The 57,021-nt window shown below is 74.3% G+C and carries 51 protein-coding genes (2 of these 51 running past the window's edge); 23 read left to right on the forward strand and 28 right to left on the reverse strand.

Annotated elements, in window-relative coordinates; all coding sequences use genetic code 11:
- On the forward strand, positions 1–697 hold the final stretch of the coding sequence (locus tag EV372_RS26245) for a PH domain-containing protein (RefSeq protein WP_130398245.1). 1,208 nt of this gene lie to the left of the window's left edge; the window shows 697 of its 1,905 coding nt (coding positions 1,209–1,905); its start codon lies beyond the left edge, outside the window; the stop codon is at positions 695–697.
- A 69-nt stretch (positions 698–766) separates the two neighbouring features.
- Here the strand turns inward: EV372_RS26245 and EV372_RS26250 are convergent, their stop codons facing one another.
- The gene (locus EV372_RS26250; RefSeq protein WP_019607103.1) at positions 767–1,126 is read right to left on the reverse strand and encodes an STAS domain-containing protein; all 360 of its coding nucleotides are present in this window, start codon (positions 1,124–1,126) and stop codon (positions 767–769) included.
- Between the two features lie 444 nt (positions 1,127–1,570).
- Here EV372_RS26250 and EV372_RS26255 point away from each other — a divergent pair, with 444 nt between their 5' ends.
- From EV372_RS26255 to EV372_RS26265, 3 genes are all read left to right on the forward strand, one after another.
- Positions 1,571–2,107, forward strand: a complete 537-nt coding sequence (locus tag EV372_RS26255) for an NUDIX hydrolase family protein (protein WP_013153283.1) — start codon at positions 1,571–1,573, stop codon at positions 2,105–2,107.
- 186 nt (positions 2,108–2,293) lie between these two features.
- Positions 2,294–2,944, forward strand: coding sequence for a nucleoside/nucleotide kinase family protein (locus tag EV372_RS26260; protein ID WP_130398246.1), 651 nt, complete (start codon positions 2,294–2,296; stop codon positions 2,942–2,944).
- 273 nt (positions 2,945–3,217) lie between these two features.
- Positions 3,218–4,561, forward strand: a complete 1,344-nt coding sequence (locus EV372_RS26265) for an MFS transporter (protein WP_197044324.1) — start codon at positions 3,218–3,220, stop codon at positions 4,559–4,561.
- A gap of 60 nt (positions 4,562–4,621) precedes the next feature.
- On the opposite strand, the gene EV372_RS26270 is transcribed toward EV372_RS26265, so the two are convergent.
- Positions 4,622–5,560: a 2-hydroxyacid dehydrogenase gene (locus tag EV372_RS26270; protein WP_486484062.1), complete on the reverse strand. Its 939-nt coding sequence runs from the start codon at positions 5,558–5,560 to the stop codon at positions 4,622–4,624.
- A gap of 69 nt (positions 5,561–5,629) precedes the next feature.
- The gene (locus EV372_RS26275; RefSeq protein WP_130398247.1) at positions 5,630–6,616 is read right to left on the reverse strand and encodes a beta/alpha barrel domain-containing protein; all 987 of its coding nucleotides are present in this window, start codon (positions 6,614–6,616) and stop codon (positions 5,630–5,632) included.
- Between the two features lie 267 nt (positions 6,617–6,883).
- On the opposite strand from EV372_RS26275, the gene EV372_RS26280 reads away from it, so the two are divergent.
- Positions 6,884–7,456: a pyridoxamine 5'-phosphate oxidase family protein gene (locus EV372_RS26280; RefSeq protein ID WP_486484063.1), complete on the forward strand. Its 573-nt coding sequence runs from the start codon at positions 6,884–6,886 to the stop codon at positions 7,454–7,456.
- Between the two features lie 98 nt (positions 7,457–7,554).
- Here the strand turns inward: EV372_RS26280 and EV372_RS26285 are convergent, their stop codons facing one another.
- The gene (locus EV372_RS26285; protein WP_130398248.1) at positions 7,555–8,106 is read right to left on the reverse strand and encodes a winged helix-turn-helix domain-containing protein; all 552 of its coding nucleotides are present in this window, start codon (positions 8,104–8,106) and stop codon (positions 7,555–7,557) included.
- Between the two features lie 142 nt (positions 8,107–8,248).
- On the opposite strand from EV372_RS26285, the gene EV372_RS26290 reads away from it, so the two are divergent.
- Positions 8,249–9,484, forward strand: coding sequence for an MFS transporter (locus tag EV372_RS26290; RefSeq protein WP_130399129.1), 1,236 nt, complete (start codon positions 8,249–8,251; stop codon positions 9,482–9,484).
- A gap of 87 nt (positions 9,485–9,571) precedes the next feature.
- On the opposite strand, the gene EV372_RS26295 is transcribed toward EV372_RS26290, so the two are convergent.
- Positions 9,572–10,804, reverse strand: coding sequence for an RNA-guided endonuclease InsQ/TnpB family protein (locus EV372_RS26295; RefSeq protein WP_197044325.1), 1,233 nt, complete (start codon positions 10,802–10,804; stop codon positions 9,572–9,574).
- 119 nt (positions 10,805–10,923) lie between these two features.
- Between EV372_RS26295 and EV372_RS26300 the strand changes: the two genes are divergently transcribed.
- Complete coding sequence (locus EV372_RS26300) at positions 10,924–11,685, forward strand: phosphotransferase (RefSeq protein ID WP_130398249.1); 762 nt, start codon at positions 10,924–10,926, stop codon at positions 11,683–11,685.
- A gap of 215 nt (positions 11,686–11,900) precedes the next feature.
- Here EV372_RS26300 and EV372_RS26305 read toward each other — a convergent pair whose 3' ends face one another.
- On the reverse strand, positions 11,901–12,599 hold the full coding sequence (locus EV372_RS26305; RefSeq protein WP_130398250.1) for a class I SAM-dependent DNA methyltransferase: 699 nt from the start codon (positions 12,597–12,599) through the stop codon (positions 11,901–11,903).
- Positions 12,600–13,174: 575 nt separating this feature from the next.
- Between EV372_RS26305 and erm the strand changes: the two genes are divergently transcribed.
- Positions 13,175–13,975, forward strand: a complete 801-nt coding sequence (gene erm / locus EV372_RS26310) for an ErmE/ErmH/ErmO/ErmR family 23S rRNA (adenine(2058)-N(6))-methyltransferase (RefSeq protein WP_130398251.1) — start codon at positions 13,175–13,177, stop codon at positions 13,973–13,975.
- Between the two features lie 78 nt (positions 13,976–14,053).
- Entirely contained in the window at positions 14,054–14,494 is a 441-nt protein-coding gene (locus tag EV372_RS26315) for a hypothetical protein (protein WP_130398252.1), read from the forward strand.
- Positions 14,495–14,509: 15 nt separating this feature from the next.
- Here the strand turns inward: EV372_RS26315 and EV372_RS26320 are convergent, their stop codons facing one another.
- From EV372_RS26320 to treY, 4 genes are all read right to left on the reverse strand, one after another.
- Positions 14,510–15,334, reverse strand: coding sequence for an alpha/beta fold hydrolase (locus tag EV372_RS26320; RefSeq protein WP_130398253.1), 825 nt, complete (start codon positions 15,332–15,334; stop codon positions 14,510–14,512).
- 119 nt (positions 15,335–15,453) lie between these two features.
- Positions 15,454–17,301 carry a malto-oligosyltrehalose trehalohydrolase gene (gene treZ / locus EV372_RS26325; RefSeq protein WP_130398254.1) on the reverse strand — a complete coding sequence of 616 codons (1,848 nt, stop codon included), beginning with the start codon at positions 17,299–17,301 and terminating at the stop codon, positions 15,454–15,456.
- A 190-nt stretch (positions 17,302–17,491) separates the two neighbouring features.
- Positions 17,492–18,334, reverse strand: coding sequence for a putative RNA methyltransferase (locus tag EV372_RS26330; RefSeq protein ID WP_486484139.1), 843 nt, complete (start codon positions 18,332–18,334; stop codon positions 17,492–17,494).
- Positions 18,335–18,510: 176 nt separating this feature from the next.
- Complete coding sequence (treY, locus tag EV372_RS26335) at positions 18,511–20,895, reverse strand: malto-oligosyltrehalose synthase (protein WP_130398256.1); 2,385 nt, start codon at positions 20,893–20,895, stop codon at positions 18,511–18,513.
- Between the two features lie 213 nt (positions 20,896–21,108).
- On the opposite strand from treY, the gene pstS reads away from it, so the two are divergent.
- Positions 21,109–22,254 carry a phosphate ABC transporter substrate-binding protein PstS gene (gene pstS, locus EV372_RS26340; RefSeq protein ID WP_130398257.1) on the forward strand — a complete coding sequence of 382 codons (1,146 nt, stop codon included), beginning with the start codon at positions 21,109–21,111 and terminating at the stop codon, positions 22,252–22,254.
- Between the two features lie 294 nt (positions 22,255–22,548).
- On the opposite strand, the gene EV372_RS26345 is transcribed toward pstS, so the two are convergent.
- The 5 genes from EV372_RS26345 to EV372_RS26360 form a co-directional block, all read right to left on the reverse strand.
- Positions 22,549–24,219 carry a glycosyltransferase family 2 protein gene (locus tag EV372_RS26345; RefSeq protein WP_130398258.1) on the reverse strand — a complete coding sequence of 557 codons (1,671 nt, stop codon included), beginning with the start codon at positions 24,217–24,219 and terminating at the stop codon, positions 22,549–22,551.
- Positions 24,220–24,420: 201 nt separating this feature from the next.
- Positions 24,421–24,594, reverse strand: a complete 174-nt coding sequence (locus tag EV372_RS29180; protein ID WP_156095252.1) for a hypothetical protein — start codon at positions 24,592–24,594, stop codon at positions 24,421–24,423.
- Positions 24,595–24,790: 196 nt separating this feature from the next.
- The gene (locus EV372_RS26350; RefSeq protein ID WP_130398259.1) at positions 24,791–25,792 is read right to left on the reverse strand and encodes a C40 family peptidase; all 1,002 of its coding nucleotides are present in this window, start codon (positions 25,790–25,792) and stop codon (positions 24,791–24,793) included.
- 482 nt (positions 25,793–26,274) lie between these two features.
- Complete coding sequence (locus tag EV372_RS26355) at positions 26,275–28,173, reverse strand: alpha/beta hydrolase family protein (RefSeq protein ID WP_130398260.1); 1,899 nt, start codon at positions 28,171–28,173, stop codon at positions 26,275–26,277.
- A gap of 384 nt (positions 28,174–28,557) precedes the next feature.
- Entirely contained in the window at positions 28,558–29,064 is a 507-nt protein-coding gene (locus EV372_RS26360) for an Rv3235 family protein (RefSeq protein WP_130398261.1), read from the reverse strand.
- A 154-nt stretch (positions 29,065–29,218) separates the two neighbouring features.
- Here EV372_RS26360 and EV372_RS26365 point away from each other — a divergent pair, with 154 nt between their 5' ends.
- The 6 genes from EV372_RS26365 (at position 29,219) to EV372_RS26395 (ending at position 39,044) form a co-directional block, all read left to right on the forward strand.
- Positions 29,219–30,097 (forward strand): glycerophosphodiester phosphodiesterase family protein, encoded by an 879-nt coding sequence (locus EV372_RS26365; protein ID WP_130398262.1) that lies wholly within the window; start codon positions 29,219–29,221, stop codon positions 30,095–30,097.
- A gap of 5 nt (positions 30,098–30,102) precedes the next feature.
- Positions 30,103–31,512, forward strand: coding sequence for an MFS transporter (locus tag EV372_RS26370; protein ID WP_130398263.1), 1,410 nt, complete (start codon positions 30,103–30,105; stop codon positions 31,510–31,512).
- Between the two features lie 751 nt (positions 31,513–32,263).
- On the forward strand, positions 32,264–33,565 hold the full coding sequence (locus EV372_RS26380) for an HNH endonuclease signature motif containing protein (protein WP_130399131.1): 1,302 nt from the start codon (positions 32,264–32,266) through the stop codon (positions 33,563–33,565).
- Between the two features lie 720 nt (positions 33,566–34,285).
- Positions 34,286–37,354: a DEAD/DEAH box helicase gene (locus EV372_RS26385; protein ID WP_130399132.1), complete on the forward strand. Its 3,069-nt coding sequence runs from the start codon at positions 34,286–34,288 to the stop codon at positions 37,352–37,354.
- Positions 37,351–38,085, forward strand: a complete 735-nt coding sequence (locus EV372_RS26390) for a hypothetical protein (protein ID WP_130398265.1) — start codon at positions 37,351–37,353, stop codon at positions 38,083–38,085. Before EV372_RS26385 ends, EV372_RS26390 begins: the two co-directional genes overlap by 4 nt.
- A gap of 122 nt (positions 38,086–38,207) precedes the next feature.
- Complete coding sequence (locus EV372_RS26395) at positions 38,208–39,044, forward strand: SAM-dependent methyltransferase (protein ID WP_130398266.1); 837 nt, start codon at positions 38,208–38,210, stop codon at positions 39,042–39,044.
- A gap of 149 nt (positions 39,045–39,193) precedes the next feature.
- On the opposite strand, the gene pcaDC is transcribed toward EV372_RS26395, so the two are convergent.
- From pcaDC to EV372_RS26430, 7 genes are all read right to left on the reverse strand, one after another.
- Complete coding sequence (gene pcaDC / locus EV372_RS26400) at positions 39,194–40,330, reverse strand: bifunctional 3-oxoadipate enol-lactonase/4-carboxymuconolactone decarboxylase PcaDC (protein ID WP_130398267.1); 1,137 nt, start codon at positions 40,328–40,330, stop codon at positions 39,194–39,196.
- 94 nt (positions 40,331–40,424) lie between these two features.
- Positions 40,425–41,813, reverse strand: coding sequence for a 3-carboxy-cis,cis-muconate cycloisomerase (gene pcaB, locus EV372_RS26405; protein WP_130398268.1), 1,389 nt, complete (start codon positions 41,811–41,813; stop codon positions 40,425–40,427).
- A 170-nt stretch (positions 41,814–41,983) separates the two neighbouring features.
- Positions 41,984–42,547, reverse strand: a complete 564-nt coding sequence (gene pcaG / locus EV372_RS26410; RefSeq protein WP_130398269.1) for a protocatechuate 3,4-dioxygenase subunit alpha — start codon at positions 42,545–42,547, stop codon at positions 41,984–41,986.
- A complete protein-coding gene (gene pcaH, locus EV372_RS26415; protein WP_130398270.1) occupies positions 42,544–43,311 on the reverse strand; it encodes a protocatechuate 3,4-dioxygenase subunit beta in 768 nt (255 codons plus the stop codon). The genes pcaG and pcaH overlap by 4 nt, the downstream gene beginning before the upstream one ends.
- A gap of 136 nt (positions 43,312–43,447) precedes the next feature.
- Positions 43,448–44,203, reverse strand: a complete 756-nt coding sequence (locus EV372_RS26420) for a CoA-transferase subunit beta (protein WP_130398271.1) — start codon at positions 44,201–44,203, stop codon at positions 43,448–43,450.
- A complete protein-coding gene (locus EV372_RS26425) occupies positions 44,200–45,030 on the reverse strand; it encodes a CoA transferase subunit A (RefSeq protein WP_130398272.1) in 831 nt (276 codons plus the stop codon). The genes EV372_RS26420 and EV372_RS26425 overlap by 4 nt, the downstream gene beginning before the upstream one ends.
- Before the next feature lie 179 nt (positions 45,031–45,209).
- A complete protein-coding gene (locus EV372_RS26430; protein WP_130398273.1) occupies positions 45,210–45,878 on the reverse strand; it encodes a sulfotransferase family protein in 669 nt (222 codons plus the stop codon).
- Positions 45,879–46,158: 280 nt separating this feature from the next.
- On the opposite strand from EV372_RS26430, the gene EV372_RS26435 reads away from it, so the two are divergent.
- Positions 46,159–46,962: an IclR family transcriptional regulator domain-containing protein gene (locus EV372_RS26435; RefSeq protein ID WP_130398274.1), complete on the forward strand. Its 804-nt coding sequence runs from the start codon at positions 46,159–46,161 to the stop codon at positions 46,960–46,962.
- Between the two features lie 137 nt (positions 46,963–47,099).
- Here the strand turns inward: EV372_RS26435 and EV372_RS26440 are convergent, their stop codons facing one another.
- The gene (locus EV372_RS26440) at positions 47,100–47,624 is read right to left on the reverse strand and encodes a CGNR zinc finger domain-containing protein (RefSeq protein ID WP_165436040.1); all 525 of its coding nucleotides are present in this window, start codon (positions 47,622–47,624) and stop codon (positions 47,100–47,102) included.
- Positions 47,625–47,649: 25 nt separating this feature from the next.
- Here EV372_RS26440 and EV372_RS29185 point away from each other — a divergent pair, with 25 nt between their 5' ends.
- Positions 47,650–47,817 carry a hypothetical protein gene (locus EV372_RS29185; RefSeq protein ID WP_165436041.1) on the forward strand — a complete coding sequence of 56 codons (168 nt, stop codon included), beginning with the start codon at positions 47,650–47,652 and terminating at the stop codon, positions 47,815–47,817.
- Between the two features lie 20 nt (positions 47,818–47,837).
- Here the strand turns inward: EV372_RS29185 and EV372_RS26445 are convergent, their stop codons facing one another.
- Positions 47,838–48,239 carry an ACT domain-containing protein gene (locus tag EV372_RS26445; protein ID WP_130398275.1) on the reverse strand — a complete coding sequence of 134 codons (402 nt, stop codon included), beginning with the start codon at positions 48,237–48,239 and terminating at the stop codon, positions 47,838–47,840.
- A gap of 169 nt (positions 48,240–48,408) precedes the next feature.
- Here EV372_RS26445 and EV372_RS26450 point away from each other — a divergent pair, with 169 nt between their 5' ends.
- Together EV372_RS26450 and EV372_RS26455 are read left to right on the forward strand one after the other, a co-directional pair.
- Entirely contained in the window at positions 48,409–49,290 is an 882-nt protein-coding gene (locus tag EV372_RS26450; protein ID WP_130398276.1) for an aldo/keto reductase, read from the forward strand.
- A 315-nt stretch (positions 49,291–49,605) separates the two neighbouring features.
- Positions 49,606–50,487: an aldo/keto reductase gene (locus tag EV372_RS26455; RefSeq protein ID WP_130398277.1), complete on the forward strand. Its 882-nt coding sequence runs from the start codon at positions 49,606–49,608 to the stop codon at positions 50,485–50,487.
- Positions 50,488–50,595: 108 nt separating this feature from the next.
- Here the strand turns inward: EV372_RS26455 and EV372_RS26460 are convergent, their stop codons facing one another.
- Positions 50,596–51,117: a GNAT family N-acetyltransferase gene (locus EV372_RS26460; protein ID WP_130398278.1), complete on the reverse strand. Its 522-nt coding sequence runs from the start codon at positions 51,115–51,117 to the stop codon at positions 50,596–50,598.
- A gap of 456 nt (positions 51,118–51,573) precedes the next feature.
- On the opposite strand from EV372_RS26460, the gene EV372_RS26465 reads away from it, so the two are divergent.
- Positions 51,574–53,409: a glycoside hydrolase family 13 protein gene (locus EV372_RS26465; protein ID WP_130398279.1), complete on the forward strand. Its 1,836-nt coding sequence runs from the start codon at positions 51,574–51,576 to the stop codon at positions 53,407–53,409.
- 96 nt (positions 53,410–53,505) lie between these two features.
- Here the strand turns inward: EV372_RS26465 and EV372_RS26470 are convergent, their stop codons facing one another.
- Positions 53,506–54,264, reverse strand: a complete 759-nt coding sequence (locus EV372_RS26470; protein ID WP_130398280.1) for a thioesterase II family protein — start codon at positions 54,262–54,264, stop codon at positions 53,506–53,508.
- Positions 54,265–54,611: 347 nt separating this feature from the next.
- Here EV372_RS26470 and EV372_RS26475 point away from each other — a divergent pair, with 347 nt between their 5' ends.
- Positions 54,612–55,829, forward strand: a complete 1,218-nt coding sequence (locus EV372_RS26475; protein ID WP_130398281.1) for an MFS transporter — start codon at positions 54,612–54,614, stop codon at positions 55,827–55,829.
- Between the two features lie 84 nt (positions 55,830–55,913).
- Here EV372_RS26475 and EV372_RS26480 read toward each other — a convergent pair whose 3' ends face one another.
- Positions 55,914–56,198, reverse strand: a complete 285-nt coding sequence (locus EV372_RS26480; protein ID WP_130399134.1) for a hypothetical protein — start codon at positions 56,196–56,198, stop codon at positions 55,914–55,916.
- A gap of 58 nt (positions 56,199–56,256) precedes the next feature.
- Between EV372_RS26480 and EV372_RS26485 the strand changes: the two genes are divergently transcribed.
- Positions 56,257–56,892: a hypothetical protein gene (locus tag EV372_RS26485; protein WP_130399135.1), complete on the forward strand. Its 636-nt coding sequence runs from the start codon at positions 56,257–56,259 to the stop codon at positions 56,890–56,892.
- A gap of 45 nt (positions 56,893–56,937) precedes the next feature.
- Here the strand turns inward: EV372_RS26485 and EV372_RS26490 are convergent, their stop codons facing one another.
- Positions 56,938–57,021, reverse strand: the final stretch of a protein-coding gene (locus tag EV372_RS26490; protein WP_130398282.1) for an L-rhamnose mutarotase. It continues 234 nt past the right edge of the window; 84 of the gene's 318 nt are visible here — the last part of the coding sequence; its start codon lies beyond the right edge, outside the window; its stop codon occupies positions 56,938–56,940.

Here is a 57,021-nt window from a genome sequence, read left to right on the forward strand (position 1 = left end):
GAAGACCAGTGCCAGGAGCCGCCTGTCCCCGGCCATGCCGCGGGAGCGGGCCCGGAGGCTGGCCGCCGACCTGATGGGCACGCCGGACTCGCCCCTGGACGTGGCGCTGGCCGTGCACCCCCGGGCCGCGCTGCGCCGCCGCTTCACGCGGGCCGCCGTGGTCGCCGTGCTGGGCGCGGTGCTCTCCGGCGCCCTGGCCTGGTTGCACACGCTGATCGCCGAGGCCTGGTGGGACGTGGTGCACGAGGTGGAGCGGGAGATCATCCCGGTACCGCTGGCCACGAGCACGGTGGAGGTCACGCCGAGCTGGGCGTGGGCGGTGCCGGCGGCGGCGATCGCGGCGGCGGCGTTCTGGTACGCCGTGGGCTCCTACCGGGGACTGGGCCACGGGCTGCACCCGCGCTACCTGGTGGTGCGCAAGGGGATGGCGGTGCGCGACACGGTGACCCTGGAGCGGTCGGCGGTGATCGGCTGGCGGATCAACCGCTCGCCGTTCCAGCGCAGGCTGGGCCTGGCCGACGTGGCCGCCACGACGGCGGCGGGGCAGGGGATGTACGCGGCCAGGGACGTGGGGCTGGGCCAGGGCCTGGCCTGGGCGGACGAGGCCGTCCCCGAACTGCTGGCGCCCTTCCTGGTGCGCGACGGGCAGCAGGACGAGGGCGGACGGGGCGTCGAGGGCGGTGGGTCCCGCCCCTGAAGCGGAGGTCTCGCGCGGGCCGCGGTCCCGGTCGCCCTCCCCCGGTGCGGGGCGGGGACCGGGACCCGGTCACGGGAGTTCGGGCACCGTGTTGCGGATCGGGTCGCCGTCGACCCGCAGACCGCTGGTGTGCGTGAGCGCCATCTCCAGGAGGGGGTAGATCTCGAACACGCGCCCCATGCCCAGCGCCTCCAGCACGCGCGCGGCGATGGGCGCGGGCTCGGCCAGGACCACGTGCCGCCCCTCGCGGGTGAGGCTCTTGTAGACCGCGACCAGGGCGCTGACGCCGCTCGCGTCGAAGAAGTCGAGCCCGGACATGTCCACCACCAGGCAGTCGCACCGTGAGGCGTGCGCGGCCTGGAGCAGCCGATCGCGCACGCGGTCGGCGGTGGCGAGGTCGACCTCGCCGTGGACGGGCACCACCGTCACACCCGTACAGGGGAAACGCTCCTGGGCAGAGAACCGGGCATTCCTCGCCACTCGGGCCACCTCTCACCGGACGTAACCTTTCCACTACGCAACCGCGTACGAGATCGTAACCTCTCCAGAGAGACCGTGGGAGCTTTTCGTGAGAAAAACCCGCGAAAACTCGCTGATGTGACCGCAGGGACAGTCCCGTGTCACCCCGTCCGGCGGGCGGCGGGACGCACCGCGCGCGACCGCGGCTCCGACCCCTCACTTCTCCTCTCGGACACTCCGGGCACGCCCCCGCGCGTGGCCTTCCGGGCCCGAGTGCGGTAGAAGCGGTACAGGTGGCACCCCCGAGTGCCCGCGCCCACGGGCCGGGCCCGGGGCCGACCCCAGGGACAGCCCACGAGAAGGGAGGGAGCGGCGGGCCCCGGCCGACGGCCGCAGCGTTCCGCCGCGCACCCGATGACCGAAACCGCCGACACCCAGCCCGGCTGGTTCTCCCCCGAGGAGCTGGAGAGCATCCGCGGCCGCATGCCCGTCCTCTACGTCCAGGCGGTTCCCGTACGGGTGGACGAGGTGGGCCAGGTGACCCATGTCGGCCTGCTCATGCGGGCCGCGCCCGACGGCAGCTTCCACCGCTCGGTGGTCTCGGGCCGCGTGCTCTACCACGAGCGGATCCGCGACGCCCTCCTGCGCCACCTGGAGAAGGACCTGGGCCCGGTGGCCCTGCCGCGCGTCCCCGTCTCCCCGCAGCCGTTCACGGTGGCCGAGTACTTCCCCACGCCGGGGGTCACCCCGTTCCACGACGCCCGCCAGCACGCGGTGGCGATGGCCTACATCGTCCCGGTCTCGGGCGACTGCCAGCCCCGCCAGGACGCCCTGGACCTGGTGTGGTTCACCCCGGAGGAGGCGGTCGGCGCGCACCTGCGCGAGGAGATGACGGGCGGCCAGGACGTGCTGGTGCGCCAGGCGCTGGCCCACGTGGGCCACGTCCCCTGACCGGGACCTCCGGGCCCGCCGGGGCCGCCCGCCCCGGCGGGCCCGGCGGAGGCCGCCCCGCACGGTCCAGGGCCCGACCGCCGGGACGGCCGCCGTCCCGGCGGGGTCCCGGGCCCGACACGGCCGACGGGACGGACCCGGACACCGCCCCGGCGCGGGGCGCCCCGGGGTGCGTAGGCTCGTTCCATGTCCGAACCGCTCGTCGCCGACGCCCTCGCCCTGGCCGCCGCCACCGACGGCCCCCGCCGCCGCGTACTCGGCCTGGTCGGCGCCCCCGCCGCCGGGAAGTCCACGCTCGCCCGCCACCTGGTGGCCGGGGTCAACGGCGCGCTGGGCCCGGGCACGGCCGGGTACCTGCCCATGGACGGCTTCCACCTGTCCAACGCCCAGCTCGACCGGCTGGGTCGGCGCGACCGCAAGGGCGCGCCGGACACCTTCGACGCGCACGGGTACGCGGCCCTGGTGCGCCGCCTGCTCGCCGAGACCGACCACCCCGTCTACGTGCCCGACTACGACCGCGTGCTGCACGAACCCGTCGCCGCGCGGCACGTGATCGAGCCGCACACACGGCTGGTCGTGACCGAGGGCAACTACCTGGCGGGCGACGAGGAGCCCTGGGCCGGGCTGCGCGGGCTGTTCGCCCAGCTGTGGTACGTGGAGGCCGAGGACGACCTGCGCGAGCGCAGGCTGCACCGGCGCCAGCTCGCGGGCGGGGCGACCGAGGAGGCCGCCCGGGAGTGGGTGGAGCGCAGCGACCGCCCCAACGGGGAGCTGGTCAAGCGCTTCCGGGGCAACTGCACGCGGGTGGTGCGCCCGGGTCCTCTTCCCGAAGGCTGAGACCCGCCCGCGCGCCGTCCCGGGAGCCCGGCCCGGCCCACCGGTCGCGGTGTGCGGATCACCACCGCCGCCGCCCGCGACCGGGCCCGGGGGGCGCGGAGTCAGGGGAGGCGAAGGCCCGTGTGCGCGCGGGTTCCACGCTTCCGGACCCGCGGAAACCCCCAGACGGACACAGAGAACGCATATGTCCACATGGTGAGACAAATGTTTCATACAGTGGCGGGCGGGGCTAGCATCCAGCCATCCGCACCCACTGACCTGGAAAGAAGTCCCATGACGGACGTCGCCCCACGTGCACCAGAAGAGGCCGAGCCACCGGCCAATCCCAAGAGGAAGGTCCTCACGGCCAGCCTCGTGGGGACGTCCATCGAGTTCTACGACTTCTACATCTACGCGACGGCCGCGGTCCTGGTCTTCCCCGCGCTGTTCTTCCCCGAGGGCGACATGCTGGCGGCGCGGCTGCAGTCGCTGGCCACCTTCGCCATCGCCTTCGTCGCCCGCCCCATCGGCTCCTGGGTGTTCGGCCACTTCGGCGACCGCGTCGGGCGCAAGGCCACCCTGGTGGCGTCGCTGCTGACCATGGGCATCGCCACCGTCGGCATCGGCCTGCTGCCCACCTACGCCCAGGTGGGCGTCCTGGCCCCGCTGCTGCTGGCGGTGTGCCGCTTCGGCCAGGGCCTGGGACTGGGCGGGGAGTGGGGCGGCGCGGCCCTGCTGGCCACCGAGAACGCCCCTCCCGGAAGGCGCGGCTTCTACGGCTCGTTCCCGCAGCTGGGCGCGCCGATCGGGTTCTTCCTCGCCAACGGCGTGTTCCTGCTCCTGAGCCAGTTCATGAGCGACGCGACCTTCCTGGCCTGGGGCTGGCGCGTGCCGTTCCTGCTCTCGACCCTGCTGATCGTGATCGGCCTGTGGGTCCGCCTGACCCTGCACGAGACCCCGGCCTTCGCCAAGATCCTCGCCTCGGGCGAGCGGGTCAAGTCGCCGATGGTCGAGGTGTTCCGCACCAACTGGCCCGCCGTGGTGCTGGGCACGCTGATCATGCTCGCCACCTACGTGCTGTTCTACCTGATGACCGTGTTCTCCCTGGGCTTTGGCACCGACCCGGTGGCGGGCCTGGGCTACGACCGGTCGCAGTTCCTGGTGTTCCTGCTGGTGGGCGTGGTGTTCTTCGGGGTGTTCACCCCCGTCGCGGGCCTGCTCGCCGACCGGTTCGGCCGCAAGCCGGTCCTGGTCTGGGTCACCGTCGCGATCATCGTCTTCGGCTTCGCCATGGGCCCGCTGATGGGCGGCGGCGGCACGGTCGGCGTGCTGGCCTTCCTCATCGTGGGGCTGAGCCTGATGGGCCTGACCTTCGGCCCGATGGCCTCCGTGCTGCCGGAGCTGTTCCCGACCAAGGTGCGCTACACCGGCGCCTCGGTGGCCTACAACCTGGCGGGTCTGCTGGGCGCCTCGTTCGCCCCCTACATCGCGACGTGGCTGGCGGGCACCCTGGGACTGAACTGGGTCGGCGGCTACCTGGTCCTGGTCGGCGCGATCACCCTGGTGGCTCTGCTGGTCAGCCGTGAGACGCGCGACGACTCCCTGGACGACACCCCGGTGCGGGTGACCGGCCGCTAGGGCGCACCACCCCCGGGATACGGGCCGGGCGAGCACATGCCGCCCGGCCCGTTCCCGTCCTCACACGATCCGGTGCGGCAGCTCCCGGCCCCGGACGAAGGCCTCCACCGCGGCCGCCCACACCCGTCGGCGCCGTTCCTGGCACTCGCGGGTGTTGGCGGCGAACCGGGAGCTGAGCACCAGGCTGTCCAGCGGCGGGTAGGGGTTGCGCTCGCCGACCAGGTCCAGCCCCGCGCCCCGCAGGCGCCCCGCGCGCAGCGCCTCCGTCAGCGCCCCGGAGTCGATGACCTCGTTGGGCGAAATGCTCACCAGGACCGCCGAGGGCTTCATCAGTGCGAGTTCGGCCGCGCCCAGCAGGCCGTGGGTGGCGGCGTCCAGCGGCAGGGTGAGGAAGACCACGTCGGACACCGCCAGGAGCTCGTCCAGCTCCACCTGGACCGAGCCCTCGGCCCGGCGCGGACTGCGGTTGGCGTGGACGGCCGCCATGCCCAGGCCGCGCACCATGCGCGCCACCCGTGCGCCGATGCCGCCCATGCCGACGATCCCCGCGGTGCCGCCCGCGAGCTCCATCCCCTGCTCCCCCGCGCACAGCAGGTCGCCCGACCGGACGCGGGCGTGGACGGGCACGATCCTCTTGGCCACGGCCATCATCAGCGCGACGGCGTGCTCGGCCACCGCCGCGCCGGTGTACCCGGCGGTGTTGCACACGGCCACGCCGCGCTCGCGGCAGTACTCCAGGTCCACGTACTCCACGGCCGTGGTGGTGGCCACGACCAGCTCCAGCTCGGGCAGCAGGCGCAGGCTCTCCGCGCCCAGGTCCGCGTAGGTGGTGACCAGGACCCGCGTGTCCGGGCGGTGCCGGAACTCCTCGGCCGGGTCCAGGCCGCCGTCGGCGGTCTGGACCCAGTGCGCCTCCAGCGCGTCGGACAGGTGGTCCAGGGTGTCGGTGGGAAGGGGGTGCCGGTCGTTGAGCACGAGACAGCGGACGGGCCGGGTCAAACCGTTCCTCCAGGGGTGGTGGGGTGCGCGGCCGCGGCTCGGGCCTGGGCGCCGCCGCCGACCGGGTGTTCAGGGCCGGGGAGCCGACGCATCGTCCAGGACCTCCCCGACCTCCTTGTAGCGCTTCCAGGCCAGGCCGCGCAGGAACTCCTCGGCCCCCTCGCCGTGGGCCTCCCAGACGTCGGGGGCCCACTCCTGTTCCAGGTTGCGCCGGCCGGTGAGGGGATACAGGTGCTGGAAGGGCGGCGGCGGAGGCATCTCCGCCGCCACGCGCTCGGCCAGGGAGGCCAGACGCGGGCGGTCCACCTCCCCGACCAGGGCCAGGGCCTCGGCCAGGTCGGTGTTGCCGCCGCCCAGGCCGTACCCGCGGAGGGAGCCGTCCACGAGGTCGAAGCCCGCCTCCAACGCGATCCGGGAGTTGGCGACGGCGTGGCCGAGGTTGTCGTGGCCGTGGAAGCCCGCCAGGCCGGGCCAGGCGGCCCGCACCCCGGCGAAGAGCTCGGCGGCGTGCTCGGGCAGCAGCGCGCCGCGCGAGTCGGCCAGGTAGAGCCAGTCGGCGACGCCCGCCCGCGCGGCGCGCTCGGCCGCCTCGGCCAGTTCCCCGGGTTCGTAGGCGGTGACGCTGATGAGGTTGAGCGAGCAGGTGACGCCGGTGGCGCGGACGGCCTCGGCCGCGGCGAGCACGTGGTCCAGCCTCTCCACGAGGCAGGTCAGGCGGACCACGTCGAGCACCTCGGCGCGGGGCCGCAGCAGGGCGGCGACCTCGTCCGGGCTCCTGCCGTTCACACCGAGCATGGCGACGACGCGGGCCGGTCCGGCGTCCTCGCCGACCTGGCGCAGCAGGTCGGGCGTGCACCGGAGCGTGGGTGCGCGCCCGGGGTCGTCGCTGATGTAGCCGACCTCCACGTAGGGCACGCCCACCTCGCCCAGGACCTTGGTGTGCTCGCGCACGGTGGCGTCGGTGAAGCGCCAGTCGTTGAGGTAGCCGCCGTCGCGCAGGGTGACGTCCAGGATCCGGGGTCGCCGGGGTTCGGCGTCGGTGTGTCGAGCGGGCACGTCATGCCTCCTGACAGGCGCCGGACATTCACCCTAAGTAAGTTGACCGATACCCAGGGGAATCAAACATCCCGTCCCGACCGGGAACGCCCCGGGCCGCCCCCTCCGGCCCGGGAGGGGCCTTTCGGCTGTTTGCGCTGGTCGTCCCGGGGGGTAGTCGGGGAGCGGGGACCTTCGCCGACGACGCGCGGGCCGCGTCCCCGGGCCCGCGAACCGCGCCGACGGCGGAGGGAGGACACGGGGGCACTCTTCTCGGGGGAGCTAGCGATGGCTGGATCAGAGGGCGCCGACCGGATGAAACCGCCGCCGGTGTCGGTCACGGGACCGGTCGCGCCGCCGGAGCAGCGGGGGCCGTCCGACGAGTACGCGGGGACCGACCGCCTCGCCGACGAGCAGGAGCTGTTGGAGGGCGCCGACATCATCGAGGGCGACGACGGGGCCAGCTTCACCGTCCTGGAGCGCCAGACCTGCTTCAACCTGCTGGCCACGCGCGGCATCGGGCGTGTGGCCTTCACCATCGAGGGGGACGCGGCGCCCACGGTCCTGCCGGTGAACTACACGATGGTCGACGGCGGCATCGTGTTCCGCTCCACGCTGGCCGGGGCCATCATGCGCCACGCGCGCGGGTACGCCGCCTTCCAGGTGGACAGCCTCGACGAGGAGCGCCGCGAGGGGTGGAGCGTGCTGGCCAGCGGGCCGTGCGCGTGGATCCGCGACGCCGCCGAGCTGGCGCGCCTGCCGCGGGGCGGCCTGCCCCGGCCCTGGGCCGAGGGGGAGCGCGACCAGGTCCTGAGGATCACGCCCGGCAGGCTGAGCGGACGGCGGATCCACCGGCGCTGACCCGGCCGAGCCGACCCGAGGGGTTCGGGGGCCGCCACAGGACCTGACGGGCACCGGGCCGGGCCCGGAACCCGCCGCCGCGCGGCCCCGCGCGGCGGTCAGTCGGCGGGGCGGTGCAGCAGGAACGCCCCGGCGTAGGCGGGCCGGTCCGCGCGCTGGGCGTCGGTGGCCACGTACTCGTCCAGGACGGCGACGATGCGGCGGTCCAGTTCCGCCACCTCCTCGTCGGACAGGTGCAGCACGAAGCGCGCGTAGACGCGCACCGACTCCGGTCCGGCCTCGCGCAGCTCCTGCTGGAAGGCCTCCACCGGCGCGGCGGCCGAGCCGGTGTCGGTGTCCAGAAGGGGCCCGTCCAGCCACCAGGTCTCCCCGGTGGCCCGGTAGGGCTTCTCCAGCGCGCCGCTGGCCCCGGTGCGCACGGACCCGGGCAGCAGCAGGCCCGCGTCCACGAGCTGGCGGACGTGGTAGAGGACCGTGCCCGGGGTGACCTCCAGACGGTCGGCCAGCTCCTTGTTGGTGAGCTCCCGGGTCAGGCAGAGCCGCAGGATGCGCACCCGCAGCGGGTGGGCCAGGGCCTTGGCCTCCTGGACCGTGGCCGGTCGTCGCGTGCGCGGACGGGGCGCGGCCCCGCTCTGTTCCGGTTCTGCCATGGCCCGAGGGTAACAACGGTCGGACCGCGGTCGAGCTCCGCGAAATCGATTGAGCTTTCTCAATCGATCTGCCATTCTCGATCGCATGACGGACGACACCCCCCTGCACGCCGCTCCCCCGCCGACGCCGCGCCCCGCGCCGATGGGCACCGCCTTCTGGAACCTGTGGACCTCCTCCGCCCTGTCCAACCTCGCCGACGGCGTCCTGAAGACGGCGCTGCCGCTGGTGGCGCTGCGCTTCACCGACTCCCCCACCCTCATCGCCGGGGTGACGTTCGCGCTGACCCTCCCGTGGCTCTTCTTCGCGCTCCCGGCGGGCGCCCTGGCCGACCGGCTCGACCGGCGCCGGACGATGCTCGGCGCCAACCTCGCCCGGGCGCTGCTGCTCGGCGTCCTGGCGCTGTCCCTGGCCCTGGACCTGGGCTCGGTCTGGCTGCTGTACGCGGTGGCGCTGTGCGTCGGGGTCACCGAGACCCTCTACGACACCTCGGCCCAGTCGATCCTGCCGCAGGTGGTCGGCCGCGACCGGCTCCCCCGGGCCAACGGGCGGCTGCACGCCGCCGAACTGACCGCGAACCAGTTCCTCGGGCCTCCCCTGGGCGGCCTGCTGGTGGCGGTGGGCACGGCGGCGGCCTTCACCGCTCCGGCGGCGCTGTGGCTGGTCGCGGTGGGCGCGCTGCTGCTGGTGCGCGGCCGGTTCCGGACCGCGCGGGCCGCGCCCGCCACCCTGCGCGCCGACATCGCCGAGGGGCTGCGCTTCCTGTGGCGCGACCGGATCCTGCGCTCGTTCGCGGCGATGGTGGGCGCCAGCAACTTCGCCAGCAACGCGGCCTTCACCGTCTTCGTGCTCTTCGCGGTGGGGCCGGACTCGCCCATGGGCCTGTCCGAGCCCGCCTACGGCCTGCTCATGACCGCCGTCGCCGCGGGCAGCGTGGTGGGCGCCCTGTGCGCCGGACGGATCGAGCGGCTGCTGGGACGCACCCGGGCGCTGCGGGCCTGCGTGCTGACCTTCGCCGTGCTCGTGGGCCTGCCCGCGGTGACCGCCGACCCCGCCCTGGTGGCGGCGGGCTTCTTCACGGGCGGGCTGGGGATCGCGGTGTGGAACGTGGTCACGGTGTCGCTGCGCCAGCGGATCACCCCCGACCCCCTGCTCGGCCGGGTGAACAGCGCCTACCGGCTGCTGGCCTGGGGCACCATGCCGCTGGGCGCCGCCACGGGCGGCCTCCTCGCGGAGTTCCTCGGCCTGACCTGGGTTTTCGCCTCCATGGGGCTGCTGTGTCTGGGACTGCTCGCCGGGCTGGCCAGGTTGGACGACGCGGCCCTGGCCGCAGCGGAGCACCGGGCCGACGAGGGCCGGCAAGCCCCCGGGGACCGGTGAAAACCGGTGGACTCCCCCGCCCGCGCGGTGGAGCATGGGGGACCTTGACTTCCTCTCCTGCCTGAAGGCTGGAGATTGCGGAACCGCCTACCGGTGGTTCGAGGCCGGGGCCTCGTCACGGGTCGCCCCGTGGCCTTCCTGCTTCGTCGCCGGTCGCCCCGTCCGGGAGGACTCCCGTTGAGGTCTCACACCAGCTCCACAGGCAACGACCGCCAGCCCGGCGGCTTCGAGATTGAGCGCCGCGTTCACATCCCGGTCATGGGCCACCCCACAACCGGGGCACGTCCACGTCCGTACACGCAGCGGCAACGACGTGTGCACGTACCCGCACCCGGGGGTCGAGCACAACTTGGAAGAGGGGAAGAACCGGTCCACCACGACCAGATCGCGTCCGTACCAGGCGCACTTGTACTCCAGCATGCTGCGCAGCTCACGCCAGGACGCGTCCGAGATCGCCCCGGCCAGCCTCCTGTTCTTGACCAGGTTGCGCACGGCCAGGTCCTCGATCACGACCGCTTGGTTCTCGCGGACCAGTCGAGTAGAGAGCTTGTGCAGGAAATCCCGACGCCGGTCGGTGATGCGGGCGTGCACCCGCGCCACCTTGCGCCGCGCCTTGGCTCGGTTGGCCGAACCGGGCTGTTTGCGGGCCAGCGCTCGCTGCGCCCGGGTCAGCTTCGCTCGGTCTCGTCGCTCGTGGCGGGGGTTGGCTACCTTCTCCCCGGTCGACAAGGTCACCACGGAGGTGATTCCGGCGTCGACGCCGACCGCGTTGTTAACAGCCGGGGCCGATGTGATGGTGTCCTCGCACAGCAGGGACACGAACCAGCGTCCGGCCGCGTCCCGCGACACCGTGACCGTGGACGGCCGTGCCCCTTCGGGCAGGGGCCGCGACCACACGATGTCCAGCGGTTCGGCCATCTTGGCCAGGGTCAACTGCCCGTCGCGGTAGCGGAACCCCGACCGGGTGTACTCCGCCGAGGCCCGCGACGTCTTCTTCGACTTGAACCGCGGATACCGCGCACGCTTGTCGAAGAAGTTACGGAAGGCCGTGTGCAGGTGGCGCAGCGTCTGCTGGAGCGGGACGCAGGAGACCTCGGTGAGGAAGGCCAGCTCCTCGGTCCTCTTCCACGCGGTCAGCGCCGCGGAGGAGTCGGTGTAGGAGAGCCCCCGCTGTTGGGTGTTCCAGGCGGCGGTGTGTTCGGCCAGGGCGCGGTTGTAGACCAGGCGCACGCACCCGAACGTGCGCGACAGCTCAGCCGCCTGCGCATCGGTCGGGTAGAAGCGGTACCGAAACGCCCGCTTCACGCTCTTGCTGGTCATGGCACACACCGTAGCGACCGCCCTGCGATCGGGTGAGGGAAATCTAACAGAAGGTGACAGGAAGGAGAGGGCGTTTCCTCCGCGTCCTGAAGGACGGGGTATCCACGCCCAACAAACAGATGACCCCACCCGAGGAAGAGGTGCTGGAGGGCGGCAACGTCGCCGGCCAGGTGGTGCGCGTGGGACGGACCGTGCGCAAACCGTGGCGGCGCTCCTCCCCTTCCGTGCTGCTCCTGCTCACGTACCTGCGTGAGTGCGGCTACGAGGCGTCCCCTCCCGCGGTCGGCAGGGACGAGCGGGGCCGCCAGGTGCTCGGGTACGTGCCGGGGACGATGGCGGACCGGATGGCGCCGATGACGGAGGAGGAACTGCGTCGGCTGGGCGGGACGATCCGCCGCCTCCACGACCTGACCGCCGCGTACCGGCCCCGGGAGGAACCGGTGTGGGAGGTGCCCATCCCGCACGAGCGCGAGGAGCTCGTCTGCCACAACGACCTGGCGCCGTGGAACCTGGTGCGCGACGGCGACGACTGGACCTTCATCGACTGGGACTGCGCCGGTCCGGGCACGCGCATGGGCGACCTCGGGTACGCCGCGCACGGGTTCGTGCCGCTGCACGGGGGCGGGGACCCCCGGCGCGACGCGCGGCGGCTGCGCGCCCTGGCCGACGGGTACGGGTGCGACGGGGTCCAGCGCCGTGAGCTGCCCGACGCGGCCCTGGGGCGCGTGCGCGGCATGTACGACCTGCTGACGGAGGGCGCGCGGACGGGTGAGCAGCCGTGGGCGCGCCTGCACGCGGAGGGGCACGCCGACCACTGGGGACCGGCGTCGGAGTACGTCGAGCGCAACCGCCGGATGTGGCGGGAGGCGCTGCTGCGCTGACGGAGGCCTCGCACCACCAGCCGCCCCCGCGGACGCGACGCCCGCGGACCTGCCCATGCCTTCCGCCCGGGCACCACCCTCAGCGGACGTGGTGTACGGGCCCTATCCCGCCCTCCGCCCCGCCCCGTGGACGCGAGCGCACCCCGGCGCCCTCCGGGACGCGGCGGGCGCACGGGTGCACCGGGCCCGCCGGAGTCGGGACCGGGACGTCGGGGCTAGGACGCGCTCCACACGAAGGCCGCCGAGATCGGGTGGCCCCGGAACCTCTCCCACCTGGGCTTGGCCGCCACCCAGGTGTCGTCCACGGTGCCCTCCGCCATCTCGGCCAGCCGCCACCCCGCGGCCGAGGCGGCGCGGACGTGGTCGCTGATGAGGTGGACGTGGGTGGCGATGGCGATGTCCTCGCCGGAGGCGTCGGTGTAGTGGGTCGGCATCCCCGAGACCATCGAGAACTGCGGGTGGTAGGCGACCAGCACGCACGTCCCCCCGGGCCGGACGAGCCGCCGGGCCTCGGCGTAGAAGGGCGCCAGGTCCGGCAGGTGCTCGTCGATCAGGGAGGCGATGACCAGGTCGTAGGCGGCGCCGGGCAGACCCGTGTCGCGCACGTCGCCCCGGGTGAGGCTGTCGTGGGCGCCGCGCCTCTCGGCCAGCGCCAGCATGCCGGAGCTGAGGTCGACGCCGTCCACGCGCCCGGCCCCGCGGCCGCGCAGCCACGAACCGGTGCGGCCGGTACCGCAGCCCAGGTCGGCGGCGCGGGCGACCGCCGACCAGTCGGGGACGGTGAGGCCGTCCAGGAGGGCCAGGTCCATGGCGTCCAGGACGGAGTCCTCGTAGGTGCCGGACCAGCCGTCGTAGCCGGTGGTCACGTCAACGGTGCGGTAGTGGCGGGTGTCGAAGTCCGCGAAGTCGGGCATGGGGGCGAGTATGGCGTGGTCGGCCCGGTCGGGGCGAACCCTTTTCGGGCGGGCCCGCCGCCGGGAAAACCGGTTGCCGCCGCCGCGGGAGTGCTCCTAGGTTGGTCGCCATGTGCTGCTTCCAGGCGATCATCAGCCGGGCCCACGCCTGGCCGGTGAGCTGCCACACCCACGTCGTCCGGCCCCGGTCCCCGCACCTGGGCCGGTAGTCCGCCGCCCCGGCCGCCGAGAACCCCGCCCGCGGGGTCCGTCCGGCCCGCCGGGAGCCCCGCCCCTCCCTCCGCCTCGCGCACGCGTCCCCCACCGCGTGTCCGGGCGGCGCGGGGAGGGGTGCGCCGTCCGCCGCCGTTGGCGCGGGCGCGCCCACGCGCGCCCGCACGGCGGTCGGCCCGGCGACGACCACGGACGGCACCTCCTCCTTCCCGTGTGACCCTCCGGTCCAGGCACAGTCGCGTCCCTTCTTCCCTCGGACGGGCTGCCCGGACCTCCTTTCGCGTTGTCGCCCGCCGTGTGGCGCGCCCGTCCGTGCCGCCCGTCCTCGTCGGCCGCCGCAGGGTGGCTGGAACGGACCTTCCGTGGCACGTACCGAACGCTCACGTCGCACGGGTGCCGGTGGCAACCGGCGCCGCTTCTCCCAGAACTTCCTCGCCGATCCGGGCGCGGCCCGCCGCGTGGTGGCGGTGTCCGGGATCGGCCCGGCCGACCTGGTGGTGGAGGTGGGGCCGGGTGAGGGCGCCCTCACCCGCTTCCTGGCCCCGGCCGCCCGCCGCGTCCTGGCCTACGAGATCGACCCGCGCCTGGCCGAACGGCTCTCCGCGCGCTACCGCGACCCCGCGAGCGGGGTGCGGGTGGTGCGGGCCGACTTCACGCGGGTGCGCCCGCCTCGGGGCGAGTTCCACCTGGTGGGCAACATCCCCTACGCGCGCACCGCGGACATCGTGCGCTGGTGCCTGGACGCGCGGGGCCTGGCCTCCGCCACCCTCGTCACCCAGCTGGAGTACGCGCGCAAGCGCACCGGCGGGTTCGGGCGGTGGAGCCGGTTGACGGTGCTGACCTGGCCGGAGTGGTCGTGGTCGCTGGCCGGGCGGATCGACCGGCAGCGGTTCCGGCCGGTGCCCCGGGTGGATTCGGGCATCCTGGTGCTGCGCAGGCGCCGGACGCCCCTGGTGGAACCGGGGCGGATGAACGGCTACCGGCGCCTGGTCGAGCTGGGGTTCGGGGGCGCGGGCGGATCGCTGGGCGCGTCGCTGCGCCGCGCCCGCCCCGCCCGGCGGGTGGACCGGGCGCTGGCCCGGGCCGGGGTCGCGCCGAATGTCCCCGTCGGGCACGTGGACCCGGGGCAGTGGCTGGAGGTCTTCCGGGCTCTGGAGGACTGAGCCCGCGCGTCGCGCGACCGCCGCACGCACGCCCGTCCTCGTCGGGAGGACGGGCGCGTTTCGCCCTATTCTGGGCGCATGCGCGCTCCTCTTCTCCCCCTGTCCCTCGCCCTCGTCCTGTCCGCGCTCGGCTGCGCGGCGCAGGAGTCGTCGGGGGCCTTCGACGAGTCGTACCGCGTCGCCCACCCCGTCGGCGCCTACGAGCACGAGTTCCGCGGGGAGGCCGACGTCGTCTACACCGTGGACGACGTCTCCTTCCCCGGGGACGGGCGCGCGGACTTCACCCTGGAGGTGGAGGTGCCGGACCTGGGTCGGGTGCTCGGTTTCGGCGAGTTCGAGACCATGTGCGAGGCGGGCGGAGCCGAGACGGCCGCCGAGGGCGAGATCACCCTCGGCGAGACCGAGGCGGGCTCCTACGCGTTCCCGATGGCGTGCGACGTCGCGCCCGGGAGCGAAGAGCTGAGGATCGTCGTCCGCCACGACGGCGAGGAGATGGTGTTCACCGGGCCGGTCGGCTGACCGGCCCGGGCGCCCTCAGCCCAGGAAGTCCAGGAGGGCGGCGGTCAGCTCGGCCGGCGCGTCCTCCTGGACGAGGTGCCCGGCCCCGGGCAGGACGCGCAGACGCGCCCCGGGGATCGCGGCGGCGAGCCGTCGGCCGCGGTCCAGGGGAAGCCAGGTGTCCTCCTGGCCCCACACCACCAGCACCGGCAGGTCGAGGTCGGCGTAGGCGTCCTCGACCTCGGCGGTGTGGCGCTCGTCCGCCTGCGCGATCTGCCGGTAGAACGCGGGCTGGCCGTCCGCGCCCAGCCAGGGGCGCACGAGCGCGTCCAGGACGTCGCCGCGGGGTTCGCGGTGCGCGGCGGAGGAGACGTAGGCGCGCACCAGGGCCTCGTGCAGGTGCGGGGGCAGCGCGGCGAACACGCCGGCGTTGGCGTTGACGAGGCGGAAGAAGTCGCTGCCCCAGGGGCGGACGCTGACCGCGTCGACCAGGGCGAGGCGGTCGTAGGCCGCCCCGTCCAGGACGGCCGAGCGCAGGGCCACGGCACCGCCGAAGTCGTGCGCCACCACGGCGGGGCGCTCCAGCCCCCAGTGGTCGAGCAGGGCGGTGAACGCGGCCTGCTGGGCGGCCAGCGACACGTCCTGCCCCTCGTGCTTGGCCGAGGCCCCGTAGCCGGGCATGTCCCACACGTGGACGGTGTACCGGGCGCTCAGGGCGCGGGCGACGTGGCGCCAGACGTGGGAGGAGAAGGGCGTGCCGTGCAGCAGCACGACCGGGTCCCCGTCACCGAACCGGGCCCAGCGCACGGTTCCGTTGGGCGCCTCGAAGCCCCGGTCGAGTGTCCAGGCGTCTCCGCTCATGTTCTGCCTTTCCGTCACGGGGTCGCGGGCCGTACCGAGGGTAGGGCGCCGCGGTGACGTTCCGGTGCTCCCGGGCGGGCCCGCGCGCGGGAGCGCGCCACCGCGCCCCGCCCGGGCGGCTACACCCTCAGGACGGCGAAGCACTCCCCCGGCACGGTGACGGTGGTCCCCGCGGTCCTGGGCTCGCCGTTGGCGAGCAGGAGTTCGCGCGGGGCCGCGTCCAGCTCCACCTCGGCGCCGTCGGCGTCCAGGTTGCACACCACGCGCAGGCTTCCCCGGACCAGGACGAGCTGGCGTCCGCCGCCGCCCACCTCGACCGAGGAGCGGTCCAGGCGCGGGTCGGACAGCTCCGGTTCCACGCGCCGCAGGGCGATGAGCGCCCGGTAGGTGTCCAGGACCAGCCCGTGCGGTTCGCGTCCGGGCTGGGACCAGTCCAGGACGGCGCCGTCGCGGGTGGCCGGGTCCATGGGGTCGGGGATCTCCTCCTCGGCCCACCCCAGCGCGGCGAACTCGCGGCGGCGACCCTCGCGCACGCCCCTGACCAGGTCGGGGTCGGTGAAGGAGGCGAAGAACGGCCAGGGCGTGGTGGCCGCCCACTCCTCCCCCATGAAGACCATGGGGGTGTAGGGGGAGCACAGCACCAGCGCGGCGCCGCAGGCGAGCAGGCCCGGGGAGAGGTGTTCGCCCATGCGGTCGCCCCGGGCCCGGTTGCCGATCTGGTCGTGGGTGCTCAGGTAGGCCAGGAAGCGGCTGCCGGGGACGCGCGCGGTGTCCACGGGCGCGCCGTGGACGCGGCCTCGGAAGCTGGAGCGGGTGCCCGCGTGCCAGAACGCGCGGGTGAGCGCGGCGGGCAGCGCCCCGGGGTCGGCGAAGTCGGCGTAGTAGCCGTGCGTCTCCCCGGTGAGGGCGACGTGCAGGGCGTGGTGCAGGTCGTCGGACCACTGGGCGGTCATGCCCAGGCCGCCCGCCTCGCGGGGCAGGACGGTGCGGGGGTCGTTGCGGTCGGACTCGGCGACCAGGGACAGCGGCCGGTTGAGGGCGGTGGCGAGGGCGTCCACCTCCTCGGCGAGTTCGGCCAGCAGCGGGGTGGCGCGGTCGTCGCGCAGGGCGTGCACGGCGTCCAGGCGCAGTCCGTCCAGGTGGTAGTGGCGCAGCCAGTCCAGGGCGTTGTCCAGGACCGTGCGGCGGACCGGGTCGGAGTCGGGGCCGTCCAGGTTGAGGGAGGGGCCCCAGGCGTTCTCGCCGCAGAAGTAGGGGCCGAAGCGGGGCATGTAGGCGCCCGAGGGGCCGAGGTGGTTGTAGACCACGTCGAGCAGGACGGCCAGGCCGCGGCGGTGGCAGGCGTCGACGAGGGCCTTCAGGGCGTCGGGGCCTCCGTAGGGGTCGTGGACGGCCGCCCACAGGACGCCGTCGTAACCCCAGCCGTGGGTGCCGTCGAAGGCGTTGACCGGCATGAGTTCGACGTGGGTGACGCCGAGGTCGACCAGGTGGTCGAGGTGGTCGGCGATGGCGGCGAGGGTGCCCCGGGGGGTGAAGGTGCCCACGTGGAGTTCGTAGACGACGCCGCCCGCGAGGGGGCGCCCGGTCCAGTCGGCGTCGGTCCAGGCGAAGGCGGCGTGGTCGTGGACGCGGCTGGGGCCGTGGACGCCGTGGGGCTGGTGGAGCGAGCGGGGGTCGGGCAGGGGCTGGGGGTCGTCGTCCAGGAGGTAGGCGTACTCGGTGCCGGGCCCGGCGTCCTCGACGCGGACGCGCCACCAGCCGTCGTCGTCGCGCCGCATGGCGACGTCGCGTTCCCCCGTGCCTCCGCGGCCCGGCGTGCCGCCGTGCTCCCCGGTGCCGTACAGGCGCAGGCGGACGCGTTCGCGGTGGGGCGCCCACACGGCGAAGTCGCCGCGGACGCCGACCCCCGCGACGGCGGGGCGGGCGAGGGCGTCGGATGTGGTCGGGGTGGTCTGGGCTTCGCTCACGGGGGGTGGTCTACCCGGCTTGCGCGCCCGCCATCCGCGGCTGCCGGTGTTGCCCGGACCTGCCCATTTCGGCCGCCGCGTCCCTGACGGCGGGCCCGGGGAGACCTCCTCCGACCGACCCTCCCCTGACCGGCCGCTCCCCCGGTCCCGGGAGCTCGCTCCCGGCGGGACTCTCCCGTGAGGGCCCCGCTCAGCGGAGCGGACGGTAGAGGTGCAGGCGCACCGACGCCGTGACGGCCGCGGGTTCGGGCAGGGCGGCGATGCGGGCGCGCAGGTCCCCGGCGTCGATGTGGCGGGCGCTGGGCCCCATGCCGACGACGGTCGCGGCGTCGGCGTGGTCCAGGTCCATGGTGAAGCGCAGGTCCTCGGCCCCGGCGGGGGCGAAGTGCCCGTGCAGCGAGTCGGCGAGGCGCTCGTCCTTGCGCGGGTCCACCTCCAGCAGGCCCAGCGGTCCGCGCAGTTCGGCGAGGTGGTCGGCGGCGGGGACGAGGACCAGCAGTACCCCGTCGGCGCGCAGGACGCGGTGGAACTCGGCGGCGTTGCGCGGTGCGAACACGTTGAGCAGGGCGTCCGCGGAGCCGTCGCGCAGCGGCAGGCCCCGCCAGGCGTCGGCGGTCACGGCGCCGCCGCGCTCGTGCGCCCTGGCCGCCTTGCGCGCGGCGAACTTGGAGGCGTCGGCGGTCAGCCCCACGGCGTCGGGCAGGGCCTCCAGCACCCGGGTCAGGTGGTGCCCGGTCCCGCCGCCGATGTCGGCGACCAGCGGGGCGGGCGCGGTGAGTTCGCGGGCCAGGGCGGCGGCCAGCGCGGCGGAGATCGGGGCGTGGTGCCCGGCCTCCTGGAACCGGAGGCGGTCGGCGACCATCTCCCGGCTGTCACCGGTCCCGGGCGGCGTGGCCCCGGTGAGCAGGCTCGCGTACCCCTCCTTGGCCACGTTGAAGCTGTGCCCCGCGCCGCAGGAGAGCCCGCGCTCGCCCGGGTCGAGCCCGCGTCCGCAGGAGGGGCAGGCCAGGGCCGCCGCGACGGCCGCGGGCATGCGCAGCCTGGGGCCGGTGGTGTGTGGGGTGTCGGTACGCGCCATGATCGCGGCAAGCCTACCCGCGCTCCGGAGAGGCCGGGGCGCAGCGGAGCGACGCCCCGGTTCTCCTCCGGTGCGCCTCCCCGACCGCTCCGCGCCGCTGTGCGGTGAGGACCGCCTCCGGACGGCGCCCCTCACTCCCGGGTCAGGACCGCCACCGGGTACCGGTCGAGGACCTCGGCCAGGTGAGCCAGGCTGGGACCGTCGGCGCTGTCGGGCGCCACGGCCCGGCCCGTGAGCCGGTCGGTCCACGTCCCCGGCCCCGAGGGCAGCGCCACGACCGTGTCCGCCCAGCCCCCCGCGTCGGCCAGCCCGATGGGCAGCCGGGTGGCGACCACCGCCAGGTCGGGCCGGTCGGCTCCGGCCGAGGTCCGCGCGAAGGCCAGGGCGTGGTCCCGGGCCGGGCCGGAGGCGGTGAGCGGCAGGTACCCCCGGGGGCGCAGCTCGCGGCGCGCGCGCAGGCACGCGCGGACCAGGTGGAGCTTGGCCGCGCCGGTGGCGTCCACCGGCGGGCGCCAGCCGTCCTCGATCCGGGTCAGCAGGTCCGCGCGGGCCTGGTGGTCCACGGGCCTGCGGTTGTCGGGGTCCACCAGGGACAGGTCCCACAGCTCGGTGCCCTGGTACAGGTCCGGGACGCCCGGGCCCAGCAGTTGCACGGCCTTCTGTCCCAGGGAGTTGCTCCACCCGGCCCCGCGCACCGACTCCACCACGGAGACCACCTCCCCGCGCAGGGCCCTGTCGCCCAGCACCCGCGCGGGCCAGGAGCGGACGCGGTCCTCGAAGTCGGGGTCCGGCTCGGTCCAGGAGGTGCCCAGCCGCGCCTCGCGGGCGGCCTTGAGCAAGTAGTCGGCCAGGCGCTCCTCCCCGATGGGCCAGGCGCCGACCAGGGTCTGCCACCCCAGGAGGTTGAGCGCGGGTTCGGGCAGGGCGCACCGCCCGGTCCAGCGGCGCACGGCCTCGGCGAAGGGTTCGGCCACCTCCGACAGGGCGGCCAGGCGGGCGCGCACGTCCTCGGAGCGCTTGGTGTCGTGCGTGGACAGGGTGGTCATGGTGTGCGGCCGGGCGGCCTCGCGGCGGGCCGCGCCGTCGTGGAACTCGCGCGGCGTGACGGCGAAGTCGGCGGGGTCCCCGCCCACCTCGTTGAGGGCGACGAACCTGGTGGTGCGGTAGAAGGCCGTGTTCTCGGTGCCCATGGCCACGACCATCCCGCTGGTCTGCTGGATGCGCCGTGCGGCCTCGCCCCGGGGGTCGCGGCGCACCCGCATGTCGAGGGCCTCCAGGTCGTGGGCCAGGTCGGGGCGGCGCCCCATGGCGGTCTCCACCGCCCGGGCCCAGTCGCGCTCGCCCTCGGGCAGGTAGGAGCGGTACACGTCGAAGGCGCACAGCAGCTCGGCCACGGCCTCCTCGCGGCGGCGCACCGCCTCGGGCGAGGGCACCTCCCGCCCCCGTTCCGGCCGGGGCGGCAGCAGGGCGGCGATCCGCCGCACCTCGGCGCGCAGCAGCACGGTTGCGGCGTGGCGCCGGGCGCGCAGGTCGGCCTCGGCGACGTCCACCTCCACCCCCTGGTCGAGGGCGAGGGTGGTGAGGTCGGCCTCACCGGAGGGGTCGACGAACACGCCGCAGAGCTCGCGCAGGGCGTCGTACCCGGTGGTCCCGGCGACCGGCCAGGACTGCGGCAGGTCCTCGCCGGGGGCGAGGATCTTCTCCACCACGACCCAGCCGCCGAAGCGCTCGGCGAGGCGGCGCAGGTAGCCGCCGGGGTCGGTGAGCCCGTCCACGTGGTCCACCCGCAGACCGTCGAGCTGGCCGAGCTCGGCCCAGCGCAGGATCTCGGCGTGGGTGGCGTCGAAGACCCCCGTGTCCTCCACCCGCACGGCGGCCAGTTCGCTGACGTCGAAGAACCGGCGGTAGGTGAGTTCGCCGTCGCCGCGCCGCCAGGACACCAGCCGGTAGTGCTGGCGCTCGTGCACCGCCTCGACGGAGTCGCCGGGTTCGTGGGTGCCCGGGGCCAGCGGGTAGCGCTTGTCGTGGTAGGCCAGGCAGCCGTCGGCGAGGACGAGGTCGGCCAGGGCGGCCCGTCCGCCGTCGCCGTCGTCGCCCAGCACCGGGATGAGCAGGGGTCCGGCGTCGAAGTCGATGTCGAAGCAGCGCGCGTACACCGAGTCCCGGCCGTGGGCGAGGACGTCCCACCACCAGCGGTTGGCGTCGGCGCGCACCACGGACATGTGGTTGGGGACGATGTCGGCGACCACGCCCAGGCCCAGCTCGTGCGCCTTGGCGGCCAAGGCCTCGCGGGCGGCGTCCCCGCCCAGCTCGGGCGAGACCCGGGTGGGGTCGACCACGTCGTAGCCGTGCTGGGAGCCCGGCGCGGCGGCGAGCATGGGGGACAGGTAGACCGCCCCGGTTCCCAGGCGGTCCAGGTAGTCGAGCAGGTCCGCGGCGTCCTCCAGGGTGAACCCGGGGCGCAGTTGGAGGCGGTAGGTTGACGTCGGAGCGGTGGACGTGTCGTGCGTGCTCATCACGCATCTACCCGTGCCCGTACCGTCCGCGTGTCATGCACGCCGGTCCGCGTGAGCGCCATGCCACACGGGGCCGCCTTGGGGGTGGTGGTCCACCGATGGTTAAATTCTTCGGCGGTGCTCCATCACCAGCGACGACGCGCCCGTTCGGGGACGCGCGGCGGTGAACGCAGACCAGGACCACCGACACCGACGAAGGGGATAGAAGCAGTCGTGCTCCCGTCCAACAAGCGCACCAAGACCGGCGTCCTGCGCCACAGCGGGGCCTCCAGGGGGGCCGCGTCGGCCGCGCTGGCCGGCCTGCTGCTGGCCGTGACCGCCTGCGGCAGCGACCAGGCCGTCCCGGACAGCGCCGCGCCGGAGGTCCCCGAGGGCCTGGAGTGCTTCTCCGGAAGCCTCTCGGGTGCCGGCTCCAGCGCCCAGGAGAACGCGATGACGACCTGGATCGCCGGTTACCAGTCCGCCTGCGACGACGCGCGCGTCTACTACAACTCGATCGGTTCGGGCGGCGGGCGCAGCCAGTTCATCGACGGCGCGGTGGCCTTCGCCGGGACCGACGCGGCGATGGACCCGGACGAGAACGCCGACGCCAGGGAGCGGTGCGGCGGCTCGGACGTGGTCAACCTGCCCGCCTACGTGATCCCGATCGCGGTGGTGTTCAACCTGGAGGGCGTGGACTCGCTGAACCTGCGCCCGCAGACGCTGGCCAAGATCTTCAACCAGGAGATCACACGCTGGAACGACCCCGAGATCGCCGAGGACAACCCGGACGCGGACCTGCCGGACATGGCGATCACCCCGGTCAACCGCTCCGACGACTCGGGCACCACGGAGAACTTCGCCAACTACCTCAGCGCCGCGGCGCCCGACGCCTGGCCGCACGAGCCGAGCGGGCAGTGGCCGCTCACCGCGCGCGAGTCGGCGCAGGGCAACAGCGGTATCGCCGACACGGTCGAGCGGGCCGAGGGGTCCATCGGCTACGTGGAGATGTCGCACGTGCACGGCATGTCCACGGTGGACATCGGCGTCGGCGGCGAGTTCGTGGAGATCTCCCCCGAGGCCGCCGCCCAGGTGGTCGCCGAGTCCCCGCAGCGCGAGGACAACCCCAGCGAGTACGACCTGGCGCTGGAGCTGAACTACGGCACGACCGAGGCGGGCAGCTACCCGCTGGTCCTGGTCAGCTACGAGGTCGTGTGCCTGGACTACCCCGACGACGCCCAGGCCGAGCGGGCCAAGTCCTTCCTGCGCTACGTGGTGAGCCCGGAGGGGCAGTCGGCCGCCTCCGAGGAGACCGGATCGGCCCCGGTCAGCGACGCCCTGCGCGAGAAGCTCCTGGAGTCGATCGCCGCCGTCGGCTGAGCGGTCGCGCCCACGCGGCGGTGACACGGCGGACCCGGGCCCGGCCCGTGCCGCGGTCGGGGACCGCGCGGCGGTGAGGCGGCGGGGTCCGGCCGCGCGAGCCGCGGGAACGGACGTCACGGGCACGTCGCCGAGGCGGCGTGCCCGTCGCGCGCCCGGCGTCGGGTACCTTGAGTACCGGCCGCGTCGCCCTCGGTCATCCCCGGGATGCGGGGGCGCTCGGCGGGGTCCGCCCGCTCTCCGGGTCGATGTCTTCCCCCATCTGCCCGGCCGCGGTCGGACCCCGGGAGGCGGTCAGCCGCGCTCGCGGCGCAGCCGCTGGCGGGCCCGCGCCCATCCCGAGCGCAGCCACCCTCCGGACCGCGCGGCGCCGGTGCGCTGCTCCTCCCCCGTCCCGTACTCCCACGTCCCGCGCTCGCCCGCCGGGCGCTCCTCGGTCCCGGCCCGCGGGGACGGTGCGGCCACCTCCGCCGGTTCGGGCTCGGTGCGCGGGGGCGGCGGCACCGAGCGGTACAGCGACAGGTCGGTCAGCGTCTCCTCCCCGGCGTGGATCCGGTAGCGGCCGTGCAGCGCGGCGACCACATCGCCCAGGTCCTCGTCCTCCTCGCGGACCCGCAGGGCCCGGGCCAGCGCCCGGGTGCGCCACAGCCGCACCCCGGCGTCGCGGGTGGGCGAGGCGGCCGGGAAGAGTTCGGTGAGCCCCGCGCGGGCGCGCTCGGCGCTGGCCAGCAGGCGCGACAGGGCGACCTGGCCCAGGCCCCAGGAGACCGGGACCTGGAGCAGGAACGGTGAGGGGAAACCGGTGCGGGGCGCGGACGTGGCGAAGGAGATCCGGGGTTCGCGCAGGTAGTTGGCCTGGATCAGCCGCAGGTCCAGGTGGGGACCGCCGACGTCGCGCCGGGCCCGGCCGTCCACCGCCCGCAGCCGCCGCGCCCCGCGCGCGCCCCCTCCCTCCTCGGCGCCCTCCCAGTCGGCGACCAGGGTCAGGGCCAGGTCGGTCTCGGCGCTGTCCAGGAGCCGGTCCACGCAGCCGCGGACCAGGTCGTAGGGCGCGCCGGAGACCTCGACCACGGCGTGCACGAGCGGGATGCGGCGCCGGTGGGCCGGTACCCGCTCGCGGTAGGCGTGCGGGTGCGGCATGAACTCGGCGAGGACCTCGGTGCGGAAGCGTTCGGAGGGCAGCCGGGTGCGCGCGGTGCCCGCGCGGCCCACGTGCCAGCCGGTGGCGGCGGGTTCGGGCAGCAGGACGGCGCCCGCCTGCCAGAGGCGGTAGCCGAACTCGGTGTCCTGGCCCAGGTCGAGATCGGGGTCCACTCCCCCGGCGGCCTCGTACAGGCTGCGGCGCACGGCCGCCGCCGCGCCGACGTAGGCGTGGAAGCCGAGGTGGTCGGCGTCGCGCAGGCCGTCGCTCCCGGTGAGGACGCGCTCGACCCACGCGTGGTGGCGGCCGGTGTCCAGGGCGCCGTGCAGGGCGTCGGTGCGGGCCAGGGCCAGGACGTCGGTGGGGCTCTGGGGCCCGGTGTCGGCGAAGCGGACCCGGCCGAGCGTGACGGCCTCGGCGTGCACGTGGTGCCAGCGCGCCTGGGCCTCGACGAACTCGCGGCACACCACCATGTCGGCGTCCATCCACAGCAGGACGTCGCCGGTGCTGGAGTGGGCGCCGTAGGCGCGGGCGTACCCGGCGCCCCAGCCGCCGTCGGGGACGGTCAGGACGCGGCAGTGCGCGGGACGCAGGTCGGGCAGGCGCAGCGCCGGGGAGGAGTGGTCGTCCACGACCACGACCTCCATCAGGTCCTCGGGGTAGGTCTGCGCGGCCAGGGAGGCCAGGGCGAGGTCGAGGCGGCGCTGCCCCCCGCGCGCCGGGATGACGACGCTGACCCTCAGGTCGGGGGTCCAGCGTCCGATGTCGGGCGGTGTCAGCGCACTCCAGTCGTTGCGGAAGACGCGGGTGAGGACGCGTTCCACCCGGCCACGGTGCGACACTCCGTCAACATGAGACCCTACGTGCTTATTCAGTGACACATAGTAACCATACCCTCGCTCGGCTCCACCGCGGAGGCCTTCGCCCATGTGTCAGGAAACGGGTCCGCGGCGAACGGACCGGGCGCACGGGCGGGGACGCGCCGCACGGGTTCGGGCGGCGCGTCCCCGACAGGAGGTGCGCGGTCAGCGGCCCTGGTCGCCCTGCGCCCTGAGCATCCGGACGCCGAGGTAGACCACGCCCGCGAGCAGGGCGGCCATCAGGAGCCAGACCAGGAGGCCGACCACGACGGACAGGACCCAGAAGAAGGCGATGACGACCGCGACCGCGGCCGCGACCCTGAACACGAGACGTCCCATGGGCGGCAGGATACGCGGAGCGCGCCGCCGTCCGGAACCCGCGTCCCCGGACCGCTTCGGGAGGGGCGCCTTGGCCCGCCCCTCCGGCACGGCCCCGTACCCACGGCGCGTCCGGAGCCTCGGCACCGGCCGTGAGTACAGGGCCGTCGCGGACCGGAGCCCCCGCGTCACACGGGCGACGGTTCCGGCCGGTCCTCTAGCCGACGCGGACGGCGACGGTGAAGACGCTGTCCCAGTAGGCGGCCAGGGAGACCTCCTCCAGCGGCTTGGACGGGTTGGAGCCGTGGATCATGTTGCCGTTGCCGGAGTAGATCCCCACGTGGCTGGGCGAGGACTCGCTGTAGAAGAACAGCAGGTCCCCGGGCTGGACCTCGTCGCGCGAGACCCGGGTGCCGGCGTTGACCTGGTCGTAGGTCGTGCGGGGCAGGTTGACCCCCGCCTGGGCCCACGCGGCCTGGACCAGGCCCGAGCAGTCGTAGCCGTCGGGACCGGTGCCGCCCCAGACGTAGGGCTTGCCGATCTGGGCGCGGGCGAAGTCCAGGACGGCCTGGACGTCACCGGAGGCCGCGACGGCCTCGCCGCCGCCCGTGGAGGCCTCGGAGGCGGTCGGGTCCTGCCCGTCCAGGCTCTCCAGGACCTCGGACTGCTCGTCCAGGGCGGCCTCGCCCTCCTCCTTGGCCGTCTCGGCCTCGGAGAGCGCGGTGGAGGCGTCCGCCTCCGACTCCGCGGCCTGGTCGCGCAGGTCCTCGGCGCGCTCCACCTGGGCGACGTAGTCGTCCAGGACGGCGTCCTGTCCCATGGACAGGAAGTTCAGGTCGGCGATGTTCTGCAGCGACGCGTCCGGGTCGCCGCGGAACAGGACCGTGAGGAGGCTGTGCGTGGACCCGGTGTAGGCGGTCTGGGCGATCCCGGCGACCGTGCCGGACATGGTCTCCAGTTCCTCCTGGGCCCTGGCGAGCCGCTCCTCGACCTCCTCCAGTTCGGCCTCGGCGGCCGCGTGGTCCTCCTCGGCCTGGTTGTAGGCCTCGTTCAGGGTCGAGAGCTCCTCCTGGAGCTGCTCGTAGCGTTCGCGGGCCTCCTCGGCGGTGGGCTCGGCGAAGGCCACGCCCGAGGACAGGACGACGGCGCCCAGGGTGGCGCAGCCGACCGTCGCGACACGGCGCCTGCTGCGCCTTCCGGGCTCGGGGTTGCGAGTCAAGGGACCGACTGCCTTTCTCCCACACCCGTCTACCAGCGCAGGGCATCCCGAGGACGCGCCGTGGCGAGGGCGCGTGGGAATGCGGTGAGGGGGATCCCGGCGGGCGGCGCTCAAGGGGGCCGAGGGAGGTGTGCCGGCGTTCTGCGGTGGCCTCTGCTCATGGGAAAGGACTGCTCGTGAGCGAGAGTGCGACGGAAACCGGACGCCGTCACCCTTGTGGTGACTAACGGGGGCGTTCCGGCCTGAGGGAACACTAATTCACCACCGGGAGCGGTCGCGACCCTTTCGTTACCTTCCCTTGGGCAACCCTCTGACCAGCGGTTCCATAACAAGAGGCCCGAAAAGCCCGCCCGAGCGGGCGTGACGGGGCTTAGTTCTCCCCTCTGGCAACACCCCAAAACGGGGTAAAGCCCGCCGAAAAAGTGGTGTGTATCACGCGAACCACCGGAAGGGGGCGGGGACGGGCCCCGCCCCCGCGCATGTCACAGGTGTCGCTGCCACCAGTCCAGGACCGCCTCGAAGCGGGCGACGCGGTGGCTGGGCAGGCCCGAACGCGACAGCTCGTGCCCCTCAGCGGGGAAGAGCAGCATCTCCACCTCCTGGCCGCGCAGCTTCAACGCCACGAACAGGCGCTGCGCCTGCTCCACCGGGCAGCGCCAGTCCTCCTCGGAGTGGATGATCAGGAACGGGACGTCGATCCGGTCGGCGTAGGTGAGCGGACTCTCCTCGGCCCAGGTCTGCGGCGGCCCGTACAGCGGCCCGGGGAAGAACGAGCCGATGTCGGAGGAGCCGTGGAAACTGTCGATGGCGTTGACAGCGCGCTCGCTGATCGCCGCCCGGAACCGCTCGCCGTGGTGGGCGGCGATCCAGGTGGTCATGAACCCGCCGTGGGATCCGCCCATGACGCCCACCCGCGAGGAGTCCAGCCGCTCGTCCTCCAGCGCCGCGTCCAGGAAGGCCAGCACGTCGGTGGCGGTGGTCGCGCCCACCGAGCCGATGACGGCCCGGCCGTGCTCGTGCCCGTAGCCCGAGGAGCCGCGCGGGTTGCACATCACCACGGCGTACCCGGCCGCCGCGTAGACCTGCGTCTCGTCGAAGAGCTGGTGGCCGTACTGGGCGAAGGGACCGCCGTGGATCATCAGCACCACCGGGTGCGGGCCCTCGCCCTCGGGCACGGTGACCCACCCGTGCACGGGGTAGCCGTCGGCGGTGTGGGCCGTCAGCTCCCTCATCGGCAGGGGGTCCAGGGCGCCGGCGAACTCCGTGAGCGCCCGCGTGCCCCCGTCACCGACCAGGACCAGCTCGCCGCTGCTGCGGCCGTCGGCGACCACGGCGACGGTGACGCCGCCCGCGCTGTCGAAGGACTGGACCTGCACCGGTCCGCCGACCACCGTCTCGGGCTCGCCGCCCCCGAAGGGCACCAGGACCAGGTCCACCGCGCCCCGGTTCTCCGCCAGGCCGAGCAGGCCCCGCCCGGTGACCTTGGGGCCTCCGGCCATCCGCGGGTTATGGGAGGGGGTCAGCCGGACGGGCGCCGCCGAGGCGTCGGCGGGCACCGACCACAGGGCGCTGGTCTGGCCCACGAAGTCGTCCAGGTCCGGTCCGAGCTCGTCGCCGAGGAAGTAGACGGTGGCGCCGTCCTCTGAGAACTCGCCCCGCACGGCGTCCAGGTTCCCGGCGGTGACCCTGCGCGGCTCGGCGTCCTCCTCCGGCGCGCACGCCCACAGGTCCTCCACCAGGTCCGTGTCGCGGGTGGCGTGGCGCGCGGCCGCGAAGACCAGCTCCGTGCCGTCGGGTCTCCAGGACACGGACCGGTGCTCGAAGTCGCCCCGGGTCACCTGGACCGGCTCCCCGGCCTCGCCCGAGGGGTCCAGGGGCGCGGAGACGAACACGTGCGTGCGCCGGTCGTTGGCGAACCCGAGGTCGTCCAGCCGGTACTTGAGCTGCGTGATGCGCCGGGGCGGCTCCTTGCCCGGCTCCCGGTCCACGTAGCGGTGGGGATCGGGGACGCGGGCGGTGTAGGCGATCCGGGTGGAGTCCGGGCTCCAGCGCGGGGCGCCCGCGCCCAGCGGGTGGGAGGTGACCTTCCAGGGCTCGCCGCCGTCGGCGGGCAGGACGTGGATCTGCGGGCGCTTGTCCTCGTCGGGGCGCAGGAAGGCGATCCACCGCCCGTCCGGGGAGAACACCGGGCCGTTGTCCCTGGCGCCCCGGGTGAGCCGGGCGGGCGGCGCGGAGCCGTCGGTGGGCACGGACCACAGGGAGCCCAGGTAGGCGTCCTCCTCCAGGTCCGGCCGGGTCACGGCGAAGACCGCGCGGCGGCCGTCGGGGGACAGGGCGGGCGCGCCGATGCTGTGCAGGTGGGCGATGTCAGCAGGTTTCATACAACGGATGGCCGTCCCGGCGCGGGGAGCGCCGTGACCGCCCCCTCCTTTTCGCTTGGCGGTGGGACCGTCGTTGGGGGCCACCGCGTGCCGGGAACGGTCGGGCCGCGACGGGTGCCGCCGTTCGAAGACGGGGCGCGCTCCGGTCCGGAGAACACCCCAGGGGGACCTTATCCAGGCTCCTGACCGGAAATCCAGGTGCTTTCCGTCCGGCGGAACCCGCGTCCGCTCCGGGCCCGGACGAGCGCGGGACGCCCGCCCGCGGCCCGGCCCACGGGACTCCGCGGGAGGCCGGCGTGGGAACTCAGCGGGGACACGGGCGGACACCGGACGGGCCGCGGGACCCGCGGCCCGGCGTTCGTCCCGCGGCCCGGACCGGGGTCCTCACCCGGTCGGCTCGACGGGCATCCCGCCCCGGCCGCGCACGGCGCCGTCGGTCTCCAGCCGGGTGCACACCCAGCGGCCATCGGCCTCCCGCCGGGCCCGGAAGGCGAACACCCGGGAGCGGCGGTCGCAGCGGATCACGGCGTTGGCCTCCACACCGTCGGCGTCCACGGGCTGGTGGTAGACCTGTGTCAGCCTCGGCGCCAGCCCGCAGGAGACCGTGCCCCGCAGACGGCGCAGCTCCTCGCGGACCGGGACGGTCACCTGGTCGCGCAGCGCCTCGGGGGTGCGGCGGCCGACCAGGACCTCCGCCACGCGCTGGGCCAGCAGGTGCACGGGGCCGGGGGTGCGGTGGCCCGCCAGGAGCGGGGGCCCGCACCGGCGCACGGGCGCGTGGCGCGGAGGCAGGGGCGTGCGCGCGGGGGTGCGGACCGGCCAGTGGTACGCGGGAGCGCCGTGGGCGCACAGGGGCCGGGGGCAGGGGTGGCGGGGAGGGGTGTACGACATGAACAGGTCCCTTCCGGGAGGATGACGTTCCGCCTTCACCCTGCACAGAGGCGCCGCCACCGTCCCCGTGCCAGCTGGCATTCCAGGTTTCGGGAAAGTTCCGCCGCCCCCGGGCGCAGGGCGCGCAGCCGCCCGAAACCGGCATACTGCATGCGTGACTTCCGCCTACCTGTCCTCCCCCGTGCCCGTGGCCCTCGCCCACCGCGGCGGGTGGCTCCTCGACGACCAGGGCGTGCGCCGCACCGAACTGGAGAACACGGCCGCGGCCTTCCAGCACGCCGTCGACCTCGGCTACACGTACCTGGAGACGGACGTGCACGCCACCAGCGACGGCGTCCTCATGGCCTTCCACGACCCCACCCTGGACCGCGCCACCGACATGAGCGGCGCGATCGGCGACCTGCCCCACCGCGAGGTGGCCCGCGCCCGGGTGGCCGGACGCGAGCCGGTCCCGGTGCTGGAGGACCTGTTGGGGACCTGGCCGGAGGCACGGTTCAACATCGACGTCAAGGCCGACGCCGCGGTCCTGCCGCTGCGCGAGGCGCTGCGCCGCACCAACGCCTGGGACCGGGTGTGCGTGGGCTCCTTCGACCAGCGCCGCCTGGACCGGGCTCGGCGGCTCCTCGACCGGCCCGTGGCCACCTCCTGCGGCCCCCTGGACGTGGTCCGGCTGCGGGCGGCCTCCCTGTCCCCGCTGCTGCGCTCCCTGGCCAGCCGAGTCCCGGTCTGCGCGCAGATCCCGCTGCGCCACGGCGCCATCCCCCTGCTCAGCCGGGACCTGATCGCCACCGCGCACCGCCTGGGCATGCAGGTGCACGTGTGGACCATCAACGAACCGGGGACGATGGAGCGCCTGCTCGACGCGGGGGTGGACGGCATCGTCACCGACAACACGAGCGCCCTCAGGGAACTCCTCGTCCGGCGGGGCCAGTGGCCCAGCCGCACCCCCTCCGGCTCCACCGACGCCCCCACCGGCACCTCCAGCGACTCTCCCACCGACTCTCCCACCGACTCCCCCCAGCGGAACGGATAGCCCCCATGGCCACCACACCACCGGAGACGGACGCCACCGGCGCCCCCTCGGCCGACCCCGCCCAGCGCAGGCGCGAACAGCGCGGATGGTACCTCTACGACTGGGCCAACTCGGTGTTCACCACCTCGGTGGTGACCGTGCTCATCGGCCCGTACCTGAGCAACCTGGCGTGTGTGTCGGCAGGGGCCCCGGACGCCGCGTCCTGCCTGGACCCCGCGCTGTCCATCAGCCCGCTGGGCCTGGACTTCCTCTCGCTGCACCCCAACGCGCTCTACCCGGCGCTGACCACGGTGGCGATCCTGCTCCAGATCCTGTGCCTGCCGATCGTGGGGTCGATGGTCGACCACTCGCGGCACAAGAAGCGGTGGCTGCTCTGGCTCGCCGTCAGCGGGTCGGCGTGCACGCTGGGGCTGTACTTCGCCACCGACGGCTACCTGGTGGCCTCGGTACTGTTCGTGCTGGCCAACCTGCTGTACGGGCTGGCGGGCGTGGTCTACAACGCGTTCCTGCCCGAGGTGGCCACAGCTGAGGAACGCGACCGGGTCTCGGTCGCCGGCTGGGGCATCGGCTACCTGGGCGGGGCCCTGCTGCTCGCCGTCCACTTGGGCCTGGTGGTCGGCGCTCCGTCCCTGGGCCTGGGCACGGACGACGCCGCGCGCATCGCCTTCGCCTCCTGCGGCCTGTGGTGGGCCGGGTTCACCGTCCTGGCTCTGCGGCCGCTGCGCGACCGCTACGGCGCCCTGGCGGCGAGCAGCCGGGGGCGGCCGAAGGTGGGGCGGTCGCTGCGCCAGTTCGGGCACACGCTCAAGGACATGCGCAAGTACCCGAACACGATCCTCTTTCTCCTGGCGTTCATCCTGTTCAACGACGGTGTGCAGGCGGCCATCCGCTACGCGGCGCCCTTCGCCACCCAGGATCTGGGACTGGACCAGAACGTCCTGATCGTCACCATCCTCATCATCCAGTTCGTGGCCTTCGGGGGCGCCTTCCTGACCGGCCGGGTCGCCCGGGTCCTGGGCAGCAAGAACACCGTGCTGGCCACGCTCGCGGTGTGGAGCTCGCTCGTGGCGGCGGCCTACTTCCTCCCGGTCGGGAACGTGCCGCTGTTCGTGGCCATGGGCGTGGGCATCGGCCTGGTGCTGGGTGGAACCCAGTCGCTGGCCCGGTCGCTGTACTCCCAGCTCATCCCCCGTGGGCGCGAGGCGGAGTACTTCAGCCTGTACCAGATCTCGGACAAGGGATCGAGCTTCCTGGGATCGCTGACCGTGACCGTGGCCGTCTCCCTCACCGGCGGCTACCGGATGGCGATCCTGTCGCTGATCGTGTTCTTCGTCATCGGCGGTCTGCTGCTGTGGCGCACGCGCATGCGCGAGGGGATTCTCGCGGTGGGCAACGAGGTACCGCGCAACCTGTAGACCGTCGAGGAGCCGTAGGTGTTGAGGGGCGGGGTGTCGAGGCGGGCAGGGTGTTGAGGGGGCGTAGGCGGCCACGTTTTCCACAGGTGGGGGTTGGGGGTGGGCGCGGGCGGGGTGATGATGGTTTCCTGGAAATAGGGGGGATCCCACCCAGTGGGCGTTTCGGCATGCCCTTAAGCGCCCCTCGCCCAACGGGGATAAATAATTGAGGGGTAGGGAGGGGTCGCCCACAGGTCTCTCCCCTACGCTATTCCTACTGGGGGTTGCTGGCGGCAACGAAAGCGCACCAGCTGCCGCGAAGTGGAACGGTCTTCAGCAAACGGCTGGCGTTGGGTGGGGGTGGAGGCGGCCGACGAACAGCGGCACCAAAGGCGGGAGCGACCACCGGAGGGCGACCAACGCCCGGGGCGTAGAAGTGGTCGGGCTCTGCGACGTCGGCACCAACGGCAAGCGGACCCTCCGGCCTCGGGCAACGGTTCTGACTCCTGTCGTCGACGCGGGAGACGATCGCGCCAACGACAAGCGGGCCTTCCACCCTCGGGCACCGACCCCGGCCCCTGGGGTTGGGGCGGCTGGCGGTGACACCAACGGCAATGGTCTATTGTGTGCGCTCGTTTTCGGACACCTTTTGAGACCGCCTTAATTGTGATCCGACAATCAAGAGCAGCCCCCGAAAGAAAGGCGTCGAATTCGAGGCTGTGAATAGTGGAGAAAGGGCGGATGCTCGCCTATAATAAGAAGTATGGAGATGATGATCGCAGCGCCCAAGGCGGCCCCCGGGGAATGCTCCCCGGCCGTGGCCGCGCTGGCCGGTGCGCGCGAGATCATCCACCAGGCGTTGAATACCGAGGTGCCGCCCGGGGCCGACGAGAGTGCGGCTGAGGAGGTCGCGGCGCTGTGGGCCCAGCTGGACCAGATCCGCTACCAGGCGCTCGCGCGGATGGCGCGCCTGTACGCACGCGGTGAGGTGGCCCGCTACAGCGGCTATTCCACGCTGGACAAGTGGCTGGTGCACCACGGAAAAATGCCCACCGCTCAGGCCAAGGATTTGGCCCGTCTGGCCCAGCACGTGCACGAGGAGACGTTGCCCGCCACGGTGGAAGCGGTGGAGAAGGGCGCTCTGGCCTTGGGTGAGGCGGTGGCGATCGCCAAGGCCACCGACAAGGCCGTCCAGGCCCGCGATGAGCAGCACTTTCCCGATCAGGTGGAGTACCGGCACGGGTTCGAAGCGGCTCTGGTAGCCGCGAAAACGGAGCGGCCCGCGTTGTCGGTCAACCAGCTCCAGTCAGTGGCCCGCCAGGTCGCTTACCGCTTGGATCCGCACCGGTTGGACCGTGACCATGAGGCTGCTCACGCGGCCCGTGGACTAACACTCCATGACACCTTCCAGGGCAGCTACCAACTCCAATCTTGGGGCGGGTCTGGGGATGCGTTGATCGTGCGTGCGGCCATCGACACCTTCACCACCCCACCCGGGGAGGGTGACACCCGGTCCCGGTCCCAGCGTGAGCACGACGCGCTCATCGCCGCGCTGCGCTTCGCCACCACCCACACCGGATGCACTCATGCTCCGGCTCCGCTGGCGCAGATCCGCATCGTCGTACCGGTGCAGACCTACCTGGACGCCGAAGGTCAGGAACAGCCCGCGTTGGACGAGCACGGTCGGGTGATTCCGGTCGGGCTGGTCCACGAACTGGCTGGAGACTCTGAGGTGGTGCGGATGCTCACCGCCCCACCTACCGGACAGGTGCTGGACGTGAGCCACAGCCGCCGCCTGGCCTCAGCCCGCCAACGCACGGCGGCCTTTCACGGGCACAGCACCTGCGCCCACCCGCAAGGGTGTGAGGTGCCGGTCGCCCTCTGCCAAGCCGACCACGTGCGGTCGTTCTCCCGGGGCGGGCGCACGGTGGTGGCCAACCTGCAACCGTTGTGTGGGCCGCACAACCGGGCCAAGTACCAACGCGAACTCCGCACACACCACCCAGGACGGGGCCGGGGCCGGGGAAGGGACCACTCGCCCGGCAGGGACCCGGATCCGCCACCCCGCACATGACCCCCGGGCCGCGCCGAGCCCCGGCATGCCCGCACCCGGCAGGCGGCCCGGGCCCCGCGCCCACCGTGGTCGCTGCCACCGTCGCCCACCCCCGCCCCAGGGGCCCGGACCGCTGCCCGGAGCCCGACAGTCCCGCTGCCTTTGGTGCCAACGCAGCAGAGCCCAGCCGCCTCCAAAGGCCAACCGTTAACCGCCCGCCCAGGCCACTTCGCGGCAGCTGGCGCCGCTACCTCCCGCCACCACCAGCAGGTGGAGCGTTGAACGGCGCCCCCAGACACCCGCCGCCTTCGCTGCCAACGCAGCAGAGCCCAGCCGCCCCCGAACCCCGACCGTTGGTCGCCCTCCCACGCCACTTCGCGGCAGCTGGCGCCGCTACCTCCCGCCACCACCAGCAGGAGGATCGTTGAACGGCGCCCCCAGACACCCGCCGCCTCCGCTGCCACCGCAGCAAAGCCCCACCACGCGCGAACAGCAAGCGTTGGTCACTCTCCCGCACCACTTCGCGGCAGCTGGCGCCATCGCCGGAGCGAGCAACCACCCCCGGACCCCCCACCGTTGAACGCCCTCCCGCAGCAACACCTGTGACAGGTCCAGGGGACTTCTGGTCGGTGAGGACCCGCCACCGAGCGCGAGACGCCCCTCCTCCCAGGCGCGCGTCACGGTCTGTCGCCGCCCCCGGCCATACTGGGGCCGATGGTCGGCGAGGACGCGGGAGGTGCGGTGCGGGTTCTGCACGGCGTGTGGGCCGGGGAAGCGCTGGCGGTGTGGGCCGAGTCCGATCGGGCCGAGTCCGATCGGGCCGGGTCCGCCCCCTCCACCCCTCCCCCGGCCGGGGGCGCGCACGGCCGTGCGCGCCCGCACCCGTTCGCCCTGGGGGCCCGCGACCTGAGCGCGCTCCTGGTGGACGCGGGGATCGGGGCGGGCTCAGCCACGCACGGCACCCTGGAGCTGACCCTGCCCGGGGACACCTCCGCCCCCTTCGCCTCCACCAGCGCCCCCGGCACCGCCCCGGCCGCCTTCCACCCCTGGCGGGTGCCCGCCCTGCGGCTGGACGCCGCCTCCGCCGAGGCCCTCCTGGCCGCACCCGCACACGACATCCCCGGCACCGCCTCCGGACCCTCGCTGGCCCACCTGCGCGCGGTCCGCGGCTTCGCCGAACTCCTGGTCACCTCCGGGTGCGTGCTGCCCGACCTGGTGGGCGACCCCGCCCGGGCCCGCTGGCGGCCCGCGCCGCTGGACTGGGCGGAGGAGCACCTGGCCGCGCTCACCGGCGCCCTGCCGCCCTCCGCACGCGCCCACCTGCCCGGGGAGCCGCCCGACGCGATCGCCCGGGCCTGCGTGCTCGCCCCCCTGGAGCTGCTCACCGACGCGGCGGCCCGCCGCCTGGCCCGGCCCCGCCGCCTACACCGGGGCCGGACCAACCCGATGGACCAGGGCCGGACCAGCCCGGAACGGACCTCCGACGACGGCGCCGCCCCCGGCCAGCGGCTGGCCGCCGCGCTCACCGGCGCCCCGGACGGGATCGACGCCGACACCGCCGCCCGGCTGCGCGGACCCCTGCGCGAGTGGCGCTCGCGGGTGCGCGGCGCGGGTAGGGCGGCGCTGCTGTTCCTGCTGCGCGAACCCGACCGCGCGGGGCCGTGGGCGCTGGAGTTCTGGGTGCGCTCGGTCAGCGATCCCGGCCTGCGCCTGCCCCTGGAACAGGTGTGGCAGGGCGAGGGCGCCGCCTGGCTGCCCGCCGACGTGGGCGCCACCGCCCTGGCCGACCTGCGCCGGGCCGCTCGCCACCATCCGCCCCTGCACCGCGCGCTGCGCGACCTGGCCCCGGCCCGGCTGCTGATGGGCACGGAGGACGCCGAGCGGTTCGTGGCCGAGGGCGCCGCCCGGCTGAGCGGCGCCGGGTTCGGGGTGGTCCTGCCCGAGTGGCGCGGCAGGCCGGCCCTGGGCCTGCGGGTGGCGGTCGAGGAGGCGCCCCGCAGGCGCGGGGGCGGCGGGGTGGGGCCCTCCGAGCTGGTCAACGTGTCCTTCGAGGCCCTGCTCCGGGGGCGCGACGGCGAGGAGTCCGTACCGCTCGGCGAGGACGAGCTGGCCGAACTCGCCGAACTGGCCCGCCTCAAGCGTTCGCTGGTGCGCGTGCGCGGCCGGTGGCTGGAGGTGGACCCCGAGCGGATCAGCGCCACCCTGGACCTGGTCAAGCGGCGCGGCGGCCACTGGATGCGCACCGACGAGGCGCTGCGCACGGCCATCGGAGTGGAGGGCGCCACTCCCCTGCCGGTGGCCGACGCGGTCGCCTCCGGTCCGCTGGGCGCGCTGCTGGACGGGGGCGCCAAGGCCGAGCCGCGCCCGATGGGCACACCGTCCGGCTTCCGGGGTTCGCTGCGCCCCTACCAGGACCGGGGCGCGTCGTGGCTGCGTTTCCTGGGCGAGCTGGGCCTGGGCGCGGTCCTGGCCGACGACATGGGCCTGGGCAAGACCGTGCAGCTGCTGGCCCTGCTCACCGACGAGCGGCTGCGCGAACCCGCGCCGGGGCCGACCCTGCTGGTGTGCCCGGTCTCGCTCGTGGGCAACTGGCGTCGCGAGGCCGAGCGGTTCGCGCCCTCGCTGCGGGTGCACGTCCAGCACGGCCCGGACCGGCCCTCGGGCAACGCCCTGGCCCGTCTGGTGGGCTCGTGCGACCTGGTCGTCACCACCTACGGCGTGGTCACCCGCGACAGCGAGGAGCTGGCGGGCATGCCCTGGCACCGGGTGGTGTGCGACGAGGCGCAGGCGCTCAAGAACCACGGCACCCGGCAGGCCCGCGCGGTGCGGTCGCTGCCCGCGGCCACGCGGATCGCGCTCACCGGCACCCCGGTGGAGAACAACCTGGGCGAGCTGTGGTCGGTGATGGAGTTCGCCAACCCGGGGCTGCTGGGCACGGCGGCGGACTTCGAGCGGGCGGTCGAGGGCGAGGAGGGGCCCGACACCGCGCTGGTGCGCCGCATGACCGGGCCGTTCGTGCTGCGCCGCCTCAAGACCGACCGGTCGATCATCGCCGACCTGCCCGAGAAGCTGGAGATGCGCACCTGGTGCACGCTCACCCCGGAGCAGGCCTCGCTGTACAAGGCGGTGGTGGACGAGATGGGCGAGCGGCTGGCCGAGGCGACCGAGAAGGAGCGCAAGGGGCTGGTGCTCGCGACGATGTCGCGGCTCAAGCAGATCTGCAACCACCCGGCGCAGTTCCTGGGGGACGGCTCGGCGCTGTCGGGGCGCTCGGGCAAGCTGGAGCGGGTGGAGGCGATCCTGGCCTCGGCCGCGGCCGAGGGCGACAAGGCCCTGTGCTTCACCCAGTACGCGCGTTTCGGTGAGCGCCTGGCCCCCTACCTGCGTTCGCGTCTGGGGGTGCCGGTGCTGTGGCTGCACGGGGGCACTCCGCGGGCGGAGCGGGAGGAGATGACGCAGCGCTTCCAGGAGATGGAGGGCCCGGCGGTGTTCCTGCTCTCGCTCAAGGCCGCCGGGACGGGGCTGAACCTGACCGCGGCCAACCACGTGGTGCACGTGGACCGCTGGTGGAACCCGGCGGTGGAGAACCAGGCCACCGACCGGGCGTTCCGGATCGGCCAGCGGCGGGACGTGCAGGTGCGCAAGATGGTGTGCGTGGGCACGGTCGAGGAGCGGGTGGACGAGATGATCGAGCGCAAGAGCGCGCTGGCCGACGGCGCCGTGGCCACCGGCGAGGCGTGGCTGACCGGCTTGTCCGTCCAGGACCTGCGCGAGGTCGTGCGGCTGGCCCCGGAGGCGGTGGCCGAGTGAGCGCGTGGTCGCCGCTGTTCGCGCGGGCTCTGGGGGAGGCGGGCCGGGCCGCCGGGAACGCGCGCGTGGAGCGGCTGTCGGTGCGCCCGGGCGAGGTCACGGGACGGGTGCGCGGCCCGGGCGCGCACGAGGTGAGCCTGATCCGCACGGTGCCGCCGGAGGCCGAGTGGGAGCGCCTGTGCGCGGCGCTGGCCTCCCAGCCGGTGTTCCGCGCCCGGATCCTGGCCGGTGAGCTGCCGGTGGCGGCGGCCCGGGTGTTCTCGCTGCTGGGGTGGGACCTGGTGCCGCGCGGGTGGGACTCGCTGGTGGCGACCTGTTCCTGTGACCGGTGGGACGCCAGGTGCGCGCATCTGGCGGCGGCGGTGGCGGGGCTGGGCGCCGAGGCCGACCGCGACCCGTTCGTGCTGACCCGGTGGCTGGGCCGGGAGCGGCGCGCGCTCGTGGCGCAGGTCAAAGCGTTTTCCACGGCCACCGCAAAAGGATTCTCGGGCGAAGATCCGACAATCGGGAGAAATGACGGAGAAGCGGTATTGGATACCGCCGACGAACCGCCTCCCCCGGCGGACGCGGCCGATCCCGGCTCCGCCGCCGCGTTCTGGTCCGCGCCGCCGCTTCCCGCCCGGCCGAGCCCTCCGGAGGGCTCCGGCGAGCGCGTCAGGGCCGCGGCTCCCGGGCTCGTGGCCGATGATCTGCCCGGTTTCGGACAACCGCCAACAGGGACCGGAACGTGAGCGTATGGGGCGCCGAATACACACTTCGAACTTTGTTGTGGAAAACTCCACAAGGACGTGGGATAACGGTTACCATTCGGCCAGAGAACTCGCCCTGTCACTTCTTCGGATGGGTATCCTTCATGGCCGATCACTTCCCCCCCAACATCGACATGGAAACCCCGAGCATCGCACGCATGTACGACTACCTCCTGGGGGGTAAGGACAACTTCGAGGCCGACCGCAAGGCCTGCGAGGCGCTCGCGGACGGTATCCCCGAGCTGGTCGCCTTCGCCAACGACAACCGCGCCTACCTCTCGCGCGCGGTGGAGTACGTGGCGGCCCAGGGGGTGGAGCAGTTCCTCGATCTGGGTGCCGGGCTGCCCACCGCCAACAACACGCACCACGCCGCCCAGCAGGCCAACCCGCGGGCCCGGGTGGTCTACGTCGACCACGATCCCATCGTGCTCGCGCACGGCCGGGCGCTGATCAGCGACAGCGGGCAGACCTCGTTCCTGCTGGCCGACATCCGCGACACCGAGAAGATCCTGAGCTCCCCCGAGACCACCAGGCTCATCGACACCGACCTGCCCGTGTGCGTGATGCTGGTCTCGCTGCTGCACTGCATCCCCGACGACAGCGACCCCTTCGGCATGGTGCGCGCCCTCATGGACCGCCTGGCCCCGGGATCGTGTCTGATCTCCTCCCACATCGTCTCCGACGATCCGGCCTCCGCCGCGTGGATGACCGACAAGATCCTGTCCTTCGGCACCCCGTGGGGCCGGGTGCGCAGCCCCGAGGAGGCCTCGGCGGTCTTCGACGGCCTGGACCTGGCCAGCCCCTGGACCGACGGGCGTGACGAGGGCCCCCGAGCGGTGGACTGCGCCACCTGGCGCCACCCGGACATCGACCCGGTGTTCCGCCCCGCCGACCCCAAGGTCAAGCTGTGGGAGCTGGCGGGCGTGGCCTTCAAGCGCTGACCCGGCGGCCCGGTGCGACGTGGCCCGTACCCGACCGGGTGTGTCCGGGTGGAGGACCCCGGTCGGCGTCGCGCCGTGGACCTCGCGCCCCCGGGCCGGGTGCGCGAGGGCGCTGGTCAGCGCACGACCCTGACCAGCGCTCCTCATCTCTACCCGTCCTGTTCGGCGAGGACCTCCTGGGCGATGCCGAAGGCCCGGTTGGCGGCGGGCACCCCGCAGTAGACGGCGGCCTGGAGGAACACCTCGCCGATCTCGTCGGGCTCCAGCCCGTTGCGCAGGGCGGCGCGCACGTGCATGGCCAGCTCGTCCCAGTGCCCGTGCGCGACCAGCGCGGTGAGCACCATACAGCTGCGGGTGCGGCGGTCCAGGCCCGGACGGGTCCAGACCTCGCCCCAGGCGTAGCGGGTGATGAGGTCCTGGAACGGTTCGGTGAAGCCGGTCGTGCGCGCCCGGGCCCGGTCCACGTGCTCGTCGCCCAGCACGGCGCGGCGCACCCGCGTCCCCGCGTCGTGGCGGTCGGCGGACGCGAAGTGCTGGGTGAGCAGGGTGTTGACCTCGGCGCCGCGCTGCCAGGACAGCAGGTGCGCGGCCTCCTCCAGGACCACCAGACGCGCGCCGGGGACGCGCTCGGCGATCAGCTCGGCGTTCCCGGCGGGCGGCGTGGAGGGATCGTCGGCCCCGGCGACGACCAGCGTGGGCGCGCTGATCCGGTGCAGCTCCTCGCGCACGTCGTGGGTCTCGATGGCCTCGCAGCAGCCCGCGTACCCCTCCGGCGCGGTGGCGGCGACCTGGTCCCGCAGCACGGCGACCTCGGCCGGGCGGTCCTCGGCGAAGGCCGGGGTGAACCAGCGCTCCACCACCGAGTCCGCCACGGCCCCGGTGCCCTCGGCGCGCACCAGCGCGGCGCGGTCCCGCCAGTTCCGGGCCGGGCCCATGTGGGGGGAGGTGGCCAGCAGGGCCAGGCGGTCGATGCGTGCGGGGTGGTGGACGGCCAGCCACTGGCCGACCATGCCGCCGATGGACAGCCCCGCGTAGTGGGCGCGTGCGATGCCCAGCCGGTCCATCAGCGCGATGACGTCGCCGCCCAGGTCGGCCATGCTGTAGGGCCCCTCGGGGACGGGTGAGCCGCCGTGTCCGCGGTGGTCGAAGCGGATCACCCGGAAGACGGTCGAGAGGGCCTCGACCTGCGGGTCCCACATCCGCGTGGTGGTGCCCAGGGAGCCGCCGAGCAGCAGGGGCGGCGCGTCGGCCGGTCCGCTCTCGGTGTGGTGCAGGTCAACGCTCATCGAATCCTCGTGTTCCTTCGTCGCTGTGGGTGGTTCCCGTGCGGCCGGTGTCCGCCATGGGACCGGCGCCCCGCGGTCGGCACCCGCCGCGCGCTCAGTCCGCGCGACCGGCGCCGTCCCCGGGGCCGGTGTCGGCCGCCTCGCCCGTCCTACCCGATCCGGCGCGGGTGACCCGGTCGGTGAACACCGGGGCCGAGCCCAGGTACCCTGCCGGGTCGAGCAGCGCGCGGATCCGTTCGCCGCCGCGGACCCCGTCCAGGCGTCGGGTGAGGACCTCGACCAGTTCCCGGCCGGAGTCCACGGCCTCCCGGCAGGCGTCGGCGACCAGGCGGTGGGACTCCACGCGGCCGAGTTCGGGGGCCAGGTCGGTGGTGACGCGCTCGGACAGGGCCAGGCCGCCGGTGGCGCCGAGGTTGGCGCGCATGCGCGCGGCGTCCACCCGCAGCCGTGCGGCGCTGGTGCGCAGCCAGGCCACGGCGGCGCCGGTGCGGCGCAGCAGGTCGGTGAGGGGCAGCCACTCGGCGTGCCAGCTCCCGGCGGCCCGCTGGTGCTCCTGGATCTGGGCGGCGAACAGGTTGGCGACGAGCCCGGGGGCCTGCCGGGCGCTGGCCAGGGCGCTGACGGCCGCGACGGGGTTGCGCTTGTGCGGCAGGGTGGAGGAGCCGCCGACGCCGGGACCGCCGTCCTCGGCCAGTTCGCCCACCTCGGTCTGGGCGAGGAGCACGATGTCCTGGGCGGCGGTGCCGACCGCCCCGCAGGTCCGCCCCAGGGCCCCGGCCAGTTCGGCGATCCGGCCGCGCTCGGTGTGCCAGGGCAGGACGGGCTCGGCCAGGCCCAGGCGGGCGGCCAGGGCCGCGGTGACGGCGGGTCCGTCCGCGCCGAGGGAGGCCAGGGTCCCGACGGCCCCGCCGAACTGCACGGCCAGGCGGTGTTCCAGCACGTGCTGGAGCTGGTCGGCGGCCTCGGCCAGCCCGTTGGCCCAGCCCGCGGCGACCGCGCCGAAGGTGGTGGGCAGGGCCTGCTGGAGCAGGGTGCGGCCGGGCATGGCGGTGGCGCGGTGGGCCCCGGCCAGTTCCCGCAGGTGGTCGGTGAGCGCGCGCAGGTCGGTGAGCAGGGCGGCGCCCGCGCGGCGGGCGAGCAGCATGGCGCCGGTGTCCATGACGTCCTGGCTGGTGGCGCCCCGGTGCACGTGCCGGGCCGCCTCGGGGTCGCTCTCGCGCACGCGGGCGGTGAGCTCCCTGACCAGGGGGATGACCGGGTTGCCGCCGTCCGCGGCGGCCCGGCCCAGTGCGGAGGGGTCGTAGCGGTCGGCGCGGCAGGCGGCGGCGACGGCCTCGGCGCGCTCCGGGGGCAGGGCGCCGGTGTCGGCGAGGGCGTGCGCGAGGGCGGCCTCCACGTCGAGCAGGGCCTGGAGCCAGGCGGTGTCGTCGGTGAGCGCGGCCAGCGGGCCGTGGTCGAGGACGCCCTCGAACAGACCGGTCACGGGTTTCCTCCGGGGCTCGTCGTGGCGGGTGGGACGCACCGACCGGAAGGGGCCGCCGTCCCGCTCCCTTCGTGGTCTCGTACCTGTAGCGGGCTGGGAGCGCCGGCGTCGGCCCCGGGCACAGGACCAGCGCGGGTCAGCCCGCCGGTCCGGGTGCCGGTCCTGCTCGGTCAGACGTCGAAGAAGACGGTCTCCCCCTCGCCCTGGAGGCGGATGTCGAAGCGGTATCCGTCCTTCGCGCGGCGGGCGACGAGGGTGGCGCGGGCCCCGGGGTCCCCGATGCTCCCCAGGACCGGATCGGCGGCGTTGGCGTCCTCCTCCTCGGGAAAGTACACGCGGGTGACGGCCCGGTGCAGCATGCCGCGCGCGAACACCGACACGTCCACGTGCGGTGCCTGGTCCCCGTGCGGACCCGGGACGGCACCGGGCTTGAGGGTGAGGACGCCGTAGTTCCCGGCGGCGTCGGTGGGGCAGCGGCCGAAGCCGCGAAAGCCCGGGCGGGCCCGGGCGCCGCGCGGGTCGTCGGGGTGGTCGAAGCGGCCGTCGGGGTCGGCCTGCCAGGTCTCCACGAGGGCGTCGGGGACGGTGGCGCCCGCACCGTCGTACACGGTGCCGCGGATCCACACCGCGCCCGGTGTGCCCTCGGCCACGGCGTGGGGGCCGTCCGGCCAGGGCAGGCCGATGCGCAGGTAGGGGCCGACCGTCTGGGACGGGGTGGTGGGGTACCTGGTCACTCGTCGTCCTCCAGGATCTCTTCCTCGGACTCGAACGGGGTCTGTTCGCGCCCGCGCAGCACGATGTCCCAGCGGTAGGCCAGCGCCCACTCGGGTTCGGTGGCCTCGTGGTCGTAGGCGGCGAGCATGCGCTCGCGCGCCCGGGGATCGGGGACCGAGTTCCACATGGGGTCCTGGAAGAACAGCGGGTCGTCGGGGAAGTACATCTGGGTGACGAGCCGCTGGGTGAAGGCCCGGCCGAACAGGGAGAAGTGGATGTGCGCGGGCCGCCAGGCGTTGCGGTGGTTGCGCCAGGGGTAGGCGCCGGGGCGGACGGTGACGAACCGGTAGCGCCCCTCGGCGTCGGTCACCGCGCGCCCCACACCGCTGAAGTTCGGGTCGAGCGGGGCGGGCCAGTTGTCGCCGCTGTGGCGGTAGCGCCCGCCCGCGTTGGCCTGCCAGACCTCCACCAGCGTGTGCGGCACGGGGAGGCCGTCGCTGTCGCGCACCCGGCCGTGCACGATGACGCGCTGGCCCTGGGGCTCCCCCTCGTGCTGGCGGGTGAGGTCGTGGTCGAGGGCGCCGAGGCGGTCCTGGCCCAGGAGGGGCGCGGTGATCTCGGTGAGCGTGTGCGGGAGCGGGGTGAGCGGGCGCCGGGGATGGCGCAGGGCGGTGCTCCCGTAGCCGGGGTAGTCCAGCGGCGGGTGGCTGTCGTGGTCGCGGACGTAGCCGGGCACGTACAGCCCGGCTGCCGTGCGGGCCTCGTCGGGCGGGGTGGGGGGCATGGCGGTGTTCCTCCGTCTCGTGCGGCTCCGGCCTCGCGGCGGCCGCTGGGGGGTGGGGAGGTCTGTCCGGTCTGGAGGGCGGGCCGTCCCAGCCGGTCCCGGCGGCGCGGACGGGACCGGTGCCCGCGCGCGTCCCTCAGGCGGCTCCGGTCAGGGAGCGCACCACCGCCAGCTCCTCGCCCGTGGGCTCGGGGGTGACGGCGAGGTCGCCGGCCACGATGAGGCCCCAGCCGGTGGCCTCGCGGACCGCGTCCGCCTCCACGCCCGGGTGCACGCCGGTCAGGACGAGTTCGCGGGTGAGGGGGTCGGGTTCGAGCACGCCGAGGTCGGTGATCACCCGCACCGGACCGGCGCCGCGCAGGCCCAGGCGCTCGCGGTCGCCGGGGCCCGAGCCGTGGCCGACCGAGGTGACGAAGTCGACCCGGTCCACGAGGGCGCGGCGGCTGTGCCGCATGATGACGATGACCTCGCGACAGGAGGCGGCGATCTCGGGGGCGCCGCCCGCGCCGGGCAGGCGCACCTTCGGGTCGGCGTAGTCGCCGATGACGGTGGTGTTGATGTTGGCGTACCGGTCGATCTGGGCGGCGCCGAGGAAGCCGACGTCGATCCGTCCGGCCTGGAGCCAGTAGTTGAAGACCTCGGGGACCGAGACCACGGTGTCGGCGGTGTCGGCGAGGACGCCGTCGCCGATGGACAGCGGCAGGTGGTCGGGGACGGCGCCCAGGGTGCCGGACTCGTAGACCATCCACAGGCCCGGCGCGTGGGTGCGGCGGGCCACGTTCGCGGCGGTGCTGGGCAGACCGATGCCGACGAAGCAGGACATCCCGTCGCGCAGTGAGCGCGCCGCGGTGACGGTCATGATCTCGTCGGAGGTCCAGGGCGCGGCGGTCACAGGCCCCTCCCGGCGGGCTCGACCGCGGTGGGGGCCTTGGTGAGCTCCTCCAGCCAGGCGGTGAAGGCCCCGCGGTCGCGGCCGACGGCGTCCCAGGCACGGTAGGCCTCGTTGTCGCGCTCGTAGTAGCCGTGCGCGTAGGAGGGCGCGGCGCCGCCGGGGACGACGCTGACCCGGTCGACCACGCGCGCGGGCAGGACGACCTGGCCGGGGACGGGGTCGAGGGTGTCCACGACCTCCTCGACGGTGGCCAGGGCGCGGTCGGCGGCCAGGACGGCCTCCTTCTGGATGCCGGTGATGCCCCACAGCTGCACGTTGCCGCGGCGGTCGGCGCGCTGGGCGTGCACGACGGTGACGTCGGGGTTCAGGGCGGGCACGGCGGCCAGTTCCTGTCCGCTGAAGGGGCAGGTGACGGACCTGATGTTGGGGTTGTTGGCGACCAGGTCGGTGCCGGAGTAGCCCCGCAGGAGGGCGAAGGGCAGGCCGGAGGCGCCCGCGACGTAGCGGTTGGCCATTCCGGCGTGGCTGTGCTCCTCGATCTCCAGGGGCACGGGCCAGGAGGAGGTGACGGCGTCGCGGAAGCGGTGCAGCGAGCCGACCCCGGGGTTGCCGCCCCAGGAGAAGACGAGCTTGCTGGCGCACCCGGCGCCGATGAGCTGGTCGTAGACGATGTCGGGGGTCATGCGCACCAGCGTGAGGTCGCGCAGGCCCTGGCGGATGATCTCGTGCCCCGCCGCCACGGGGATGAGATGGGTGAACCCCTCCAGGGCGACGGTGTCGCCGTCGTGGACGAGCTCGCGTACCGCCTCGTCCAGGGGCACGATCATGGAGCACTCCCGTTCGGCTGCCGAATGGATGTTCTCAGAGCGAACACCTCGGCTATGACGGTAACGCCGTTCCCGAACGTGGTCAAGGCACGCGCGAGGACCGCACCGTGCGTGCGGTGGAGGGACTCACGAGGGACCGGACCCAGCCGGCGCGGAGCCCGGTCAGAGGGGGGGTTCGGTCAGGTCGCGGGTTCGCCGCGGCGCCACCTCTCGTGCTTGGCGCGCATCTGCTCGGTGTCGTTGAGGCGGGGGAAGGGCTCGTCGGGGACGTCGGCGCCCAGGAAGGCGCACAGGCGCTCCCACCCCTCCCCGACCCGGTACACCAGCAACCGGTCGGCCGGGACCTGCGCGACCACACGGGCCGTGTGCCGTTCGAAGGCCGCCACCGCGGTCGCCTCGTCAGGGTTCCCGCCGGAGGGGACCCCGAAGTGCGCGAGCCACATGCGGTCCAGAAGGGGGCGGATCGTGCTCAGCCGGGACGCAACCCCCACTCCGGTCGACTCGTCTCCGGCTTCGCTCACGATCTTGAAGATGGTCGCGCGCATGCTCTCGTACCACCGGTGCGGGTCGCGGACGGTGAGCAGGATCCTCGCGTCCGGGAAGGCGTCGGCGAGTTCGCGCCAGAAGAACGACAGCGGCCAGTCCACGCCCGAGCGCCAGCCCTCCAGCAGGAGTGCCCAGTCGACATCCCCGGCGGGGGCGTCCGCGATCCCGGCCCAGCGGGCCGCCAGGTCCGAGGAGTCCAGCACCTCGGACATGTGGTGGCAGGGGCCGAAGCCGAGCCGTTCCAGCGCGGCCTTCACCGACGTCGTCCCGGTGCGCGGGAAGCCCGCTCCGATCACGTCCACCGTCGTCCCCCTCGGTCGTCGCAGGGCTTGGCGCCCGGAGCAGGGGCGCCCCCTGGTCACTCTCCGTTGTAGCACGAACACCCCGGGCGTGCGGGGCCGTCGCCGATATCCGGTAGGGACGGCCCCGGCGGGAGGACCGCCCGCACCGCCCGGGGCCGTCGGGGCGCCGGATGCCCCCGTGCTGCCCCCGGGACCGGGCTCCGCCGCTCCGTCCGAGCGGTGTGAGAACCTTTCCGGGGGCCGCGGCCAGCCGCCCCCGCAACCGAACCGGGAAGAGCAGATGCCGACCGAAGAAGAAGAGGCCCGCGGCGCCCACTTCGTGCAGTCCCTGGAGCGCGGCCTGACGGTCATCCGCGCCTTCTCCGCCGAGCGGCGCTCCATGACGCTCAGCGAGGTCGCGCGCGAGACCGACCTGACCCGCGCCGCCGCACGCCGTTTCCTGCTCACGCTGGTGGACCTGGGCTACGTGCGCACCGACGGCAGGCTGTTCTCCCTCACGCCGCGCGTGCTGGAGCTGGGCTACGCCTACGTGGCCTCCGCCGGGCTGCCCGACGTGGCCCAGCCCCACCTGGAGGACCTGTCCGCCCGGGTGCACGAGTCCGCCTCGGTGTCGGTGCTGGAGGGAGACGACGTGCTCTACGTGGCGCGTGTGGCGACCTCGCGGATCATGGCGGTGGCCATCCGGGTGGGTACCCGCTTCCCGGCCTCGGCCACCTCGATGGGCCGGGTGCTGCTGGCCGGGCACGACGACCGGAACCTGGACGCCTACCTCGCGCGGGTGGAGCTGGCCCCGCTGACCCGGTTCACCATCACCGACCCGGCCGAGCTGCGCGCCGAGCTGGAGCGGGTGCGCGAGCAGGGGTACGCCGTCGTCGACCAGGAGTTGGAGGAGGGGCTGCGCTCGCTGGCCGCGCCCATCCGCGACGGCTCGGGCCGGGTGATCGCGGCCGCGAACGTGTCCGCGCACGCCAACCGGGCCTCGATCGAGGACGTGCGCCGCGACCTGCTGCCCGCGCTGCTGGAGACCACCGCGCGCATCGAGGCCGACCTGGCCTCGGTGGCGCGCCGCGACGCGGGCTCCTGACCCCCGCCCTCCGGTTGCGGGCCGCCCGGCGACGCGGGGGCCCTCCCGGCGAGGGCCTGGCCGGTGGCGCCCCGGTCGCCCCCGCCGCGACGCGGGCTCCGACTTCACCGGGGCGCGGTCGTGGGCCGGGCCGCGCCTCAGGGCCGGGCCGCCCGGGCACGGTGGCGCCGGACGGCGTCGCGGTTGCCGCAGGCGGGCGAGCAGTAGCGCTGGCGTCCGCCGCGCGAGAAGTCGGCGTAGACGCGGTCGCAGCCGTGCGCCGCGCACCGGCCGAGCCGCTCCATGCCCCGGCCGGTCAGGTGCAGGGCGGTGCCGACGGAGACCAGCGCGGCCACCTGGCGGTGGGCGGCCAGCAGGTCGGGGCGGTAGTGCAGGTGCCACCCGGTACCCGCGTGGTCGGTCAGGCGCGGGGCGGCGGAGAACTCGATGAGCAGCGGGTTGAGCCGGTCCGCGCGGGCAGGCGCGTCGGGGGCGTCCACCACCCGCGTCCAGCGCCTCAGGAACTCACCGACGGCGACCACGTCGTCCTCGCCGACGGGGCGTTCGAGGAGGAAGCCGGCCTCGGCGCAGCGGTGCTCCAGGTCCGCCGCACCGGTCAGCGGCCGGTTGACCAGGTCCACGGCCAGGGTCACCGGATCCTCGCCGTAAGGGTTGAGATGCATAATGCCATTACACCAGACTGGCCCGATGCACACACGGCACGAACACCACTGGACCACCGAGTCGGACCACACCACCAGCGAGGGCGTCGTCGCCTACCAGCGCTGCGCGTGCGGTGGGCGCAGGGTGGTCCTGACCCGGGCCTTCGGGCTGCTCCAGGACGACCTGGCCTCGGTCGGCCCCGTGCGGGGGTGAGCCGGCGCGGTGGCGTGGGCTCAGCCCCCTTCGGAGCCGAGGAGGGCCCGCAGCACCGCCACCGCCCGCTCCCCCGCCTCCTCGGGCACGAACACGTGGTCGTGGTGGAAGCCGGACACCACGTCGCACGGCAGACCGGCTCCGGTCAGCGCGGCGGCCACCGCCGCCACCAGAGCCGCCCCCTGCGCTCCGGCGGGGACCTCCAGCGTGATCCAGGCGAGCGCGTCGTCGTGGGGCAGCCCGGCCGCGTCGGCCTCCTCACGCGGGCACACCACGGTCAGGGCCTCGTCCTCGGCCACCGTGACCACCGGACGCACCCCCTCGGGCAGGGACGCGCGGTCCGGCACGGTGGTGAAGACGTAACCGCCCGGGCGCAGCCGGACCCGCGTTCCCGCCAGCAACCGCTCCAGCTCCCCCGCCACCCGGTCCCCCTCCCCCGCGCACCCGTGGCGCCTTGCGGGCGCGCACCGCCTCCTGAGATCCTGCCCGCAACACCGCCGGGGACGCGAATCCGCGCACACGGGAACCGTGCGGCGCCCCCCACCTGGAAGTTCTGAGCACACGGCCCCAGCGCCGTCCGGAAGGGACACCGTGACCGACCTGCACGCCACACCACACATCGCCCGGGAGTCGGGAACCTTCGCCATCGGCGGCGACCTGCCGGTGCACCGCCTGGGCTTCGGGGCGATGCGCATCGTCGGCGAGGGGGTGTGGGGGCCGCCCCGCGACCGCGACGAGGCGCTGTCGGTGCTGCGGCGCGCGGTCGAGCTGGGCGTGAACTTCATCGACACCGCCGACTCCTACGGACCCCAGATCAGCGAACAGCTGATCCGCGAGGCGCTCTACCCCTACGCCGACGACCTGGTCATCGGCACCAAGGCGGGTTTCGCGCGCACCGGACCGGCGCAGTGGCACATACTGGGCCGCCCCGAGTACCTCAAGCAGCAGGTGGAGCTGAGCCTGCGCAACCTGGGGCTGGAGAGGATCGACCTGCTCCAGCTGCACCGGATCGACCCCGAGGTGCCGCTGGCCGACCAGCTGGGCGCCCTGGTGGAGCTGCGCGAACAGGGCAAGATCCGCCACATCGGGCTGAGCGAGGTGACGGTGGACGAGCTGTCCGCCGCCCGCGCGGTCACGCCGGTGGCGTCGGTGCAGAACCAGTACGCGCCGTCGTTCCGCCAGTCCGAGGACGTGCTGGAACAGTGCGAGAAGGACGGGACGGCCTTCCTGCCCTGGGCGCCGGTCGGGCGCGGCGAGCTGGCGGGGCCGAATTCCCCGCTGACCGCGATGGCGGCGGAACACGGGGTGACCCCGGTGCAGCTGTCCCTGGCCTGGCTCCTGCACCGCTCGCCGGTGATGCTGCCGATCCCGGGCACGTCGCGGGTGGCGCACCTGGAGGAGAACACGGCCGCCGCGGCGGTGCGACTGACGGAGGCCGAGACCGAGCGCATCAGCCAGTACCTGGGCACCTGATCCGGGTTCGGCCGGGACCGCGGCGCGGGCTCCGGGCCCCGGGGGTCCGCGGCGGGGCCGCGCGCACCGGACGGGCGGCGGGTACCGGCCGGGCGCGGTGGGCACCGGGCAAAAGCACCGTTGGCGGACTTCCTCCCCCACGGGGGCCGCGCGGAGTCGGGATTGGGCTCCGACGCGCCCCGTGGTTGCTTGCGGTCGGTCCCACCTGCTGAGATTCTTCCCGGGACACCGCCGGAGGCCCGGTCTCGCGCGTCCCCGCCCTGCTCCCGCCCCGGCTCCGCACGCTCGGCCCAGCGCCGTTCGGAAGGAACCCTCATGACCGACGTACACACCACACCGCACACCGCCCGGGAGTCGGGAACCCTCGTGATCGGCGGCGATCTGCGGGTGCACCGCCTGGGCTACGGCTCGATGCAGCTCGTCGGTCCGGGGGCGTGGGGCCCGCCCCGCGACCGCGACGAGGCCCTGGCCGTGCTGCGGCGCGCGGTCGAGCTGGGCGTGAACTTCATCGACACCGCGGACTGCTACGGACCCCAGATCAGCGAGCAGCTGATCCGCGAGGCGCTGCACCCCTACCCCGAGGACCTGGTCATCACCACCAAGGTGGGCTTCGCGCTCACCGGTCCGGGGGAGTGGCACCCCCTGGGCCGCCCCGAGTACCTCAAGCAGCAGGCGGAGCTGAGCCTGCGCAACCTCGGCGTGGAGAGGATCGACCTGCTCCAGCTGCACCGGATCGACACCCGGGTGCCGCTGGCCGACCAGCTCGGCGCCCTGGTGGAGCTGCGCGAACAGGGCAAGGTCCGCCACATCGGAATGACGGGGGTGACCCTGGAGCAGCTCTCGGTGGCCCGCGCGATCACGCCGGTGGCGTCGGTGCAGAACTGGTACGGTCCGGTCTCGCGCAAGTGCGAGGACGTGCTGGAGCAGTGCGAGAGGGACGGGACGGCCTTCCTGCCCTGGGCTCCGCTGGAGCGCGGCGAGCTGGCGGGGCCGGACTCGCCCCTGGCCCCGCTGGCCGCCGAGCACGGGGTCACCCCGGCGCAGCTGGCGCTGGCGTGGCTGCTGCACCACTCGCCGGTGATGCTGCCGATCCCGGGCACGTCGCGGGTGGCGCACCTGGAGGAGAACACGGCCGCCGCAGCGATGAGGCTGTCGGAGTCCGAGACCGAGCGCATCGCCAAGTTCCTGGACGGCTGAGCCCGTGGACGCGTGCGGCCCCGCCGGTCTCCCGGCGGGGCCGCACGTGCCCGGAGCGGACGGCGGACGCCGCCCGGCGGGGGGCCGGCGGCGCGCCGTTCGCCCGGTTCAGCTCGGGCGCAGGCGAAAGACCTGGAGGCGCATGTCGTAGTACTTCTCGGTCTCGCCGACCCACTCCATGCCCAGTCTGCGCGCCACGGCTATCGCCCGCTCGTTGTTGGGGCGCGCGACCGCGAAGACCTCCTCGATGCCCTGTTTGAACGCCCACGCGATGATCGCCTGGCTGGCCTCGGTGGCGTACCCCTGGCCCCACACGTCGGGGCGCAGCGCCCAGGACAGTTCGAAGTCCTCCTCGAAGGGCGGCAGGAGCTTGAGCGAGAGCCCTCCCACGAGCTGGCCGTCCTCCTCGCGGACGATGGCCCAGCGCCCCGCGGGCGGAATCAGGTTGGGCCCCGCCTCGACCCAGGCGTGCAGAACCAGGCGCATCGCGTCGGTGTCGTGCACCGGATGCCATTCCGGCGTCAGCCAGTGCGCGACCTCGTCGGCCCCGTAGACGCGCAGGGCCTCCTCGGCGTCGTCCAGCTGCCATTCCCGGATGAGGAGTCGGTCGGTCGGCAACTCAAGGCTCATGTCACCACCGTAACCCGGGACAAACCACCACGACAGGGGGGAAGGGCAACAGACTCGGCATCCGGTCGGAGGGGCGCGCCCCGGGCCGCCGACCCGTCCGCGTCCGTGGGCGCCGGGCCCCGCGAACAGGCCGCGAACCGGTCCGTCACGACCCCTTTACACCGCGTATCGCGGCCGTTAGGGTGTCCAGCATGCCTGGGAGCGCTCCCAGGCAGACGGCCCCGGAACGCACCCGCTGGCCCGCCTCCGGCGCCCGCGGAGCCGCCCCCCACCCCCTCGGGCCTCGTGCGCGGGACACCGCCGGGAAGCACCATGCGACAAAGGACCCGGGCTGGTACTCAAAGGATTCGCGACGCCCGACTCCCGTTGCGATACTGACCAGTCTGGACCGGACCCCGCCGCCCACGCGGCGGGGTCCGCTCACGTGTCAGCACCCCGCAGCCCAGGAGCCGCCCCATGAAGTTCGTCCGCGACCCCCACCACGACGGATCCCCCGACCACGTCAGCGTCGGGGAGGGCCGGGCGAGGCTGCGCGTGCGCGTGCCCGGGGGCGCGGACGCGGTGTACGCCCGGCTGGTGGAGGACGGCGAGGGCGTCACCCTCCGGGCGGAGAGGACGCACGCGTCGGACGGCGCCGTCTGGTTCGAGGCGAGTGTGCCGCTGCGCCCGGTGGTGACCAACTACCGGTTCGCGATCGTGCGCGGCACCGAGTACACCTGGCTCAACCAGGAGGGCGTCCACGGGCACGAGGTGACCGACGCGGCGGACTTCCGGCTGGTCGACGGCCCCCCGCCGCCCGCGTGGGTCCCGGGCACGAGCGTCTACCAGATCTTCCCAGACCGCTTCGCCCGCGACGACGACTCCGTCGAGCCCCCGGCCGAGCACCCCGACTGGGCGCTGCCCCGCTCCTGGGACGACGAGCCCTCCACGTTCGGGCTGACCGCCACCCGCGAGTACTTCGGCGGCACGCTCGACGGGGTCCGCCGCCGTCTGGACCACCTGGCCGCGCTGGGCGTGGAGGTGGTCTACCTGACCCCCGTCTTCCCTGCGCGCTCCACGCACCGCTACGACGCGGCCACCTTCTCCGAGGTGGATCCGCTGCTGGGCGGGGACCGGGCCCTGCGGGAGCTGGCGCGGGCCGCGCACGAGCGCGGCATGCGGGTGATGGGCGACCTGACCACCAACCACACCGGGGACTCCCACGAGTGGTTCTTGACGGCGCGGGCCGACGCGGACTCCGCCGAGGCGGGGTTCTACCACTTCACCGACCACCCGGACGGCTACGTGGGCTGGCTGGGTGTACCCAGCCTGCCCAAGCTGGACTACTCCTCGGCCGAACTGCGGCGCAGGCTCTACGGCGCCGACGACTCGGTGCTCGCGGGCTGGCTGACCGGGCCGGACGCGCTGGACGGCTGGCGCGTCGACGTGGCCAACATGACCGGGCGCAACGGCGCGCAGGACCTCAACCGCGAGGTCTCCGGGGAGATCGCGGCACGGATGCGCGAGGTGGACGACCGGCGGGGCGGCGACGGTTCGTGGCTGCTGGCCGAGCACTTCCACGACGCGGGTCCCGACACCCACCACGACGGGTGGCACGGGGTGATGAACTACGCCGGGTTCACCCGGCCGGTGTGGACCTGGCTGAACACCGGGCCCGAGCACGTGCGCTACCTGCGCACGGACTCGCCGCTGCCGCGCAGCGGCGCCGAACAGGCGGTGCGGGCGATGCGCGCGACCAACGCCGGGCTGCCGTGGCGGGTGCTGACGCACAGCGTGAACGCGCTGAGCACGCACGACTCGACGCGCTTTCGGACCGTGGTGGGCGGCGACGCCGACCGGCACGAGGTCGGGGTGGCGGCGCAGGTGACCCTGCCCGGTGTGCCGTTCGTGTTCGCGGGCGACGAGATCGGCATGGAGGGCGTGGACGGGGAGAACGCGCGCAGGCCCATGCCCTGGCACCGGCCCGAGGCGTGGGACACGGGGACGATGGAGGCGCACACCCGGCTGCTGGCCCTGCGCCGGGAGCTGCCCGCGCTCCAGACCGGCGGCCTGCGCTGGTTGGACGCGGGTCCCCATCACATGACGTTCCTGCGCTCGCTCGAAGGCCGGGTGGCGCTGGTGCACCTGGCCGACGGGCCGCACGAGGGTCTGTCCGCGGCCCTGGCCGACCTGGACGCCTCGGGCCTGGAGGTGCTCGCCCAGGGCGGCGGGGCTCGGGCGGTCCTGGAGGGTTCGGAGCGGGTGGAGCTGGCGGCGGACGGGCCCGGCTACGTCGTCGCGGCCGGGAGCTGACGCCCCGGGGTACCCGACACGCGCAGCGTCTGGCGGACGTGGAACACCGAGGGGCTCCGGGGCTGAACCGGCGACGCGCGCCGCGGGACAGCGTGTCTAGACCTCCTGGGACAGGGTGGCCTGCACGTCCTTGACGATGCGGGCGACCACGTCGCCGGTCCGGCCGACGAAGTAGAAGTGCTCGCCGGGCAGGATGTGGCGCTCCACCGGCCCCGAGGCTCGGCCGTCCCAGGCGGCGAGGCGCTCGGGCGTGACGCCGGGGTCGTCCCGGCCGCCGAAGACCGACAGCGGCGTCCGCAGCGGCGGAGCGCCCGGATCCGGGCGCCAGGTGTCGACGAGTTCGAGGTCGGCGCGGATCAGCGGCTCCACGAGCTTCCACTGCTCGGGATCGTCCAGGGAACCGACGGCGGTCCCGCCCATGCGGGCGATGCTCCGACGCAGCCGCTCGGAGGACAGCAGGTGCCGGGGATCGTCGCGCTCGGGCCCCGGTGCCGGGCTCCACGCCGACACCCCGAGCCAGGCGGGGTCGGCGGGACCGTCGGCAGCCAGCAGGGCGGTCAGTTCGTGCGCCAGGAGCGCGCCCATGCTGTGGCCGAAGAACCCGAAGGGGCGGTCCAGTTCGGGGGCCAGGTGCGCGCGCAGGTGGCGGGCGAGTTCTCCGGCGTCGCGGAAGGGCTCCTCAGCCGCCGCCCGGCCGCGTCCGGGCGCCTCCACCAGGCACACCTCCCAGTCGGCCGGGAAGTGGCGCACCCAGGGCCGATAGCCCAGGGAGGACCCGCCCGCGTGGTGCAGTAGGAAGATCCGGAAGCCTGCCTGGGGAACGGGTCGGGGCCGGATGAGGACGCCCTCGTGCACTGCCTGTTTCCTCGCTGTCCGTGTCCGGGTGCGGCCGTACGGCCACCACAACAGAGCAAAGCTACCAGTCGGTAGTACCAGTGGGTAACAACGCGCCCCGCCCCGGGCACGCTCACCCCGCCCTGGAACACGGCCCCCTACCCGCGCGACACGCGGGAACACCCGGCCCCTCCCCCGCCGGAACAGCCGCAGGAGACAGCACACCCGCTCCACGGCCGCCGGAAGTCCACCGCGCGAACGCAGCGCGCGCACGGCCCGGCAGGGCCTGTCGCGCGACGGCCCAAAAACCACTCGCCGGGACACGGGGGCCACCGGCACACTGGGGGCTTTGTCACAAGGAGGCCCCGATGGGTGCGCGTGCGCTGCCCCCGACCCTGCGCCACCGGGGGTTCGGCCTCCTCCTCGCGGGCAGGGGCGCCAGCGAACTCGGCTCGGCGATGCTGCCCGTGGCCGTGGTCGGCCTGGTGCTGGCCGGACACGGGCCGCTGCTCCTGGGCCTGGTCCTGGGCGCGCGCGGTGCGGCGGGATCCCTGTGCACCCTGCTCTCGGGCGCCCTGGTGAGCCGGGTCCGCAAGTCCACCGCCCTGGCCGCGGGAGACCTGGCCCAGTGCGCGGTCATGCTCGGCTTCGCCCTGGGCCCCGACTCCGCCGCCTGGTTCGTGTGCCTGGCCGCGGCCGGGGGCGCGGCCGGTTCGGTGAGCGAACCCGCCGCCGGGTCGATCGTGCCGCTGCTGGTCCCCGCTGACCGGCTGCGGGAGGCCAACGCCCTGCGCAACGTCGTGGGACGCGGCATGGGCGTGACCGGCCCCGCCGTGGCCGGGGTGCTGTTCGCCGCCCTGGAGGCGCGGGCGGTGTTCGCACTGGTCGCCGCCGCCTTCGCGGTGGGCGGCGCCGTCCTGCTGCTGGTGCGCGAGGCGGTGCCGTCCGCCGAGCGCTCCGGGGCCACGATGGGCGCGAACTTCCGGGCGGGGCTGCGCGAGGTGGTGCGGCGGCCCTGGGTGGTGGCGGTCATCGCGGTGGCCACCGTGCAGGCGCCGACCACCCTCGCCCCCGGGTTCACCCTGCTGCCGATCGTGGTCGCCGACTCCTACGCCGAGCCCGTCTACGGGCTGGCGCTGTCGTGCCTGTCGGCGGGCCAGCTCCTGGGCGGGGTCGTCGCCGCGCGCTGGAACCCGGCGCGCCCCGGCCTGGTCTCCCTGGCGGGCGTACTCGTCTACCCGCTGGTTCTGCTGGGCCTGGCCGCGACCGTGCCCGCCTGGCTGCTGCTGACCGGCTACGCCGCCACCGGGGTGGGCTTCATGCTCCTGGGCGTGTACTGGTACACCGCCCTGCAACGGGCGATCCCCCAGGACCTGCTCAGCGTGGTGATCAGCGTCGACGAGGTGGGCAGCTTCGCGCTGGAACCGGTCGGGTACGTGCTGGCCGGGGCCCTGGCCGAAACCGTGGGGCCGCGCCCCGTGCTGGTCGGCGCGGCCGTGGCCGGGCTGGTGACCACGCTCGTCCCGCTGGCCGTTCCCGGCGTCTCCCGCCTGGCCGACCCGGACCGACCGGCCGCCGCGCTCTGATGTCACACGGGCCACACCGGCCACACGCTTTTCCAACCCGCCGCAGGAGGAGGCCCGACGCCGGTCCTCCCCCGCCGGGCCGCCTCAGACCGAGCGGTCGACGCGGCCCCTCAACAGCCCCAGGGCCGCCGCCGCGGAACGCCGCACCCCGGCGGCCAGCCCGGTCAGCCGACGGCGCCACACGGGCACCCCGAGGTCCTCCCCCGGTTCCACGGCCGCTCCGGCCGCCTCGTCCGTCCCGGCGACCTCGGCCTGGGCGACGCGCTCGCGCAACCGGTCCCTGACCTGTTCGGGGGTGTAGGCACGGCGCTGCCGCTGGTCCCGCGCGATCACCGCGCCGGTCGCCGCGACGCCCACGAAAGCGGCCACTCCAAGGGCCTTCCACCAACGCATGTTCCCTAGGCTAGTGGGTGTGGCAGACACGAGCATGTCCCTGAACGAGGCGCTGGAGCTCACCCGGACCGGTGACGTCTGGGTCTTCCGCGGTACGAGCGCGGCCGACCGCGCCATCCAGATCACCACGAACAGCCCGGTCAACCACGTCGGCATGTCCATCGTGGTCGAGGACCTGCCGCCGCTGATGTGGCACGCCGAACTCGGCCGGTCCCTGCCCGACGTGTGGACCGGCAAGCACCAGCGCGGCGTACAGCTGCACGACCTGCGCGACGCCGTCCTGGTGTGGGGCCGCAAGTACGGCCAGCGCGGCTGGCTGCGCCAGCTCGACCCCCTGGCGGACGGTGCGATGGAGGACGCCGCCCTGCGCACGGTCGCCCGGCTCAACGGCACCCCCTTCCCCTCCACCACCCAGATGGCCGCCCGCTGGGCGCGCGGACGCCTGCCCCTGCGCAAGCTGCCCCTGGGCCGGGGCGCGCGCGAGCGCGCGCTGGAGACCGCCTACTGCGCCGAGGTGATCGCCCTGACCTACGAGGCCATGGGCCTGCTGCCCTCGGGGCGCCTGCCCGGGTACTACGACCCGGGGCGGTTCTGGAGCGGTGACGACCTGGAACTGGAGGGCGGCGCGTCGCTGGGCGGGGAGATCCGCGTGGACCTGCCCGCCGAGTGACCCCGAACGCCCGGAGGGAGGGGCCCGGTGCCGGGCCCCTCCCCGTCAGGCGAGGTGGAAGACCTCGGTCAGCGGCACCATGCCCTCGTCGGGACGGCCGGGCAGGCCCTCGAAGAACGGCGCCATCTC

The sequence above is a fragment of the Nocardiopsis sp. CNZ308 genome (assembly GCF_004217075.1).

Coding starts and splice junctions, on each gene's coding strand:
- EV372_RS26260 (WP_130398246.1), top strand. CDS start 2,294: ATGTCCGAACCGCTCGTCGCCGACGCCCTCGCCCTGGCCGCCGCCACC.
- EV372_RS26395 (WP_130398266.1), top strand. CDS start 38,208: ATGGCCGATCACTTCCCCCCCAACATCGACATGGAAACCCCGAGCATC.
- pcaDC (WP_130398267.1), bottom strand. CDS start 40,330: ATGAGCGTTGACCTGCACCACACCGAGAGCGGACCGGCCGACGCGCCG.
- EV372_RS26435 (WP_130398274.1), top strand. CDS start 46,159: ATGCCGACCGAAGAAGAAGAGGCCCGCGGCGCCCACTTCGTGCAGTCC.
- EV372_RS26320 (WP_130398253.1), bottom strand. CDS start 15,334: ATGAGCGGAGACGCCTGGACACTCGACCGGGGCTTCGAGGCGCCCAAC.
- EV372_RS26255 (WP_013153283.1), top strand. CDS start 1,571: ATGACCGAAACCGCCGACACCCAGCCCGGCTGGTTCTCCCCCGAGGAG.
- EV372_RS26475 (WP_130398281.1), top strand. CDS start 54,612: ATGGGTGCGCGTGCGCTGCCCCCGACCCTGCGCCACCGGGGGTTCGGC.
- EV372_RS26290 (WP_130399129.1), top strand. CDS start 8,249: ATGGGCACCGCCTTCTGGAACCTGTGGACCTCCTCCGCCCTGTCCAAC.
- EV372_RS26330 (WP_486484139.1), bottom strand. CDS start 18,334: ATGCCCGCGGCCGTCGCGGCGGCCCTGGCCTGCCCCTCCTGCGGACGC.
- pcaH (WP_130398270.1), bottom strand. CDS start 43,311: ATGCCCCCCACCCCGCCCGACGAGGCCCGCACGGCAGCCGGGCTGTAC.
- treY (WP_130398256.1), bottom strand. CDS start 20,895: ATGAGCACGCACGACACGTCCACCGCTCCGACGTCAACCTACCGCCTC.
- EV372_RS26285 (WP_130398248.1), bottom strand. CDS start 8,106: ATGGCAGAACCGGAACAGAGCGGGGCCGCGCCCCGTCCGCGCACGCGA.
- EV372_RS26360 (WP_130398261.1), bottom strand. CDS start 29,064: ATGTCGTACACCCCTCCCCGCCACCCCTGCCCCCGGCCCCTGTGCGCC.
- EV372_RS26370 (WP_130398263.1), top strand. CDS start 30,103: ATGGCCACCACACCACCGGAGACGGACGCCACCGGCGCCCCCTCGGCC.
- EV372_RS26355 (WP_130398260.1), bottom strand. CDS start 28,173: ATGAAACCTGCTGACATCGCCCACCTGCACAGCATCGGCGCGCCCGCC.
- EV372_RS26305 (WP_130398250.1), bottom strand. CDS start 12,599: ATGCCCGACTTCGCGGACTTCGACACCCGCCACTACCGCACCGTTGAC.
- EV372_RS26300 (WP_130398249.1), top strand. CDS start 10,924: ATGACCCCACCCGAGGAAGAGGTGCTGGAGGGCGGCAACGTCGCCGGC.
- EV372_RS26485 (WP_130399135.1), top strand. CDS start 56,257: ATGTCCCTGAACGAGGCGCTGGAGCTCACCCGGACCGGTGACGTCTGG.
- EV372_RS26425 (WP_130398272.1), bottom strand. CDS start 45,030: ATGATCGTGCCCCTGGACGAGGCGGTACGCGAGCTCGTCCACGACGGC.
- EV372_RS26315 (WP_130398252.1), top strand. CDS start 14,054: ATGCGCGCTCCTCTTCTCCCCCTGTCCCTCGCCCTCGTCCTGTCCGCG.
- EV372_RS26455 (WP_130398277.1), top strand. CDS start 49,606: ATGACCGACGTACACACCACACCGCACACCGCCCGGGAGTCGGGAACC.
- EV372_RS26465 (WP_130398279.1), top strand. CDS start 51,574: ATGAAGTTCGTCCGCGACCCCCACCACGACGGATCCCCCGACCACGTC.
- EV372_RS26440 (WP_165436040.1), bottom strand. CDS start 47,624: ATGCATCTCAACCCTTACGGCGAGGATCCGGTGACCCTGGCCGTGGAC.
- EV372_RS26265 (WP_197044324.1), top strand. CDS start 3,218: ATGACGGACGTCGCCCCACGTGCACCAGAAGAGGCCGAGCCACCGGCC.
- EV372_RS26295 (WP_197044325.1), bottom strand. CDS start 10,804: ATGACCAGCAAGAGCGTGAAGCGGGCGTTTCGGTACCGCTTCTACCCG.
- EV372_RS29180 (WP_156095252.1), bottom strand. CDS start 24,594: ATGGGACGTCTCGTGTTCAGGGTCGCGGCCGCGGTCGCGGTCGTCATC.
- EV372_RS29185 (WP_165436041.1), top strand. CDS start 47,650: ATGCACACACGGCACGAACACCACTGGACCACCGAGTCGGACCACACC.
- EV372_RS26380 (WP_130399131.1), top strand. CDS start 32,264: ATGATCGCAGCGCCCAAGGCGGCCCCCGGGGAATGCTCCCCGGCCGTG.
- EV372_RS26280 (WP_486484063.1), top strand. CDS start 6,884: ATGGCTGGATCAGAGGGCGCCGACCGGATGAAACCGCCGCCGGTGTCG.
- EV372_RS26460 (WP_130398278.1), bottom strand. CDS start 51,117: ATGAGCCTTGAGTTGCCGACCGACCGACTCCTCATCCGGGAATGGCAG.